Source organism: Spirochaetales bacterium, from assembly GCA_016930085.1.
Classification (GTDB): Bacteria; Spirochaetota; Spirochaetia; order SZUA-6; family JAFGRV01; genus JAFGHO01.
Genome location: JAFGHO010000065.1, coordinates 1 through 57,671 on the forward strand (window position 1 = coordinate 1; position 57,671 = coordinate 57,671).

Sequence of the window (57,671 nt, forward strand, 5' to 3'; positions counted from 1 at the left end):
GGAAAAGGGAAAAAGAAATAATCGGAAAAATATGGTTCAGGTCTTATTGTTATGTGAGGAATGCGTCTCGGATAACGATAAGGGAACCGTCATGAGGCGGCATCATATCATAAACGTTTTCTGCCTTTTATTCGTTCTCCAAGCAGCTTTACCATGTAAATTTCGATATACTGTTGAAAATGGGACTTGTTCTTGATCTTTTCAAACGAACGATTTTCTGAAAGGGTTTCAGCGAGATTACGGATACGGTCAAGATCGGGGGGCTTGACCCTGAAGGTATATTTTAGCCGGCGGATATAGTCCCGGATGATTGAATTGACGTCCTCGACAAGATTACTCTTTGCGACGGAATCATAGAGAGGGTTCCATCGATCGGCAAGTTTTTCCAGTTTCTCATCGATAGACATGTCATGCCCGACAAGATGATGTTTGAGTCTGATGATCGCTTTGTCAAATGCGGCCCGTGAATCCATGGAACGTCTGCGGATTTCGTATTTTTCCGTTTGAAGGTCCTGTCGGGGATTGGCCGGTTCATCCATCGGCATTCTTTCAGGAACGGTTACCGAATCATATGGATGCAACGGCAGTACATTGGTATCGGTCATTTCCTGGGTATTGGGATCCTTTCCGAAAAACAGACGTTTTAAAAAAGAGACGATCAAACGAAGAATGGGAATCGATTCCCAGAAAGGAAGATGGGATTTAGCTTCCTGAAGTATTTCCTTTCGGTCCAGAGAAAGTATCTCGAAATATGGACGAAGCATTGAAGTTTTTCTGTCAAAATATCGTTTGATTTCCTGTATTTCATTTTTTTTATCGTCTTCATCCTTGCTCGCCATGTAGAGGAGATTGTAATCCAGTAGCGTAAAAAGAATGGGAAAATGATTTTTAAGCTGTAATTCGATATTCTTTAAAAATGCTCCATCATCAAACATTATCTTTAATTTTTTGTGTTTCTTGAGTAAGATGATCCAGTTATTGAGATATGCCTTCCTCAATTCATGTGATGCCGTCAATCCCCGTTTGATGCAAAGGGGGACGATTTTCGATTTGTGAATGAAGTATTCCTTGCCGTCGACTGTCTTGAATTTAAGCAGTTCGGGTAGCGTAGTATCCTTTTTTATGGTAAGCTTATCCTGTAAATAATCGTTAATGGTCGATTTGGATATTTTTCTTATAATAGGATATCCATTGGAATCTTTTATATGGTAAATATCGGTCAGGGTGAAGATAAAAGGCGGCTTGCAGAGTTTTTTGTCGAGGATATCAAGGGCGCGTTTTTTCTCCTTTTCCTTTTGCATCACCCCTTTGTAATAGATATTATAAAAAGACAAAATATAAGCAGCCTGGCAATAATCGTGTTCTTTTGGCAGTTTATTATCCTTTGTAATGAACTCCTGGATCATGAGATTACAGAAATGTGCCCAAAATCGAAACGTAAAATCCGACATTTCATGTATGGTTTTGATGATAAAACTCGGTTTTAATACAACACTGGTCATCATTTCTCTAAGCCCCAGGTCTTTGTTTTGAAAAATTGCGGTTAATTTATTTTCTATATATCCCGAGTTTCTGGGATTATCCATATATAATTTTATTTTGTTTGCTGCAAACTCGAGCATTTTACCGCTTAAAAGGTCCTGGGTGAGAATAATCGGCTTTATTCCTTCTGGAAGAATAAGCCTGATTATTTTGCCCTCTTCGATTCTGGATGATGTCATCATCATAAGGAGGTCGGTCTTTATATTGATAACGGAAACAAGCTGCTGTGGTATGATAATGCCGAGGCTTTCCTCTGAAGGAAAGGGGATCTGGGGATCGTTCTCGATTTCCTTGTATCGTTTACGGATAATATCGAGAAAGTATTGATTGAAGAATATAATCGAAATGGCATCGTTACCGTATTCAAGAGTGCATTTTTTATTTTCACAAATTTTTTCAAGCTGACAGGTGAGGGATGAATCGGTCTGTTCGGAAAGGGTTTTAAGCACCTGGCTGGTAGCGTCATAAAGCTCGAGGTACCGTTCGACAAACGCCAAAAATTTTGAATACTCCACTCGCGGTGTTTTATATTTGAGTGCGAAACACCTCAGGAGGTACAATACCGCATCTGTGAGTGAGTCGAAACGCTGTTCGTTTTGCTTTCCGTTTTTCGACGGAGTCATGTCGTCGGACATATTTCAGGTACCTGCTAAAAATAAATGACAGTATGATAGCATACGTCTCTTATTCATATTATCGATAGAATATCGTTTTTTCTCCATAATTTTAGCTATAAAAAATCAACGTCACCCGGTAAGGTTTTATCTTATCACGTGTCCGTGGAATTTGATCGCAAAAATTGATTCACTATCGTTTCATACTCCGGTCGCATCTGTGCATAAAAGAGAATGGCCTGCAAATAACCGCGCGGTTCACCGATATCAAGCCGATTGGCATCAATTCTTTTAAAGGCAAGTCTGCCTTCTTCTGCGAGTGCTTTGAGTCCGACAGTATGATAAAATTCTCCGTTTTTATGCAGCGCCAATCCGTCTTCGAGTTTTTTGAAAATTTCAGGTGTAAAGAGAAATCGGCCGATTGATGCCTCCTTTGATGCTTCGGTTCCCGGTGGCGGTTTTTCGACAATATCTGCGACATGAACGGCATCAGACGCCATGGTGATGATTCCGTAACGGTTGAGATCCGGAGGATTATAGGCAGTCGCGAGGACGGAACAGCCCGTTTTTTCGTACTGATCGAAAAGCTGAAGCGGGACCGGGCGCGTACTGAAGAAAATATCGTCGGGATAGGCGACGATAAAAATATCGTCGCCGACAAACGCTTTCGAAAGAAGGATCGCCTGTCCTGTTCCCATCATCTTTTGCTGTCTGACAAAATAAAAATTGGCGTCGGGTGGCGTGATTATTCTGATTTTATCGAATTTTTCTTCTTTTGAAAGTACGCTTTCGAGTTCTATTTCACGATCGAGGTAATCCTCGAGGCTTTTCTTTCTTCTCGATGTTATGAGAAGTATTTCTTTTATGCCCGCAGCGATAAACTCATCGATAACGAAATCGATCGCCGGTTTATCGATAACCGGAAACATTTCCTTGGGTATCGTTTTCGTTGCCGGAAAAAATCTCGTTCCGTATCCCGCGGCGACAATGACACCTTTCACATCATTTCTCCTTTTTTATATATATATGACTCACATTTCACGGGTACACGGGTGATTCCATGAATGCAGCCAGCATGGAACGAAGTTTCGTTTCCTCGATCGCGGTTGTCGTCTTCCCGCCTTTAAATAACTTGACTTTTCCTATGGCGGCGAGCATGACAAACGACGGCTTGCCAGAACGGGCCTTTTTGTCGATATACATGGTTTCGATAATATCGTCAATACCGATATTATCCGGTATACTGAACGGAAGGCCGATATCCCTGATAAGGGAGATCTGTTCCGTATATGCCGGGGCAGAAAGATACCCGCATTTCAATGAAAGATAGGCTTCGGCCGCTATACCGGTCGCGACCGCTTCACCGTGCAACAGTGAGTAACCGGAGAGATGTTCAATCGCATGACCGATCGTATGGCCGTAGTTGAGAATTTTTCTCAAGTTATTCTCTTTCGCATCCTTTGCAACGACATCGTTTTTTATACGGCAATTGAGAGTCATTAATGACGTTATAACGGATGGATAGTCGGGACCGCCTCTCGATAATATGATATCGAGATGCTTTCTGATAAAAGAGATGAGTCCCGCGTCGCGAATAAGACCGTGTTTGATGATTTCGATGAGACCGCTTCTGTAGTTGCGTTCGTCGAGCGTCGAGAGGGTTTTAGTATCGATGAACACGCCGACCGGATGATGAAAGGCCCCGATAAGATTTTTTCCCTGAGGACAATCAACGGCGGTTTTACCGCCTATACTGCTGTCCGCCTGTGCCATAACGGTTGTGGGGATCTGATAAAATGGAATCCCGCGCATATAGGTCGCGGCGACAAAACCGGCCACATCGCCGACAACACCCCCGCCAAGGGCGATAATGATACTGTCACGCTGGAAACGGACGTCGAGGAGACGGTTATCGAGGTATCGCTTTGTCTCCATCGTTTTATGAAGCTCTCCCGCGGGAAAATCAATAAGAAATGCGTTGACACCTGCATTTTGAAGGTATTCGAGGACGAGTCCGCCATATAATTCTTTCACCGTCGAATCGGTGATAATAGCGTATTTCCTTGCGGGATAACGGTCGACGATAGTTTTCACGGCGCTTTTCAGGATATCGTAGCCGATCGAAAGCGTATATTTTTGGGGTTGAACCCTGACCCTGACGTTGATCTGTTTCATCGGTATCTCTCTTTGTTTTGTATCATTACCTGTTTTGTGCATGTGTGTCAAGAGACGGAAGAATACGTTATACGGCGCCGTTATAATAATGACGCAATGAACCTGTGGAGCGGTACATGCCGCTTTTAAGGTCACCGCCTTTGTTGTGTTCGAATGCAAATAGTACAGGATGCCATGATGGGGTAATCCTTACTTACCTCTATTGCAAAACATTTATCGGCTACCTATTGCAAAGATGATCAAAATGAATTATGCTAAAACGTGACACGGAAATAGGCATCGACTATCGTATGGCGTGACGATACGTTCGCGTCAAGGCGGTCGTCGAAATATCAGGCGGCGTCAATGGTCTGCGTGGAGTGCCTGTTTTTGGGATAGTGAAGTGATAGTGAATAAGATATTGAAAAAAATAAAAAAAACAAAGAATGAAAATAATATTAACGAAAACGAGATGCTGTCGCGTATGAAAAGTGGTTATGTTTCGTCGCGATACCGGGAATATTTCCGGTATCGGAGATACATTATAATTTTAATATAAGGAGAATGACAGACGCATGGAACCAATGAAAATTACCGTTAAAAAACTGGAGTTGGTAATGAGTGAACTCATGAATGGCTCCGAAGAGGCAAGAGGGACTTTTTTATATAAAGGTTTCCGGCTTCAAATAAGTAAATATAAGGCGTCCGGTGCGGAACGTACATCGCGGCTTTACCATAAACGACGCAAACTCGGGCTTTGTATACGATGCGGTGCAAAGGTGACGGATAAAAATCCGAGATCGGGTAAATTATACAGGCTTTGCGAATACCACAGGGATATCATCGACAGGAAAGAAAGCGGTTCGGAAAAAACATTAACAATTGCGAGAAAAACCGGGACAACAAAGTCGACGTCGGCAAAAACAAGAAAAACGGCTAAAACATCCGGAACGACAAAAAAAGCAAAAAAAACCGGATCGGCAAAACCGAAAAAAACGGCTGGAAAAAGCAGTTTGGCAAAAAAGTCGAAATCCGTAAGAACAGTGAAAAAGGGTAAAAAATAAACAGCCGTCGATTTTGCCTTTATCGAAAGGAGCGATATTAACCCGGAAGAAAAGAATCGGGGATGACGATGGTAACGAGAATAGGACGATGGGCGAATAAAAAGCTGAAGCTTTTCTTTTATGCAATGGGATTTTTTTTCCATGTGTTGAAAGAAGCCGTCTTTTTTTTCCGTCGAAAACAGGTGGCTTTTAAAGTCCTTGTAATGCAGATTTATTTTACCGGGGTAAAAGCCCTGAGTATTATTTCATTTATCGCATTAGCGATGGGTGTCATCATTATCGTACAGGGGATTACACTTCTTCCGCAATTCGGACAGGGAAAACTGATCTATGTTATTCTGACGACAATTATTACCAGGGAACTCGGTCCGATTCTGACCGCCTTTATCGTCATTGCAAGATCGGGTACGGCAATAGCGACCGAAATCGGTCATATGGTGGTCACTCATCAGATCGAAGCGTATGTCGCGGTCGGTATAAACCCGATATCCTATCTCGTCGTTCCCAGATTCCTTGGTGTCATTATATCGCTTCTTGTGCTTACTCTTTATTTCAATATAATCGGACTCTTTGCTTCATTTATGATAACGCAAGTCATCAGACCTATGCAATTTCTCGAATATTTTCAGAATCTTCTGGCGGCACTAAAGCTTTCCGATGTCATTACCTCTCTGGTAAAAAGTATCGTATTCGGTGTTATTATTTCAACGGTCGCAACCTATAACGCTTTCAAGGTAAAGGTCGCATCGACTGAAGTGCCGCAAGTTGTCATAAAAGCGGTGGGGCAGGGATTCATCCTCTGTATTCTGGCAAATGTGTTTATCACACTCATATATTATATATCGGCCAAATAACGTGAAAACGACGGCGGCTAATTATGATTACATAACGGGGGTACCGGTTACGATATGGAAAATCTGGTGACCATCGAAGGAATAAGTTTTTTATCGGAAGATTACAGTATTTTAAAGGATATTTCTCTTTCAGTGCCAAAGGGACAGTGTACGATCATTATGGGCAGTTCGGGCTGCGGAAAAAGCACGCTGCTTAAGATCATCGCAGGTATTTATCCTCCCGATTCCGGGAGAGTGATGATAGAGAACAAGGATATGCTTTTACTTTCCGACAAAGAACTCAAGGAATTCAGAAAGAAAAGCGGCTTCATGTTCCAGGATTCCGCTTTATGGGAAAATACGAATATCAGTGAAAATATATCGCTTCCCGTAAAGTTTCATTTTTCAGAACTCACGGGTGAGGAAATCAATAATCGTATAAAGACAATGGTCACGAAAATCGGATTCCTTGATTCAATACAATTGCGGCCCGCCATGCTTTCATCCGGTGAGAAAAAGGTAATATCTTTTATCCGCGCGATTATCAATGATCCCGATATTCTTTTTCTCGACGATCCCACGGAAGGTATGGATAATATGTATTCGAGAAAACTTATACAGATACTCAAGGAAAAAAAGGAAAAACAATCGACAATTGTCGCTGTTTCACACAATACGAATCTTGTTTCCCTTCTTGCGGATTATCTGATCATCCTTAAAAAGGGGACCGTTATCGAGTACGGAGAGTTCAATACCATCAAACAAAGCAACAATACATACGTAAAGGAAATTCTTTCAAAAGTATTGGGAGAAGCGGCAAGTTATGATACGGAACTGCTTGATCTTCTCAATGAATAAAAAACAAAGGCCGATCGGGTGGAAATCTCCGGTGGAACAGCCGGGGAGGTCCTCTATTGACATAATTTATGTATATGACTAGACTTACAGATGAATGTTGTATGGCCGGTGAATCGTATACGTGGATGAACGGTGAATACGCGTGTACGGCACTCGGGACGGCGAAAGAAAGACGGCACGATGAAATTACGTATTAAATATATCGACAAGGTTGTCGGGCTTTTTATTCTCATATCTGTCCTCACACTTGCGGCGCTTTTGGTCTTTATCGGGATCAGTCAGCGGTGGTTGAAAAAAAACTATTATTTTAAATCGAAATTTGAATCGGGAAGCAATCTCGAGGTCGGTATGCCGATCAAGCTCAAGGGAATAGAGATCGGGAAATTAAGCCGCATAGAGCTTGATCCCCTCGAAAGAATCGTCAATGTCGATTTTTATATCTACGAGGAATATTACAAGCATACGGTCTATGAAAATTCGGTATTACAGGTTTCGGTGAGTCCGATAGGATTCGGAACGAGTCTGGTATTCCATCCGGGTAAATTCGAAGGCCCGCCCCGCCCCGAATTACAGGAAGGCGCGTATATTCCTTCAAATCAGACAAAAGAAGGACAGGAAATACTCATGAGGGATGTCGGTGCCGCCGGGACAGGGGAAAGTGTCGGCGACCTGATCGCTTCTGTCGCCCCGCTTTTAAAACAACTCGAACCCACGATGCTCAATATCAACCAGACGCTTGTTTCGATCAATGACGCGATCATGGGAACAAAAAAAAGCAAGCTGGGAAAACTTCTGTTTGACGTGGATGATCTTGTCAGCAATGTCGACAGCATCATTACGGGAAAGGACAAAGGTCCCGTCGGTAATATAATCACGAATGTGAGTTCGATTTCGGATACCCTGGACGGTCAGGTGGATCAGGAAATGAAAAGAATCGATGGAATCCTCAAGAATGTGGAAGCGATATCATTACAGGTTTCGACCATGACAGCCGATCCGAAAGGGCTTATCGTCGATCTTGTCGATCCGAAGGGTTCACTGAAAACGCTTTTGGATGATAATAATGTCCTCTTCAACGACATCGAGGAAATGTTGGAAAGCGTGAAGGAGATTATCCGGGAAATGGAAAAAGTGGCTAAATTTATAACCGGTGTGACGCCGCAGATTTCTGGTATACTGGAAGAGGGAAAGAAAACACTCGATCAGGGACAAGATGTGCTTGAGGCGTTAAAAAACAATCCCCTTCTGTCAGGAGGAATAACGGCTGAGAGAAAGCAGCCGACGACATATCAAAGTCACCGTGATGATGAATTTGAGTAACTAACATATATGTGTTTATATGAAACGATGTGAAAACGGGAAGGAAGATGAAATTCAATAACAATGACACGACAAATAAGCCGGCGGTAACGACTGCATGCTTTGAAATAAAAATAAAATCCTTCATGAAGAAATGCCTCAATATAATCGTTTTCGTGATCGTCTGCACGGTGATGATGCATGGGTGTTCAAGCGCACCGGAAAAAAAAGAAGGGGAGGTTGAAAAAAAGAACAGGGCCGCCGAATATGCCCGGTATGGTAACGATTATTATAACCAGGGAATCTATGATCGGTCGCTTGATTTTTTTAACCTTTCGCTTGCCTATAATGGAGCGGTTTTTAATGAGAAAGGGATGATAAGCTCGTATAACTCGATAGGAAAGGTGTACAGCGCGATTGGCGATATGGAAAGTGCGGAAGAAAATTTCAGCAATGCACTCGAAATAGCCAGGAGACTCGGGACGGCCGATCTGATAGCACAGACACTGAATAACCTCGGAGAACTTTATTTCAGAACCAGGCAATTTAACGAGTCACTCGCGCATTTCGAAGAGGCACTTACCTATAAAAATAAAATACCTCGATCGGAAATCGCAGTCATTTACCATAATATGGGAACAGTCTATAAACGCCTTGACGATTTCGATACGGCTTTTTCCTATTTTAAAAAAGCACTTACAATAAACACGGAAAAGAAACTGTACGAGGAAGCGGCATCGAACCAATACATGATCGCATCACTGCATCTGGAAAAGGGCGATATTAAAAAAGCTTTGGATTCGGCTGAAAAGGCTTTATCGCTTGATAAAAAAGTGGAAAATTCCCTTGGTATCGCAAAGGATTATTATGCGTTGGGAATTATCAACCTGAGGGCTGAAAATGAAGAAGAAGCGTACCGCTTTTTCAAGCAAAGTCTTTTTATTTATCAATCACTCAAAGTAATTTATCCCAACTTTACAATCGAGCGGGAATTACAGACACTCCTCGAATATCTCATTCCACTTTCGGAGAAAATAGACGGTTCCGAAAAAGCGGATGAATACAGAGAATTACAGAAAGAGTCTGTATTACAGAAAGAGTCTGCACAATGAATACGTCAAGACAAAAAATACTCACGACTATAAACCGTATTGGATACGGGTATGCTCATGTTTTTAAAAATCTGTTTTTTTCATTATTGCTCGTTTTAATATTATTGGTAACAAGTATTATCATCGTTGTCCCTTTCTGGTTTTTTTCAACCTCCTTTACGATGAGTTATACGATATTTGTCATTGTATTGTTCTTGGTAATCGCGCTTTTCCTTTTGATATGGAAGATATCGAAAGGAAAGCATTGGAAGAAAATAGGGATGTTTTTCGCCCTTCTTGTCGAATTTGTTATGATACTTGCCCTCTATATGAATGAAGCGGTGGAAATCAATATTATCGCCGTACTATTATCGTTTGAGTTTCTTTTTTTTCTGACATTAATTAAGAAAAAAACCGAACTGATATTTCCCGGAATGGCAAAAATTATTATATTTATTGCTTTTTGCGGTCTTGTCTATGCAGTCTCTGTTTGTATAAGCAGAAATCTGTTATGGCTGGGAATACCCGTAGGGATCGTTTATTTTCTCATCTTTGGCAATCTTGTTTATGAAAAACAGAAGAATTTTAAGAAATATTTTCTCGAAAAGACCCGTGAAAAGGAAGCATAGACTCATAATATATTTCCTCTTGAACCTGTTCTTTATACGGGATATGTATGCCGATTATCCCGAACTTACATCGTTATCCAATTCGGACATACTTTACAAACAGCTTCAGGATGATATAAGCGCATATTACCGGAGTCTCTACTCCGGAAAAGAGAAAGGAAGGCCGCCACTCACTTTTTTTACGTATTCAATTGAAACGAAGGATGACCTGTTTTCGGTGTCCGCTAAGGTTAATATTCCATACGAAACACTTGCGACATTGAACAGAATCGGAAATACATCTTTTTTTCGAGATGTCGGGATGATCATCATTCCGAATACCCCCGGAATATTTGTTCCCGATGATCCCGAATCCGACCTTGAACAGATAATGCACAGCTTCAGACTTCAGGGCGGCGCCGGATCGGGTAATGGCGTCATTGTAATGGCAAAAATCAGAGAGAAAATGCAGAAATTTTATTTTTTTCCAGGAAGCAGATTCCATCCGGTCGAGCGTGCATATTTTCTCCAGATTCTTTTCCGCTTCCCCGTCAGGACGGGAAAAGTCACCTCTGCTTTCGGAAACAGAAAAAATCCTTTTTCCGGTCATCCGGAAGTCCATAATGGCATCGATATAGGGGCAAAGGCAGGTTCGGATGTCTATGCGGCACGTGATGGAAAAATAATAGAAACGGGATATAGTGAGATATATGGCAACTATATTCTGATTTCACATCCGGGAGGGTATCAATCTTTTTATGGACATTTAAAGGAAATTTGTGTAACATTATTGCAGGAGGTGTATTCGGGAATGATTATCGGAAAAGTCGGTACAACGGGACGTTCGACCGGACCTCATCTTCATTTTGAAATAAGAAGGAACGGGAAAGCGCAAGATCCCGCTACTTTTTTTGATTAACCGGGTTTATGACAATGAGATATTTTTATAATACTGTACTCACAATCATATGGGTGGCCTTGTTTACCGTAACCGCTTTTTCGGAGACTATCAGGGGTCCGATTATCGATCATATCGTTATCGAAGGGGAGGCCGGTTACAGAAAACAGGCGGAAGTCAAAGCGGGAGGTCTCATTTTTGTCTCTCTTGGTGAAAATAAAAGGTTTCTTAAGGGACTTCAGCTTCAAATCAACATGAGTGATCTGCTTAAACGGTATTCGGACTGTTTCGCCCTGGAATTATATCATTCGATTTCTCCCGATCCGGATACGGGCATTGTCGAGTTCAGCGGGAAACGGGTGTTTTTTAATGTCCTTCCCGTACTCAATAAACTCTATGTGATAATACCGGTGGGCGAAAATGGAGGTAATTCCGGATATCGACAACCCGATAAATTCGTCCTTTCGGTCCCGATACCGTTCGACCGCTTTCCGATTCTCATCTCGATTCAACCTGTCGCCAAGGGTGTTCCGGATTCTGTCCTTGAAAAGGATTTTTATTTTAATATCGAACCGGAACTCGATAAAAAGGGTATTTTGGAGCTTTCAATCAAAAAACCTGCCGGTTTGGAATCACGATTATATGATATCTATATCGATGATGTTCTCCTTGACGGAACACAAAACTCTTACATTTTTCCTGAAGGTCTCCATTCTCTTAAGGTGAGATCCGAAACGTTTACGGAAGAAAATACCAGTTTTTCGATAGAAGCGGGAAAAACAACACGGATAGAAATCATACTAAAGCGTAGTAAACCTATTCTTATTGTCGATGCGATCGAAGGAGCATCGCTTTTCCTGGATGGAGAAAAACTAAATATCACCTCAGGTGAGGAAATGGCGATTGAAGAAGGCCCTCATACGATTCTAATAAAAATAGGTAGTCAGACAATAACAAAAAAGATTGATGTAATAAGCGGAAAAAGGTATATTATATCGCTGATTTTTGATATAATAATAAAGGAAAACTAATTTTTTATACGGTCGAAGTCGATAATATCAATGTCGGTGACCTATATAGTTCCCCTCCCAGTTACTATATTACACCGGCATTTTGAGGAATAGGTCGGCTCTTTCAAGAGTCGGCCTGTTTTTTTTATGTAAAGATCTCTATCGACGATAAAGCAATCAAAATGTCGAAAATAATTAAAAAATACACGAATTTTAAAAAACAATAGGATTTCTCGGAAAAAGACGCCTGTACGGGATTTTTACCCCAAGGAGGAAGCAACGGTACGGATCGTCACGAGAATTGCGGTAAATAGTATTGACAATTTTTATATCCCGTTTTAATGTTATACATGTCATTTCCACGTCGAAAAAAACTTGTTGTCGATATACTGTTGGGAATTATTTTTGTTTTAGCCGTTGTCTTTGGGGTGCTGTTGGGACTTTCTCTTGCCGTCATGCACAGCGTCAATCTTGAAGAACTTGATCCGACAAAATCGGCCTTACCCACGCAGATTTTTGATATTAATGGAGAGCTTATATCGGAATTTTATACCGATGAACGACGGGAGATCGTCTCCCTTGACGTCATACCCGATCATCTCGTACATGCCATTCTCACAAGAGAAGATCAGGATTTTTATAGTCATCCCGGTTTCAACATAAAAAGAATCATAAGTGCCGCTTTTCATTTGATGATAGGTCAGTATGCCGGAGGAGGAAGCACGATTACACAGCAGGTCGCAAAAAACCGGTACTGTGACCGAACCGAGTTCACCCTGAGTAGAAAACTGGTCGAGTTATGGTACGCTTTCCAGCTCGAACGCCAATATACAAAAAATGAAATACTCGAGTTTTATATCAATGAAGTCCCTTTCGGAGGTGGTACGAATGGTGTTGAAGCCGCTTCCCTGTATTATTTCGGCCATTCCGCTCGTGAGATAACCCTCGCAGAATCCGTTATTCTGGCAAATCTTATCGCGGCACCCACAAAATATTCTCCCTTTCAGAATCCGGATACCGCCAGAAAAAGGCAGCAGGAAATTCTCGAACAGATGGTGGCACTCGGATATACAACGGAAGAAGAAGCGGACAAATCCTACAGGGAATATTGGGCGAGTTATGATTACACACGCGCCGGCGGCGGAATGTATGAGTTCCGGACGGATAACGCTCCATGGTTCAGCTGGTATATATTTTCACAACTCGAAGAACTCGGATTCAATGCCGATGCCATTTATAAAGGGGGGCTCAAGGTCTATACGACCCTTAATCTCGAATATCAGGAACTGGCACGCGAAATCATGGTCAGATCAATTGAAAATGTCAATAAAAAGTACGAGAATGTAAAAAATACACGGCTGCAATATGGTGATAAAGTATTTCTACCGATTATCGACCTGCTTTCGCTTACATTTAATATAAGGGATATTCGCACGGCAGGACAAAAGGAACGGCAGCGGGCAATCCAATATTACCGGGAACATCTTAACCCTCTGGTCGATTTAATGTCGACAATGTTCGGGGACGATGATTTAAAAATGTGTGCCGATTCTATCCATGAAAAAGAAAAGAAAATTGTGAAAAAGACAGAGGTTGAAGGTGCGCTTGTCTGTATCGATTCACGAACGGGACATATTTTAGCAATGGTCGGCGGAAGCAGCCTCTCAAGCAGGACGAACTGGTTCAACAGGGCCGTCGATGCAAAAGTTCAGCCCGGTTCAGCATTCAAGCCGCTTTATTATTCGGCCGCGATAGAGGACGGGGTATTAACGCCGGCATCAATGATCGTCGACGCGCCGGTGATATTCTGGAATGACGATGGGACGCCGTATACGCCGCTCAATTATAAAGGCCGGTGGTACGGAAGGGTATTGGCAAGATATGCCCTGGCCAAGTCACTCAATGTTCCTTCTCTCAAGGTCTTGAGCCGTGTCGGATTCGACAGGGCGATAGCAAACGCGAGCAAGATGCTGGGAATAAAGGATAAAAGGGAAATAGAGAGTAATTTCCCGAGAAAATATCCGCTCGGGCTTGGAATTGCCGAAGTGTCTCCCCTGCAGATGGCACGGGCATATGCGACGTTTCCGAATGAAGGGATGGCGGTCGAACCGATCGGTATCCGGTTTATCGAAGACCGTCACGGCAAGAAAATCAGGGAGCCGGAGAAGGAATTACGTGCACGGCAAAAACAGGGCGGAAACGCGTTGAGGATCATGAGTCAGCAGACAGCCTATATTATGACAGATATGATGAAGAGTGTCGTCAGTTACGGAACCCTTGCGGGACAGGCAAGGAAATTCAAGGACAGGCCGATTGCAGGAAAGACGGGGACGACACAGAACTGGTCGGATGCCTGGGCAGTAGGGTTTACACCACAGATTACGACGTCCGTATGGTTCGGATTCGATACGCCGGGCAATTCGCTGGGTGTCGATCTGAACGGGGCCGCGATTGCCGGGCCTGTATGGGGAGAGTTCATGTATCGGCTTCACAACAACCTCCCTGTGGAAGAATTTAAAAAACCTGAAACGGGATTAATCGAGGTTGAAATATGCGCGAAATCGGGATTGTTACCGGACCTCGAAGGATATTGTAAAAATGAGACGAGACTCGAGTTGTTTAAAAAAGGAACCGAGCCAAAGACGTACTGCGATCTCCATCGGACTGAAAGCGAACGGCGGGCTAAAATAAAATCGAAATTACATGACGCACTTTATTATGATGATCCACAGGAAATAAGTATGTCTGAATTCGAAAAAAGTCTTGCAGAGGATACGGAAGGAGAAACGGTATCAGGGGTTACACCGGAACCGGAGGATGCTGAAAGCGGGAATTACATCGATTATGATGAGGAAGATGAAGTTGATATTTTTCAGAATAACCCTCTGCTTGATGAGTAGAAACCGGCGTCAGGCAATTATCCTGCGATGAAAGGATTGTATCGGTATGCAACTTCCTGTTGATGCAATAAAAATTAAAAAACGAATACGAAAAGATCTGGGTGACCTCTCTCCGCTTGTAGCAAGTATTAAAAAATACGGACAATTGAGTCCGATCATCGTCGATCCGGACTATATATTGATTGCAGGGCACAGAAGGCTCGAGGCGGTAAAACGACTGGGTTTACGGACAATAGAAGTCATTGTCACCGACAGTGAGAATGAGATCGATAAGATCGAGATCGAACTCGAAGAGAATATACAACGGAGAAATCTTTCGACAGATGAAATTTCAGACGGCATTAACACCCTGCACAGGCTGAGGAATCCGAATATAATTCAGCGGATTATCAATTTTTTCAAACGGCTTTTTCGATGGCTGATTAAAAACCTGAGAAATGGCAAAACACGCTCCTAGCGCCAGTTTCCAATCATGATGAACGGGGCCCAATAGAATGGGTGTGAGTAGCGTTTGTCGCGTAGCAGCATAAGCTGAGCCGTCCGTAACGCGTCGAGTTTATCGTTATCAACGTCATTGAGTTCCCTATAAAATGATATGACAAATTCACTTGTCGATACATCATCGACTTCCCAGAGTGTGGCGATAAGTGTCGGCGGACCGGCCATGGCGAAAGCTTCCGCCAAGGATAACAGCTCGGACCCGTTTCCCCCCGATGTATCCATCGCGGTCTGACAGGCGGAAAGAAATACAAGACCGGTTTTTTCTCGAAGTGCCGTGTATCCGGCAACTTCGAGCAATGTCAGTCTTTTTTCTTCATTTGTTTTCCCGGCAAAAAGAAGATACGATTCGAGGGGATTATTGAGAATAACCCCATGAGTGGCGAGATGAATGATGTCGTAATTTTTGGCGTACATGAAAAATTTTTCTTTTGTCGCTTCCGATTTCGTCAAAATAACCGCGTTTGTCGTAAATACTTCTTTTTTAAGCATTTCTATTTCTTTCGATGCAGCAGGGAGACTGCCGTCGGGATTACCGAGCGCGAGAATATTCTTTAATTTCCTTTTGTCTGCTTTAAGCATATCGGTGAACGTCGCGGAAGTCGTGTATGAAACTCTTTTCGTTTCGACGAGATAATGGGGATCTGTACATTCATCGGTGATGAGGGCATGAAAGGGGAGGTAATAGAGAATACCGAAGGGAACGATCACTATGTTTTCGAACATTTCCATTTCTTTCTCGACGGGTTTGATCAGGACGGTGTATAATTTTTTCCCTTCTTTGACAAGATCGTTCATCCGGGGAGAGTGAGGTTTCTGACATAATCGCAAGTAATCCAGTACGGAGCGTTCCAGTACGGCAGTTTCGATCTCGACGGATTTTGCAAAAAAGTAATCCTTTCCGATGCAAAAAATATAAAGACCATTATCCGAAATAAAATATTCAAGAATCAGGCTGCCTGCGGGTATATCCTTCTGAATATCGGCTAGTGTTGTCGGAGTGATTGTAAGGGCATCATACATTTTTCTGTTTTGAACCTTTAATTTTAGCATCCATTGATTGAACTCCCCTTCTGTTGTGGCAAGTGTGTTGCTTAGTATCCGTATTTTTACCTTGTCCTGTTCTTCGACCGGTTTTCCCTTTTCCTCCTGAAGCTTTTTTTCGATAGCATCTTTCTTTTTCTCGTATTTGTCGACATTGACCAGCGTCTCCTTGAGAGTCGCGTCGAAAGCTTTCGGCTTTACTTCACCGAACGCATCCTTGATGATCTTGGATTTACTTTCTTCGATATACTTGAACGCTTCCTCCTGCCTGTCCCCCTTGATAAGGGCTTCGATAAGCCGTTTATAGACATTAATCTGACGTTCCTGTTCGGAAAAACCCTTTTTTTGAGTATCACTCGTTATCCTGTTTTTTATGGCGGAAAGAGTGTCGACGGCGGCAAGGTAATATTCAATCGCTTTCCCGCTGTTCTTTTTCGATTCATAATCGATACCGGCATTCAGCTGATATTTCCATTTCTCGGAATTATTTCCAAGGGAGGTGGCTATTTCTATCGCTGAAAGATGACAGGCAAGCGCATCGTCGTATCGTTTCATTTTCTGTAATGTTTCACCCTTCTCATTAAGCCCTTGCATTTCCGTATATTTATTGTTCAAAGAGCGAACAATAGCGAGCCCTTCGTCGTGAAAGGCCAACGCACGTTTGTAATCATGTTGCCGTGAGTAAGTGACACCGATATTGGAGGTCGCCACGCCGTCAAGGAGCGTATAGCCGATAAGTCTCGCAATGGTAAGTGATTCGGTAAAACATTCGAGTGCCTTGTTGTAGTCTTTGGTAAACTCGAGGTGTACCCTGCCGATATCATTCAATGCAACCGAACGTTCGGATTTGTTTCCGAGGGCCGTCGCTGTATCCAGAAAGTGTCTGAAAGCCTTGAGTGCGTTGTCACCATCGCCGAGATCAAAATAAATATCACCTATCCCACGGTACGACCAGAGTTCATTCACGTGATCGTCATCTGCTCTTGCTTTCGTGAGCGCTTTCAGCTTGAAATCGAGGCCTTTCGAGTAATCGCCGCTGTCGACATAGGCACTCCCTATTTCGCTCAGTGTCGTTGCTTCGCCGCTTGAGTTCATTATTTTCTGATGGATCGAAAGCGCCCGCTCGTAATACTCGAACATGAGTTCGGTTTCCCCGAGAAGGCCAAAAGTACTGCCGAGTGGGACAAGGGTCATGGCCGCTTCATTTGAAAGATCATTATTCGAATGATAAATCTCTTGAGCCCGTTGTTTGTAATCCATCGTATTATCGAAATCACCGATACTTTTATAATAATCACCTAACGATGATAGATAATGTGCTACAAGCGTCTCGTTGCCCGCCTCATCGGCCAGGATGCCCGCCTGCTTGTAGCAGGAGAGTGCGTCGGTATGGTTGAACATATTCGCATGGCACCATCCCATACGAAGGAGACACCATATTTCTCCTTCTTTCGCGCCAACTTCCCTGTAGGCAGAACGGGCCAGTTGTGCGTATTCAAGTGAATGTTCGTATTCGGCGCGGTTGTAGAAATCGCCTGAAATAGAGTAAAGGTGTTTCGCTTCTTTCCCCTTGCGGGCCGTTTCCATGAGTTTGAAAACCGAATCAGGATCGGCTCCCTTTTGAACCGCCCTTTCAAAGTCGGTAAGCGCGTCATCGAAATACTCCCAGTAAAGATCGTTTTCACCGAGTTTACGATATACCGCAGGATCATCCGGATTCTTTTCAAGCAGTATTTGTGCGTCGATGTAGGCAATCCATGCGTTCAGGTTGTAGTTTTTTCTGATCCCGAAAGCCTTTTCGATATACGTTTTTGCCTGTTCGTATTTGCCAAGGCGACAGTACGAATATCCAAGATAGGCGAGGGCGACGGGATCGTTTCGTTTCAACTTGATGACCCTGTTCAGTTCAATAATCGACTGCCCGTAATCTTCGAGCCCATAAAGCGCTCGTCCGAGTCGAAGCCGCGCCCCGACATTATTGCTGTTCATATCCAGAAGCTGTTTTGTTTCAAGCAGACATTCAATATCGATAAGGTCGTTACGTGCTTCCCAGTAATCCTTGTCGATCTCGAGACTCTGGCGGAGATACTTCCGGGACTCACTGTAATCGCCTTTGATGGCATACGCGGTACCAAGATTTCGAAGGGGATATTTATAGTCGGGGTCGCAGTCGACCGCTTTCAAAAAGCTTTCGATCGCTTTATCGATCAAAGAGCGTTTCAGATATATATACCCCCGTATATTGTAACCCCACCCGTCTTCCGGATTTATCGTAATGCCTTTTTCGACCCAATCGAGCGCCTTTGTATAATCTTTTTTTTCTTTGTAACAATTGCTCAGGCTGATATAGCTGTCATAATGACCTGAATCGATATCGAGAATTTGAGTGTAGATATCGATCGCGCTGTCATAGAAATTCCAATCGAACATTTTATCCGCCATTTCATCCAGAATATCGATCCTGCCGGCATTATCATGTATTTCAGTGCACAAAGAAACGGCATTACGCCACCAGGTTTTTGCCTGTTCGAAATCTCCGCTTTCCCAATAGTCAAGCGCCCATTTCTGGTACTGATATGCTTTACGTCGCTTTGTCGTTGCGATGATGAGTTTCCATACTTTTTCGTTGTCCGGTTCCAGTTCGAGGGCCTTTTTATATTCTGAAATAGCCTCATCGTAGTCTTCCCATTCGTACCACAGATTACCGGTTGTTATATAGGCTTCGCCCCGGGGCGTTCCTTTCTGTTCCTCGCGTGCCTTCGTATAGGTAAGCCACATTGTAATATTTTTATTATCGGGATCCCGCACGAGAAGATCTTCAAAAACCTTCCGTGCTTCGCCGTATCGTCCCATTGCCGTATATGTATAACCGATATATTTATTGAGGTCGAATGTATCGTATCCGAGTTCACGCGCCCCGGTGTATTCGGTCAATGCTTCTTTATACAGGTCGATCTCGTAGTACTCATTACCGAGTTCGAATTTTGCGATAACATCCCGCGGGTCTTCCTGAAGCATTTTTTTGTGCTTCAGCATACTGTTGATACGATCGACACCTTTTACCGCTCGGGTAAAATCAGGCAATATATCAAGGGCTTTTTTGTAGGCCTCGACCGCTTTTTGATATTCGCCTTTTTTGACAAGACGATCGCCGCGATCGGCATAGGGGGAGGCCAGGATTCGTTTTTTTTCAGGTTCCCCGGAACGGGTCTGGTTGATCACCCATGTCGAGTAGGTTTCGATAAATGTCCAGTCGTAATTGATATAATCGCCCGGATAATAACTGACATACTCGATATAGTTTTTGATTTCATCAATGGTTGTTTTTGTAAAGGCCTCTCCCCAGGAAAGACCGTCAAAAATACCGCCTTTTACAATTTTACCGTCAGACCATACATCGACATCATCGGAGAAACGGTGAACCTCATCGAGCAAAAGGCGGTAGATGTGGTCGAAATTGGTTTTTGACGGATCATCGATAAGATCTTTCAGGAGAAAAAAGGGTTCACCGTTATAGTAGTCCAGGAAGGAAATATCGAATAACGCGATTCTACCAAGGTCTTCGCTGACGAGCGATGAGGGGATATCGGCCTGTACTTCGCAATAATCACCGACAAGAACCGTATCGATCATCATGGTTACCGCTACAGACGATGTGTCGGGGAACGTTTTTTTTATTGTCCCGCGGGCAATGTCAATATCCCATTCGATCTGCGCATACCCGTCTCCCCTGTTGTACCGTATGACACATTCGAGCCCTTCTTCTATATTATCAGCAGATCCCCTGTTGATCGTCAACTCTTTGTCATCGGCTGAAATCCCGATGACCCTCGCGGAAACTGCCTCACGGGAAGTTTTTCCGCCGGAAGCGCCGGAGAAAAGAATGACGGATGCAAGGATGAGGGCGGCGGTAGAATAAAAGGTTATTTTTCTCATATATTTAAATGTAGGTCTTTTTGGATCGGCTTTCAAGTGGAAGCGGCTGGATGTTACCGGTATCATGCACCTCACTCGTCTCACCGCTGGGACGGTGTGATGTTGAAATGATAGTCCATCATCGTTTTACTAATACACCGGGGGATATCATGCGGCATTCAAAGAGGCACGCACGAAGGGGATTTCACGTACGGGCGTGCACATTAATCGAATTTATCCACGGGGCTGTCTATATATACAACCAGATGTATATAAAAACCTCAAGAAAACTAAAAAAGCTCTCAGCGTATCCGCACCTCGTTCGTCCAGACGCAGCGGTACGGCAGCTGAACGGTGCCGTACCGCTGCGTCTGGTCGGAGGCATCCGTGCTCCACTGGTCGGCATAGGACGACGTTTCAGGATCATACGTTCCCGTCCATCCGACGACTTCCTGCTGGTCATAGCGAGCCCTGTCCGAAGTCCAGATGAAATTGCCAGATCCGTTCGGCAGACCGTCCCTGATCGTGGAAGTGAAAACGGACTCGGGGGGAATGAATGCGTGGTAGAAGGCCGCTTCACGGACCGCCGAATTGTAGGTCACCTCCGGCCTGTCGAAGGTATCCATGGCAAAGCGGTTCCCGTTCATGGCGACCCGGAATCCGTCCTCACCAGGGGGTCCGTACACATAGCTTTTCCTGAAGGTGTCGTATTCCTTGTCCGGCCAGACGCAGCGGAAATAGCACGAACTCGTCTTTGTATAGTTGGTGCCATTCCCGTCACTCAGCCTCACCGCGACCATATTGTCCGGACTGAAACCGATCATTGTCCATAAATAATAACTTTCATCCGGCGAGCTGATCGATCCGCCGAATCCGTTCGGGTTATTGTGGCAGTTTCTGTAGAGTTCGGTTATCGTCGGCAGCCTGCCGCCTTTGCTTTTACAGATCGCGTCCGCGTTTTCCCAGGTGGTCTGAGCCCTGACCGTCGCGTCCCATGAGTATCCCCACGGATCGATGCGGAATCCGGAGCCGGGACCGGCTGCGAAATCCCTATCGGAGATATTCTGTTTCACATCGATATAAAAGGTACCGGGGGTAAAATCGAATCCGGTTCGGCGCAATTGATACAGAGAAAGGTGCACAATATACCCGCGATAACGATCATGCGATTTTTTTTCATACTGTCTCTCCTTTGGTTATATAGATGATAATAAATGAATGATATGAGTTTACTAACAAAAGAAAAAACTTTTTAGCACTTCATTACGTTAGAACAGATTAGCTTGGAAAAGCCGGTTTGTAAAGAATAAAATCATGGCGCCTTAACCGCGATACCGCTGATTGGGTTTTTTTGTTTGTAAATCACGGTATCGGACTTGACATTCGGTTTGGAATATATTAAATATTATAAAGACGATTGAAATAGTAGTGATTAACATTATGATACAATAATGAAAGGCGGTTTTCAATGAGACTTTCCAAACGGACACGATACGGGCTGCGATTCATGTTCGAACTTGCCCTCAATGAAGAGGGAAGACCAGTGCAGCTTAGTGACATCGCCAGGAAAGAAGAGATTTCAAGGAAATTCCTGAGTCAAATAGCAATTCCCTTAAAGGGTGCCGGTATAATACAGTCGAGCAGGGGAGTAAACGGAGGCTATTCACTTTCCAGATCCCCGAAAGAAATTACCGTTGAGGAGATAGTAAGGGTTCTTGAAGGCGATACATCACTCGTCGAATGCGTTGAGGATCCCCCGATCTGTCACCGGATCGGATATTGTGTCACACGGGATGTATGGGGTATGCTATCCGCTGAAATTTCGGGACTGCTTCGCTCGATCAGCCTGGCCGATCTTGTGGACAAGGCACAAAAGCAGAAGGAAGATGCCGCGATCGACTTTCAGATATAGTCCGGAAAGCGGAAGAACATTATCGTTTGATATTGCGGAAGGAAAAGGAGGAAAGGCATGAAGATAGCTGAAAATATGACGAAACTCACGGGACATACCCCGCTGGTAAAGCTTTCTGCAATCGGCAGGGAATCCGGCGCCGTCATTGTCTGTAAATGTGAGTTTTTCAATCCCTGTTCGAGTATAAAGGACAGAATCGGTGTGGCAATGATCGAGGATGCCGAAGCCGCAGGGCTCATCGACAAAGAGACGGTAATTATCGAACCCACAAGCGGAAATACCGGTATCGGCCTTGCATTTACCTGCGCGCAGCGCGGCTACAGGCTGATTCTTACTATGCCGGAGAGCATGTCTCTTGAACGAAGAAAGATACTCACCCATCTCGGGGCGGAACTGTCACTTACCCCGGCGGAAGAAGGGATGGGGGGGGCGATCCGGAAGGCGGAAGAAATTTTAACGTTATACGCGAAATCATTTATGCCGCAGCAGTTCAAAAACAGCTCGAATCCTGAAATTCACCGAAAGACAACGGCGATCGAGATCTGGGACGACACGGACGGTACGGTCGATATATTTGTCGCCGGGGTCGGCACCGGAGGGACGATTACCGGAGTCGGTGAAGTACTCAAGAAAAAAAAACCGGGGGTAAGAATAGTCGCGGTCGAACCCGCGGAATCGCCGGTGTTATCGGGCGGTAGTCCGGGGTCACACCGTATTCAGGGAATCGGCGCCGGATTCGTTCCCGATAATCTCAACAGGAATATAATCGATGAGGTTCTGACAGTGACCGGTGAGGAGGCAATCGCCATGTCGGGGCGTCTCGCTAAGGAAGAAGGAATCCTGTCCGGTGTTTCGGGCGGCGCTGCGGTACAAGCGGCGCTCAGTGTGGCCGAGAAAAAAGAAAATGCGGGCAAACTTATCGTCGTCATCCTGCCGGACACGGGAGAACGTTATCTTTCGGTATGGTAAGCGTTGACGGGAAAGGAAAAAGAATGAAAAACGAAAAATATCATTTTGAAACACTCGCCCTTCATGGGGGCCATGTTCCGGATCCTTCGACATTAAGCAGGGCGGTACCCGTACACAGAACGACATCGTATCTGTTCAGGGATACCAGCCATGCGGCCGACCTTTTCGCGCTCAGGGAACCGGGAAATATTTATACAAGAATCATGAATCCCACCCAGGATGTCCTCGAGAAGCGGATCGCCCTTCTCGAAGGGGGCGGCGCCGCGCTTGCCGTCGCTTCGGGCACATCCGCGATATTTTATTCCGTCATCAATATATGTGTTTCGGGCGACGAGATCGTTTCGGCGAACAATCTCTACGGCGGCACGTTTACCATGTTCAATGATATTCTCCCGAAGTTCGGTATAACCGTCAGATTTGTCGACCCGCGCGACCCGGAAAATTTCAAACAGGCGATAAACGGCAAAACACGGGCGCTTTTTTGCGAAACCATCGGGAACCCGGTGCTGGATGTGACAGATATCAGTGAAGTGTCCGGTATCGCGCACGAAGCGGGCATTCCCCTGATCGTCGATTCGACGTTCACAACGCCGTATTGCGCGCGGCCTATTTCTCATGGCGCCGATATCGTCGTTCATTCGCTGACAAAGTGGCTGGGCGGCCACGGGACGGCGATCGGAGGCATTGTCGTGGATTCGGGAAAATTCCCCTGGGCGGAAAACGGCCGTTTCCCATTGATTAACGAACCGGATGAAAGTTACCACGGAATGCGGTGGGCACATGATCTCGGCGAAAGCAATCACCTCGCCTATATCGTCAGAATGAGGGTCGTCGCGCTCCGAAATCTCGGAGCGTGTCTATCGCCGGACAACGCATGGATGTTCCTCCAGGGGATCGAGACACTCCCATTGAGAATGGCCCGTCATTGTTCGAACGCACTCGCGGTAGCGAAATATCTTTCAGGCCATCCCGGGGTCGCATGGGTGAGGTACCCGGGCCTGGAATCCGACCCCGCGTATCCGGTCGCGAAAAAATATTTCACCCGCGGATTCGGCGGAATGGTCGTATTCGGGCACAAAGGGGGACGGGAAGCCGGTGAGAGGTTTATCGACCGGCTCGAACTTATTTCGCACCTGGCAAACGTTGGTGATGCGAAAACGCTCGCGCTTCATCCGGCAAGCACCACGCATTCCCAGCTGACGGAGAAACAACAGAAGCTGGCCGGTCTCTCGCCGGGCCTGATTCGCCTTTCGATCGGGATCGAACATCCGGATGACATAATCGGTGATATCGAGCATGGTCTCAAGGGATAGCGCCGTGCGCGGGTGTGCGTGGTTGTTGCCACAGACAGGCGGGGAGTAACTGAATGGGAAAAAGCGGGATCGAAAGCAGTGATGACCTCAGGGCGGCCCGTCCGCTCGAATACGGACGCACCTTTCACCTCGGAAAACCAGTCTCACTTGAAAAAGGCGGCGTGCTTGAAAACATATCGGTCTTTTACGAAACGTACGGCGCCTTGAACAGGGAGAAAAGCAACGCCGTTTTGATATTCCATGCGTTAAGCGGTGATTCCCATGTTGCATCTCATGATGAAACGGACGATCCGGGATGGTGGGAAATCGCGGTGGGGCCGGGGAAGCCGGTGGATACTGAGAAATACTTCGTGATCTGCGCGAATGTCCTCGGCGGGTGCCGTGGAACGACGGGCCCAAACAGTATCAATCCGCTAACCGGTCAGCGTTACGGCATTGATTTTCCGGTCATTACGATTGACGATATGACCGCGGTTCAATACCGTCTCATTGAATATCTCGGGGTCGGGAAGCTTCTTGCCGTCATCGGCGGATCGATGGGGGGACACCTCGTGTTGAGTTGGGCCCGGCAATATCCCGATAGTTTCGGGGGCGCGATCGCGATAGCGACATCCCCCCGGCTGACGAGTCAGGCACTGGCGTTCGATATCGTCGGCCGCAACGCGATCATGCACGATCCGAACTTCAGGAACGGGATGTATACGGAAGCGGGGACGGCCCCCGATGTCGGTCTTGCGATCGCGAGAATGATCGGGCATATCACCTACCTTTCGAGAGAATCAATGCAGGAAAAGTTCGAAGCGGACAGAAACAGGCCGAAAGAAGTGGTTACACGATTCGAATCGCGTTTTTCCGTGGGTTCGTATCTGGGATACCAGGGAGACAAATTCGTCGAACGATTCGATGCCTTGAGTTATATATTCCTTACCCTCGCCATGGACATGTTTTCAATCGGGGTCGATATCGAAAGTATCGGATCGGCGTTCGGGAAAGCCGCAGGAAAGTGGCTCGTGATGAGTTTTTCGAGTGACTGGCTTTTTCCTGAAGACCAGTCGCGGCTCATCGTCGATTCGCTGATTTCACGGGGAAAGGAAGTAAGCTACTGTCATGTAACAAGTTCATGCGGCCATGACGCCTTTCTGCTTAAAAACAATATCGATACATACGGTGAAATGATACGCTTTTTCCTCGACAATCTCGATATCGGCGGGCAGGAAAAAGGAAAACCTTCTCGCGGGAGCGGGCAGAAAAAAGGAAATATGACTTCGGTGACCGATATCGCTTCGAACAATATTTTTACATCCGGACGTATCGATTACGAGATGATCATCGGTCTTATTCCCGAACAAAGCAGCGTGCTGGATCTCGGATGCGGAAGGGGGGAGTTGCTTTCTCTGCTCAAAGAGAGGGGGCACAAACGGCTTTCGGGCGTCGAAATAGACGAATCGGCGATCCTTTCATGCGCGGGAAAGGGACTCAATGTCATCCATGCCGATTTGAACAACCAGCTCCGGCAGTTCACGGACCGTCAGTACGATATCGTGGTTCTGTCACAGACACTACAGGTAATCGACGATATTGAAGGATTATTATGCGACATCGTCCGGGTTGGAAAAAAGGGAATCATCAGCATACCGAACTTCGCTTATTACAAACTGAGGCGTATGCTTTACCATGAGGGGAGGGCACCTGAATCCCCCGGCGTGCTCAAGTACAAGTGGTATAATACCCCGAACAGGCGTTTTATGTCGATAGACGACGTAAAGGAGTTATGCCGGCTTAACGGGATACGCGTCCGTCTTTTAAAGGCGTTCGATACGGAAGAGGGGAAAGAGGTCGGCGAACGGCCCAATTACTATGCCGATATCGCCGTCATGGTGATAAGCCGGTAAGGGAGAAAGGGAGGGAGGCGCGGCTGTCTTCATGTTTTCAATGATGCCTTTCATTACCGCAGTATATCAATAACGGTATTCCTGTTTCAGGAGTTTTGTTTTGGCCCTTTTTCTCCCGGTGATATCGAGGATTCCCGAAATAATAAGCAGACCGGCGGCAAGAAGCCAGAAGGAGAGGGGCGACGGATAAAAAAAGGCGACGAAGACGATCATGGGAAAAGGAAGGATGAGTGAGAACATGAGACGGAACAGGATACTCAGCATATTTCGGCCGCGCTGTGGAAGTCTCGTAAAGGGAAGTTCCGCGAAAAACAGCATGAATATATCGGTCTGGACAAACGCGAGTAAAAAAACGATCAGAAAGTGTTTGATTATTTCCCAGACCAGTCCGGTGAATAACATATAGGTTGTCATGAAAACGAGCAGGTAGGGAATGATAAAGTAAATCAGAACGAAATTTCTTAAGGTAACGACCAGCGAGACCCTGTCGTAGGGGGACGTGAAAAGAATCCAGCTGGCTTTCGCATGGATGCTGTAGAGAAGCGCCGTTTTTATATAAAAAGGAAAAAAACCGATCGCCACATAAAGGAGAATTGTTTCGACAAATTCGGAAATATCCCGGAGTGAAAAGGGATTGACGAGGGTGGCTGAGTTCACAAAGATAACGATGATAAAATAGAGAATGGTAACGGGAATAATGACGAGAATGCCCATGCGGAACTGGGCGTCGTATTTGAAGCTGTGTCTGATCATAAAGGTCGCGGCCGCCCCTTCGGGAGATTTTTTCCAGAACCACAGCGGGTACGCCTTTGCCGATTCTTTTTTCACAGCGGGTACATGAGACAATTCGGACAATCGTTCCGCGTAGCGGGTGGAAATGATCGTGCGGGAAAGGGTAAAAAACAGCGGTATGACGGCGATCGATAGGATAAAAGAAAAAACTGCCGCCGGGCCGGATGACAGTTTATAGAGTGCGGGACCCCACGTGTTCGGAAGCAATATGAACCACGGCAGAAGGGGGATCGAGATGAACGAGATATTCCTGATAAAAGAAGCCATCATGAAATATCCGCCGTAAATAAGGAAAAAAAGAATCATGTTGACGATTCCGGCCGCAGCCCGTATTATCGAAAGCCGGATCTTTTTTAGAACAAGTCCGTAGATGTTAACGATGATCAGGCTGATGACAATCCCGCTTTCGAAGATCGAAAGGAAAAGACCGGTTTCATCAACGCCGAACATACCGTTAACGAATAATACGGCGCCGAACGGAACGGAAAACGCGATAAAAAAGAGGATATTGAAAAGAAAGAGAAGCCCAATCTTGCTGAGAAAATACGTCGTCGAGCTTACCGGTTTCGTCGAATAAAAGATAAAATCCTGCGGTCCGGTAATAAGCGTCGGAAACTCGAGGAGAATGAAGTTCGCGATGAGGACCATAAAAAAGGTCGAGGATATAAAGGCGGCGGTATAGAGATCGGCCGTCCTCGAACAGACGGTCCCGCACATCATCCCCGAAAACCCGTACATGAGAAGCAGGGTGATGATCGAAGCATATGAGGGCGTTTTTGTAATCCGTTTTTTATGGCGGATTTCCTGAAGAAAAGTATACCGGATAATCGTCAGAACCTGCGAAACATCGATATTCACCGGTTACGCTTCCTGTATGGAGGAGACGATGATTTCAGCTTCTTTTGTCACATCGGTTTCTCCGGTCAGTTTGATAAAGGCCGATTCGAGGTTTTCACATCCCGATTCCTTTACGATCGTTTCGGATTTTCCCGTCGCGAGAATCGTACCCCCGTTCATGATCGCTATTTCGTCGCAGAGTTTTTCGACCACGTCGATCACGTGTGAAGAAAAAAGAACGGTTCTTCCCTGACGGGCGAAAGAGCGGATCACCTCCTTGAGAATCGCTGCGGATTTCGCGTCGAGTCCGGAAAGCGGTTCGTCGAGAATGAGGTTTGCGGGGTTATGCATGATGGCGGAGGCTATGACGAGTTTCTGGGTCATCCCCTTCGAGTAGGAGGCAATCTGCTCGTCGGCCCGGTCGATTAGTTCGAACCGCCGAAGGAGGGCTTCGATTTTCGCCCTGAGATTCGCCCCCGTGATGTGATACAATTGGCCGGTGAGGAAGAGGTATTCCCTCCCAGTCAGATTGGGGAAAACATCCGGGTTCTCGGGAACATATCCGATCCTGCTTTTTACTTTCTCGGGATCCTTTGTGATGTCGAGTCCGTCGACGATTATCCGGCCTTCCGTCGGTTTTATCGCCCCGGTGATTGTTTTCACGGTTGTGGATTTTCCGGCGCCGTTCGGGCCGAGCAGTCCGAAAATCATACCCGATTCTATGTTCAGTGTTATTCCCGATACCGCGCGAAAGGAGCCGAAAGATCTGCTGAAATTCCTGATTTCGATCATTTTTATTATCCCCGCCGACGAGAGTATACATGCGGCCGGTACGGTATGTCTACCCCGCAAAACAGATTGTTTAGCCGGTACGCGGCTAAACGATCCGTTTGATCCGTATCGGGTGGTGCCCCCTCATTCTGAAAAAGAGAATTCCAGATAATCGATATTCCCGATATCCTCAGCCCCTTCGAATACAAGATAAACGTCGAACATCCCTTCCACTCCTTTCCATGCCGTCTCGCCCTCAATAAATGATTGCGGCCCGCCGGAGAACTTTGTTTCGATAGCGGCCGCGTTATCCGCTTCGAGCTTATCGAGTCTTACCAGTATCTTTCCGGGTACCTCGGATACGCCTGTATACGATATCCGTAAACGGGAATATCCCGCCATGAGGAACACTTTTTCGTACAAAACCCAGTCTCCCGCCCCGCAGCCGGTAATGACGCCGTTATCGGCTTCCAGTCCTTTGGCGTCATTGAATGATTCGGCTTCGATGCGAATGCCGTCCGGGCTTCCGTATCGCATTCCTTTTGCCGGCGGCGGAATCTCGTAATCCTCCCCTTTCAGGTAGGCTGAAAGCCATTTCAGAGATTCCCTCGCACTGCCGTCGTCGCGTACCAGGTACGCGGATTTCCGCCAGACCATTTTTTCTCTGTATCCCCAGATTGTGATTCCCTTTACCGCTTCATGTTCCCAGAAAAAAGTAAAGATGTCTTTCAGGCGTTTTGCCTGAATCGAATCGTTACCGAGATCGATATCGAGTTCCGTTATATGGACCGGAAGGCCGGTTTCCGCAAGACGATTCATGTTCCTCGATATCGTGGCGACCGGAATTCTTTCGAGAAAATGCCCCTGCAGACCGATGCCGTCGATGAGATTGCGTTTTTTGAGGAGTTCGATGACATTAATATATGTCGTCGTCGCATCCTCCGAAGACGTGATACTGTAGTCGTTCAGATGAAGGGAGGCTCCCGGGAAATATTCCCTTGCCAATTCAAACGATGAGATCACCCAGTCCCAGCCGGTTTTCCCGCTTCCGCCGAGGGCGTTTCTGTAGGACGGCGGTGCGTGGAGCGGTTCGTTCACGACATCGATAAAATCGATGTCGGGGTACCGGTCCGAAAGGAGGGCCATCCATTCCTCGATTTCTTCGAGCTGTTCGGTAGGGGATAATGAAGAAATCCATTCGGGCTGCTGATTGCCCCAGACGAGGGTGTGAAGGCGAAACGGGAAATTATTGGCTTTGGCGAAATTATAGGCATTGTCGAGAAGCTGCCACCTCATCGTGTCCTGAATTACTTCGACCGAACCCCATTTCCCCGCGTTTTCCGGGGTAACCTGGTTCCATAATTGTAAAAACAGGGGATCTTCGGAGACGCTGGTGGACCATATATTACCGAGATATTTGTCGCCTTTTGGTTCGAGGGTGATATCGAGTGCCGGGGTTTCGGGAGCCTTTGTCGAAACATCGCCCGTGGTGGTTTTTTGAGGAACCGGAGTCGACGTGGGAACCGCGGTATGTGTTTCCTGTACCGGTTTCGACACGCAGCTCGAAACAACAGACGACATCACAAGACATAAGAGAAATACCGATAACCGGGTATATAAATTCATCGTATCCCACCTCCTGAATTCATAAAAGGTATGTATACAATAAATCATAAGAAATCGGGGGAAATTATGCAAGGATGTGGAGAGAATAGAAACGGAAACAAAATAAAATACACTGTTATATTCCACCGGGAAATGCAAAACACAGGAGTCGTCTGTCCGGATAAAACTTCGTGTTATGGGCCCGGTATACATGAAAACGGGGTAGAAAGAGGGGTGTACGCTGATGGAAATATGTGCGGTCCCGTCTCGGGCGTGCATATTGTTCAGCGCATTAAAACATTATAGCGACAAAAAAACCGTTTCATCAGGATGTAATAAAAAGATATATTTTTATATCCGGTGATGCAACTATGTTTTTTCTTGAATCATGATGTATACGGGTAGTATATTTATAACGGGATACGGCGTTTAGCTAAAAAGCCGCTTTATACAAGAAAAAAAACACGAAAATTGTTTCAAGAATAGGGCCATCCGAAAAGAGGACGTGATTGGTGGTGAACGTAAAAAAAATCGTATGGCTGACTCTGCTATTTACATGCGTATTTTCGTGCAATATCGCCTTCTATAATCCTTTTTTGGATGAACAGACGAAAGAAAATCCGGATAGTACCATGACTCCGGAGTCTACAGGAGAACCGACCTCCGATCCTGAAAATACTCCGGATGTTTCACCGGAACCGACACTGGAATTGACGGAAGAGCCGACAATAGAACCGACACCCGATACCGGTCACGATACATGGATGTGGGTATCCGGAAGCGATACGGGCGGGCAAATCGGTATATATGGAACAAAAGGTGTCGCCGCGGCGGCCAATATGCCCGGTGGTAGAAATTACGGTATCGGCTGGACTGATGTTTCGGGAAATTTTTGGTTGTTCGGCGGATCCGGATACGACAGTCTCGGAAATAACGGGCATCTTAATGATTTGTGGCGATTCGACGGAATAAACTGGACGTGGGTGTCAGGAAGCGATCTATGGTGCGAAAGCGGGGTGTACGGAACCAAAGGCATTGTTTCAGGTTTGAATGTTCCGGGAGCCAGATACGGGAGTATAAGCTGGATTGACACTTCCGACAACCTGTGGCTTTTCGGCGGATATGGCTATGACAGCACATCAAGCAAGAACAATCTCAATGACCTGTGGAGGTTTGACGGGACGAACTGGACGTGGATTTCCGGAAGCGACACGGGAGGTCAAAGTGGGGTATATGGCACAAAAGGCGTCGCTTCCGCGGCAAATATTCCGGGCGCCCGATATGGGAGTATTAGCTGGATCGATGTTTCGGATAATTTGTGGTTGTTCGGGGGGTATGGGTATGACAGCGCAGGCAGCAATGGGCATCTCAATGATCTGTGGAGGTTCGACGGAACGAACTGGACATGGATTTCCGGAAGCGATATATGGTGTCAAAGCGGTGTGTATGGAAGCAAAGGTGTTGCATCCGGCTCGAATATACCCGGGGCACGATACAACGCGGTAAGCTGGATTGATGCTTCGGATAATTTGTGGTTGTTCGGGGGATATGGGTATGATCGAACCACGACAAAATATAATCTCAATGACCTGTGGCGATTCGACGGATCAAATTGGACGTGGATATCAGGAAACGATACGGGCGGGCAAATCGGTATATATGGAGTAAAAGGTGCCGGATCGGCGACGAATATCCCCGGAGCCAGATATGGTTGCTCCGGTTGGATCGATGATTCAGATACGATATGGCTTTTCGGAGGATTTGGTTATGACAGTGAGGGAAACAATGGTCGACTCAACGATCTGTGGAAGTTCGACGGGATCGACTGGACGTGGATGTCCGGAAGCGATATAAGGGATCAGAATGGGGTATACGGTACAATAGGAGTGCCCTCGGGTTCCGTAATTCCCGGAACGCGGTATCATCCGATAGCTTGGTTGGGCGAAAACGGTGCTTTTTATTTGTTCGGGGGAGACGGGCAGGACAGTATCGGGAATAAAGACAGACTCAATGATCTTTTTCACTATAAACCCTGAAACCGGCTAAGGTTTCAGGGTTGGATATTGCTTTCGAAAAAAAATCACTCCCGGTTATAAAAGGAACAGGAAAATGACGGTACCGTCACGGAAACAAAAGAGGACCTCTTTTACTATACACCGTATTCCTTTGTGAACTCGATCAGTGTTTTTATATTTTCCGGTTTTGCACGGTCGAAGAACGCCCCGTTCGCCATGACGAACCCGCCGTCCTTCCCTGCTGTATCGATGAGGCGTTTGGCGTACTCTTTCACTTCATCCGGGTCTCCCAGTTCGAGCATGGCGGATGATACATTCCCGAAGAGACAGATGTTGTCGCCCACGATTTTCTTGGCTTTCGCCATGTCGGTTTGATCGAACATCCACATGGTTTTGCCTTTCGGCAGATCCTTTATGATCTCGAGCCGTGTATTATATGCACCCTCGGCGGCGGGAAACGGTACACATCCGCCGTCGATCAACCCAAGGATGACTTTTTGAAGGGTCGGCCAGTAAAACTTTCTGAACTGCTGGTCGGAGAGAAATCCGTCAGCGCCTTTATGCAGCGGAATGAATATAAGCGGGTTTCCGGTCTGTTGCGCGGAAGCGATACCCATGTTTATCATGATGGGTGTGAGCGCTTCCATGGCAGCGATGAGTTTTTCCGGTCGGCGGTACATGTCGAGCATGATGCCTTTGGTGCCCCTGAGGGTGTCACCGATCGTGTCGAAGGGCGCCTTGGTAAATCCGCCGAGGATATTCGGAATACCCTCGCTCGTCATCTCGGCATCGAATCCGCCCATCGCACCGGCCCATTTGAGGGCTTCGGCACCGGCTTCAAAGAGTTTGTTATAAGTGTTCTGGACGGGCGGCAGACCGAATGGTATGAAACTGAAAGCGAGGCCGTACATTTCGAGAATGCCGGTGAACGGCGGAAGCATTGTAAAGCCTTGCAGGGCCCCGAATACCCGCGGAAGGTAAAAATTCCTGAAGTAAAACGAGGGGTCCGTGATAAGCGCATCGTATTCGTCCTCGTTCATGTATTCGCCTTCGACACACTGATACGAGTGGGTCGGATCGACGCCGTGTCCGGGCCATTTGTACAGTTTATAGTCGAGTTTTTCGAAAAATGTTCCCGGCCCGGGTGCCGCTGCGCCCCATTGGACGTCGGGTCTGAACTCGAGAGTGTATTGTCTGAAAGCGGACACGCATTTGCCGTAATCGTACATCGCTTCCTCGACCGTCATCTTCGCGTGGTTGATCGGAAACATACTGGGGAATATCGTCACGGGAACCCGGTCGGGTTTTTTTAGCCTGATCGCATCCCATATCCGCTTGATGCTTGCCGTATAATTGTTTTTTGCTTCGGGACTTTTGAATGCGAGGTCATTGCCCTGCGGATCTTTCGGTGACAGCAATCGATTGAACATCATGTCCTGTTTTTCTTCTGAAGTCATCTGTTTTGTTTCCATCGTCTCACCCCCCTATCCAGTTTTTCGCAAGCGTTACGGCAGCCATCGCGTCTTTTCCAAAGGCATCAGCCGCGGTGTATGTCTTTACCTTTTCGTCGATCTGGCCCCCGCCGATCATGATTTTGACATTGTCCCTGAGCCCGGCGTTTTTTATTGCGGTGATCGTCTCTTTCATGGCATCGAAGGCGAGGGTAAGGAATCCGCTGAGACCGACAACGTTTGGTTTGAAATCACGGATTGCCTCGGTAAATTTTTCAAAAGGAACATCCACACCGAGATCGAGGACCTCGAAACCGTGCGCTTCGAGCATAAAGGTGACGATGTCCTTGCCGATGTTGTGGATATCTCCTTTAATCGTTCCCATGAGGATTTTCCCACGCCCCCCTTTCGGCGCGGCCGCCTCCATCTCCGGCTTGATGATTCCATTTATCTTTTTCATCATTTCTCCGGCGAGGATAAGTTCGGGGAGAAAATATATCCCCTTTTCATACCGTCGACCGACTATATCCATCGCTTCCCTCACCGCATCGAGGATCGCCATTGGCGAGGAGCCGTTTTTCACCATTTCTTCGACTATGGAAACGGCTTCTTTCTCCTTCATATCGGCGATCGCATTAATCAATTTTTTTGACATACAAACCTCCTTTTTAAATAATAAAACCTTTCGAGCTTTCTCCGCGGCTCTCCGGGTCGATTACCTTGAGGAACCGCCTCCGTTGAGGCGGCCGGCTGGACCGCTTACCCGCACATCGCGCGAGAGGCATGTCTTTTTTCGCCGTGTATAATGAACCATACGCAATATCGTTACGCTCACGGCGATATCGGGTTCCGCTATCCGTAGAAGGCTATGCCGCGTATAGACCGATATGCTATGAAAAGCAATACGCACGAAAAGGAGGCGGAGTTATCGGTCACCTGTCTGAAAAAACACCGTCCCGGTATGCCTGGGTGAAGTTCAGACAATAATCGTCACGGCCAAGAACCAGTTGCGTGGTGAGAATGGCGGCCTGCAGTTCCCTGTCGAGCGGATCCATAATCGCGGTGTCGAGGCCGGCTACCATGGCCAGTGTCAAAAAGGTTCTGTTTATATATGACCGCGCCGGCAAACCGAAAGATATATTACTCAGACCGGCTGTGAAATGTATATCTGGGTATTCCGCGCGGACCGCCTTCAAGGTTTCGATAAAAACATTGACGCTCTCGATATTGGTGCTGAGGGCCATGACAAGGGGATCGATATAGATTTGTTGGTCGGGAATACCGGAGGACCGTGTTGCCGAGACGACCTTCTGAACAATCGCAAACCGTTCACCGCATGTTTCCGGTATCTGAATATGGTCCATGGCAAGGGCGATAACGGGACAACCCGCACCGGCGGCAAGCGGAAGAATCTCCTCCAGTCTGGACGCTTCACCGCTGATTGAGTTGATCATCGGTGTCAGCTTCGCCGCCCTGATACCCGCTTCAAGTGCGGCCGGATTCGTCGAATCCAGACAAAGCGGAATATCGACCGCCTCCTGAACGGTTTCGACGAGCCAGACCATGTCTTCGGGTTCACGCTCGGGGAGTGTCCCCGCGTTGATATCGAGCCAGCTCGCGCCGGCTTCGGCCTGCTTGCGGGCAAGGTCCTGGAGGAATACCGCGTTTCTGGCGGAGATCGCGCTTTTTACACGCTGCCTTGTGCCATTAATTTTCTCTCCGATTATTTTCATGTTAATTCCCTTTTAGTGAAGCTTGTTGTTCGACCGTATGTTATCGTGCCCGCCGGCAATACGGCCGGCCGAGCATATTGACGTTAGGGTATCGTTATATCATCATGATGTCAAGTGTCGGCACGCTGCTAATAATGTGGCCCTCAGGGAATGACGAAAGAGAACCGGGACGCCCGATGGCGCAAAAAAATATACCGCATACCAGAAACATTTCGTGTTCATGAATATTCCGGGTCAGAGATTGGAGAGGTAGGTGTACAGATTGATCTCCTTGTTGACGATGTTGAGTTTTTTTCGAATTCTGTAGCGGTGTTTTTCGATCGTGAGAACGGAGAGATTGAGTACGCGGGCGATTTCCTTGTTGGTGAGACCGTTTTTTATCAGATTGCAGAGTTCGATTTCCCTCGGACTCAGCTTCATGAGGCGGCCTTTGAGATTCCGTGCAAAGGGAGAACATATCTGTCTGCAGCTTTCCTTGATGGATAAAGCGGCTTTTCTCAATTCGTCATTGTCGGATACCTTTCCGATAAACCTGTCAATTGCGGGTATGAGAAGCTGCTCCACATTCAGATTGACCTGTTCGTGTATTTCCTTTTTATCGAGTTCGATCTGTGCAAGCACTTCTTTCAGGGCGATGTTTTTTCTTTCGAGTTCCTCCCTGTTCCCGACGACTTCCGAGACGTCCCTCCGGATGATGACAATCCCGATAGGTTTGTCGTTGTTCAAATAAAGGGGGAATATGGTCCATTCGAAAATGAGATTGGTACGGATATCGAGTCCGTATTCCTTGTTGATATGCGATACGGGAACTTTCATTTCGGGAATAAAAACGGTCCTGCCATGCAAGGCCTCTTCGATATAGGCGAGGATCCCCGACGACTTCGCCACCGGTTCACTGAACAGGTTGAATTTACCGACGATATCGTCCGGGCTCGGTATATTGTAGACCTCGAGAAAGGCTTTGTTGACCATAATGATCGTTCCTGAACTGTCCATGATGTCGATCGGATACGGCATCTGATTGAATATATTCTCGAGGTATTTCTCCCGCAGTTTGAACTCGGCTTCCATGAGTTTGCGGGCCGTTATATCCTCACAGATCCCCGCTCGGCTCACCGATTTCCCCGTATCGTCTTTTATGGGGAGGCTTTTTGCGGAGATCCATCGCAGTTCGCCGTCGGGCCGGATTATTCTGTATTGTTCATCGATCATCTTATACGACCGGAAGACATTCATGTTATAGTATGATGCGATACGGGCTCTGTCTTCGGGATGCATACTCCCGAACAACACCGAGGGGTCTGAGTAGAGTGTCTCGCGCGGTATGCCCCATATTTTCTCGAACGAAGGGCTTATATAGACGAAGCGGTCGTTCGAGCGGAGGAACAGGACTTCGTTCAGGTTCTCGAAGAGCTGTCTGAACATTTTTTCACGTTTGTGCAGGAAGCTGATTTCATCTTTTTCGTCGGTTTTATTGTGTATCAGCATGAGCGCACCGGAAAATCTTTCATCGCCGTACGGTATTCCCGTTACCGTTATCATCCTGCCGTCGATGCCGGGAAACTCGGCTTTTTCAGGTTTTCCGGCTGCGATGGACGTGCGCATGGGACAACCGGTGCACGGCTTTTCTTTATGCATGAGGACCGTGTAACACAGCTTTCCTTTCGTTTCGGTAGGAGAAAGACAGAAATACTCACCTGCGCTTTCATTCATCCATCTGATGGTGAATGAATCGTCATGAAACAGAACGATATCCGAGAGATGATCGAAAAATGGTTGAAACGCCGTAAAAGATTTATCCGTAAAATCGTCCATTTACACCCTATACATCTATAGTGTAGCAGCATCTGTAAAATAGTCAATAAATACCGGAAATTTTCGCGATAATTTCACTGCCGTACTGCAGGATAATCATATGAATAAAAACGAATCCGTATTCTTGACTAAAGGTGTTATTTTGCTTTACTGTTCAATAGGATGATATAATTTTGAAAAGGGAGTGCTGTTATGGGAATTTATCTCTATGTGTCGATGTATCCGGAGGCTCTTATCGCTTCTATGCTGACTCCTGAGGAGTTCGGGAATTATCTTGCAACCGGTACGAAAAAAAGGCAAAGCTGGCAGGAAGCGATATTTTTTGAAGTCGATATGGATGTATGCGGCAAGGTGTTCGATCTCTCGGATGTGAAAAGCCGTTGTGTTTCTCATGAGGACGGAGAACCGAAACATTCCATATATTATTCAATTTACCGTGTTCTGGAAAGAACTCCTTTTGAGGCCGTCAAGGATCTTTATCTGGCGACAAAATCCGGTCGCGTCCTGAAACTCGAGAAAAACCGGGACCTGCCCTCATTCGACCGTCAATGCTATCTGTACCAGGAAATAGTCCCCGTACACCCGCGGATCGCGAGCAGCCTGGATCCTTTCAAATTCGCACGGTTCATTACCGACAGCAATAATAAAATTTATGTTCCGAAAATTTGTTTCGTGGACTTGAGACTCGGTGAACTGGCGGACGACCCGGAGAACGGGAGTATTCATGATCTTCCGTACTCGCAAATCGATCATTTGAGAGAATGCCTCATGCAGGTCAAACGGGAATCGCAAAAGCATACGAAAACGGTGAACAGAATCCAATCCCAGAGTTTTATCTATAGAACGATAAACAATGGTTTCTTTCTCGCCGACAACCGGGAAACCCTGTTCTATCCGTTCCCGTCGGAAAAGGAACTCAATACGATCCATTACCAATGGTGGAGAACCGCAACCGAATAACGTATATCGCACGCCCGCGAGACAACCGGGATAAATGAAGCGGAAAAGGCTTCTTCCGTGTGTGAGTCGGATGGAGATGCCTCATGAAAATATTGATTGTGGAAGACGATGCAATAACGATGGAGTTCGTCCGCAAAGGATTGCAGGAAAGCGGGTATAATGTGGAATGCGCAGCCGACGGCGAACAGGGGCTATCCCTTGCACGTCACGGCCGTTTCGATGCGGCAATCATCGACATCATGATCCCGAAAATCGACGGATTGACAATGATCGAGCGGCTTCGCGCGGAAGGCAGCAATACACCTTTCCTCATTCTCAGCGCGAAACGGACGGTCGACGACAGGATTTTGGGTTTCAAAAAAGGGGGAGACGATTATCTCACAAAACCGTTCTCTTTTTCGGAGCTTCTTGTCAGGCTGCAGGCGCTGCTTCGAAGGTCGTCTTACGCGGGCAATCAGAACCGGTTGAGTATCGGAGATTTGACGATCGACATATTTACACGAAAAGTGAAGCGGGCGGGAAAAGAGATCGAATTGCAGCCGCGGGAGTTTTCACTCCTCGAATATTTTATGCGAAATCCCGGCATCACCCTGTCGAAAACATTACTTCTGGAGAATATTTGGGGATACCGGTTCGACACCCATACGAATGTGGTCGATGTACTGGTCCATCGGTTGAGAAACAAGATCGACAGGGGCTTCGGCAGGGAACTCATTCGTACGGTACGGGGCATGGGATATATGATAAAAGATGACAAGGATTAAGGCCTCCAAATTCACCATTCGATTGACCCTCTATTATTCGGTGATTTTTATCGTCTCGTCGATTGTGATGGTGACGATCGTTTATTTTTTTCTCAGGCATGAATTGAACGGTCATCATTCGCAGGAGATCCGCCATCGTCTCCTCGAATACTGGGCGCAGTACGAAGCGGGGGGAATCGGACTCGTCGAAAGGGAGTTCGGATTCGAGAAAAAGTATCAGAAAACATATCAGATGCTGCTGCGAATTGCAGACAAAGGGAACAGAACGCTTTTTTTGGGAGCCTCCGACCAGATTGTCGCGTTCGATATAACGCCGCTTCTGACCGTGCCGTCTCCCGATACCGGCATCCCTATCCTGCTTTCCTCATCACGGTATCCGTATGATATCGATGTCCGGACGATTGAAATGGAACCGGGAATCTTCCTTCAGGTCGGACTGAGTACCGAATTCGTCATGAAAATCGTTTCCGTTATCAGGCAGGGCTTTTTCTTTTTACTCATACCATTCATCTGTTTCGGGATAGCCGGGGGATATTTCATCGCTTCACGCCTGCTTTCTCCGATAAAAAAACTCATCCGTACCGTATCGTCGATCAAAAGGACAGCCGATATTTCAAAACGGATAAGGGAAACGGGAAGCGGCGACGAACTCGATACGTTGATAAAGCTTTTTAACGGCATGCTCGACCGGATTGGTTCGCTTATCAACGCGATGCACGTCACCCTCGATAATGTCGCGCACGATCTGAAAACACCCCTCACGCGAATACGGGGAATCGCGGAGCGGGCGGCCGGCGATTCCGGGGACGCCGGGAAAAAAGATGAAGCTCTTTTAATGTGCATCGAGCAATCCGATATCGTCCTCAAGATGCTCAATACGATCATGGATATTTCCGAATCGGAAGCCGGTGTTATGGCGCTGAAAAAAAGCGATGTCGCCGTCCGCTATATGATCGATCAGCTGCTTGAGCTATACGGCTATGTCGCGGAAGAAAAAGGGATAGATATCAGTACCGATGTGGAACAACACCTGACGATTTCCGCGGATCCCGACCGTCTGCGCCAGGCGGTCGGGAACCTCATCGACAACGCGGTCAAATATACCGGTCCCGGAGGGCATGTCGCCGTATACGCATTCGAGGAGAACGGGTCCGTCGTGATCCGGATAACGGATACCGGGGCCGGTATTCCTCAGGATGAACTCGAGCATATCTGGAAACGGCTTTACCGGATCGACAGAAGCGGGACGGATACCGGACTCGGGCTGGGGCTGAGTATCGTAAAAGCCGTAGTCACCGCCCACGGCGGCACGGTCGATGTGGCGAGTACCCCCGGCAGGGGATCGGTATTCACCATCGTTCTGCCCATTTCCGCCTGATACCAAACATTACAATTTTGTAATCCTCGTGTAAGGCTTATGTAATGTTCGTGTAGTACATTCGAATTGTCAACAAAATTTGACAGGAGGTGTACCATGAACAGTAAAGGTATTTTTATCGCACGGGAAAGGATACCGGCGGTATCCTTTCTGAAAACGGTGATGGCGGCGGCCGTCATGTTTCTTCTGTTTTCGGCTTTCACATGCAACAGCGAGACATCGAAGGTGCTGTCGGATATGAACACGGCGCAATCGCAAGACTCATCAGGTGTATCGGTCGTGTCGCCTGCAATCCTGCAAAGTTCCTACAGAAACACGGTAAAAAAGGTATTGCCCGTTGTCGTCGAGGTGAATGTCGTCGATATCGTCCATGTGACGATTCCGGATTTTTCCCCGTTCTCGTTTTTCTTCGACCAGTTGCCGAACGGCGGAGGTTCGGGCGGGAGTTCCGGTGGTGAAAGGGAATACAAGCAGTACGGCCTCGGTTCGGGGGTTATCGTACGCCAGACAAAGGACACCGCATATGTGCTCACCAACAACCATGTGGTCGGTGAAGCTGAAGAAATCAGCATTAAACTCCCCGACGGACGCGAGTTCAAGGGGAGTCTCGTCGGGAACGACGAACATAAAGACCTGGCCCTTGTCGCGTTTAAAACGGACAAACCGGTTCCCGTCGCCGAACTCGGTGATTCATCGATTTTGGAGCCGGGGGATGTGGTTCTCGCAATCGGAAACCCGCTCGGGTTTGAATCGACAGTGACGGCGGGTATTGTCAGCGCGATCGGAAGAAAATCCGACGGCGGTACCGATATATCGACGTTCACCGATTACATACAGACGGATGCTTCGATCAACCAGGGCAACTCGGGGGGCGCGCTCGTCAACCTCGAAGGACAGGTGATCGGAATCAATACCTGGATCGCCTCGCCGTCCGGCGGGAATGTGGGAATCGGTTTCGCGATTCCGATCAACAACGCGAAAACCGCTATCAACGATTTTATCACAAAGGGAAGGATCGAATACGGGTGGCTGGGAATCAATATCGGTGAACCCGTTGACGGGGTCGCCGACGACATGCACCTTGCGGGAATCAAGGGCGCGATGGTCTTCGATGTCTTTACCGGTTCACCGGCGGACAAGGCTGACATATTCCCCGGTGACTTTATTACGGTAATAGACGGGAAGCAGGTGTCGGATTCTCAGGAATTGATATTCACCGTATCGAAACTCACACCAGGACAGACGGTAGCGCTGAAACTCATAAGGCAGGGTAAGGAAAAACTGGTCGAGGTCGAGATCGCAAGCCGCGGGGACGAAAAATCGATCAAGGATAAAGCGGCAAATCTCTGGCCGGGGATGACCGTTGTCGGCCTTACCGACGATATCAGAAAACAGCTGAACCTGAAGGGTAATATCGGAAACGTCGTTGTCGGTTCGGTCGTTATGGGAAGTCCTGCGGATATCGCCGGTTTCAAGGGCGGGGATATTATCCGCACGATCAACAAGAAACCGGTCGCTTCGACGGCGGATTTTTACAGATTGTTTGCCGACAGGGAGAGAGAAAAGGTGTTCACGATATACAGGGAAGGCCGGGAGCTCATTTTAGGACTTGTAAGGCAGTCATGAGGATTATAAGGAGTTTTTTATGAAAACCTTGAAAAAGAAACTGCGAAAAAGCATCGTGACGGACCGGATATCGGCACAGATGAAATTATACAGAAGTCTCTCCGTCGGCGAGACGATGCGAAAGCTTCAAACGACTCCGGAAGGTCTTGACGATAGGGAAGCGGAAAGAAGGGGGGCCGAATACGGATACAACAGGATCGAAGAAAAAACCACACATCCCCTTCTGAAGCTTCTCTCGTACTTCTGGGGCCCAATACCGTGGATGATTGAAATTGCCGGCGTGCTTTCCGGTATTCTGGGCAGGTGGGAAGATACGGCCGTTATCGCCGTGTTACTCCTGGTCAATGTCGCGACCGCGTTCTGGGAAGAATATAAAGCGAGTTCGACTATTGCGGCGTTGAAAAAAAGGATGGCTGTCAGTTCGCGTGTCAAAAGGAACGGAAACTGGATCATGAAAGGGGCGGAGGAGATCGTTCCCGGCGATATACTCCGCCTCAGGATCGGGGATATCGTCCCCGCCGATGTCAAACTTCTTGCGGGAGAATCGATACAGGTGGACCAGTCGGCCCTGACCGGTGAAGCCTTTCCGGTCGTTCTTTCCCCATCGTCGATCGCTTTTTCCGGATCGATCGTGAAACAGGGAGAGATCGATGCGGTAGTTTACGCAACGGGAATGAATACGTACTTCGGACAGACGACACACCTCGTCAAGGATACGAAGGAAAGCAGTCATTTTCAAAAGGCGATACTCAGAATCGGTAATTTTCTTATTGTCAGTGCATTTTTGCTTATCATCGTCATACTCACCGTATCGATGTTCCGGGGTATCGATATTCTCACCAATCTTCAGTTCTCCCTCATCCTCCTGGTCGCAGCGATTCCCGTGGCGATGCCGACGGTACTCTCGATAACAATGGCGATCGGCGCCAGGGCATTGGCGAAAAAAAAGGTGATTGTCAGCCATCTCTCCTCGATTGAAGAACTCGCGGGCATCGATATACTTTGCTCGGACAAGACGGGGACCCTGACCCGAAACAAACTCACCGTCGGCAAACCGTTTGTCGTGAACGGGTACGGCGAAGACAAACTTTTTCTTTTCGGCTCACTCGCGTCGAGAAAAGAGGACGGCGACGCCATCGACACCGCCGTCATCGAAAGCAGCGCGGCTTCACTGCGGAATTATACGATACGGCATTTTTCACCCTTCGATCCGGTGCATAAACGTACGGAAGCGCATGTTGAAACGCCGGAAGGAAAGGATTTTTATGTGACAAAAGGGGCCCCGCAGGTGATTCTGGATATGTCGTCAAACAGGGAAGAGGTGAAGGATGCCGTCGGCAGAGAAATACGGGGATTTGCCGCAAAGGGGTACCGTTCGCTGGGAGTCGCGTACGCCGAAAAACCGGAAGACTGGCAATTTGCGGGTATTATTCCGCTTTACGATCCGCTCAGGCGCGATTCAAGGGCGATGGTCGACAAGACGCGAAAAATGGGCATCGAGGTCAAGATGATTACGGGCGATCATGATATAATCGCCGGACAGGTCGCGGGTGAACTTGGTCTCGGCGGGAAGATCATGAAAGCGGACGGGCTTTTGAAGGATGACGAGGAGGCGAACGTGAGAAACATCGAGGAGGCTTCGGGCGTCGCGCAGGTGTATCCGGAGCATAAATACACGATTGTCGATCTTCTCAAACAACACGATCACATTGTGGGCATGACCGGAGACGGGGTGAATGACGCCCCCGCGCTCAAGAAGGCGGATGTCGGTATCGCCGTTTCAGGTTCCACGGATGCCGCCCGTTCCGCAGCGGATATCATTTTACTAAGGCCGGGGTTGTCCGTCATCATTGATGCGATCAGGGAAAGCAGGAAAATCTTCAGCCGTATGACGAGTTACGCAACATACCGCATTGCCGAATCGATCAGGATTCTTCTCTTTATGACGATGTCGATTCTGGCGTTCAATTTTTATCCCGTCACGGCGATCATGATCGTACTTATTGCGTTACTGAACGACGGTGCGATCGTATCCATCGCATATGACAGGGCGACGGCCTCAAGGAAGCCGGAACACTGGCACATTCCCGAGCTAATCACCGTTTCGTCGATACTCGGGGTTATGGGCGTGGCCGCATCGTTTTTGCTGTTTTACATCGGGGAGAATATATTCCATCTCGACAGGGATATCATACGGACACTCATCTATCTGAAATTATCCGTTGCGGGTCATCTTACGATTTTCATAACGAGAACAAAGGGTCATTTTTGGACCCAGCGTCCCTCGGCAGTCCTTTTTTGGGCCGTCGTCATAACGCAGCTGGTAGCGACGCTTATCGCGGTCTACGGCGTATTCATGATGCCCCTTGGCTGGGGATGGGCCCTTATTGTCTGGGGGTATGCGATCGTCTGGTTCATTATAAACGATATCGTAAAAGCGGCGGCGGTAAGGGTGTTCCGTCTATATCGAACATAATATTCCTTCACGCCGCAATGGTAACATTCCCGGTGTTCCCGCTCCAGGCGCCGGAACACCGGGAATCCGGTGTCGGACCGCTTAATGAGCAAGGAGGATGTTAGCTATCCGGCTATATTATGCGGTATGATTTCTTCCTCAACGAGCGGCTTCCACTTTATTTTTTCTTCTGCATAACCTAGTTTTACGGCCAGGCTTACCGATAATTTTTGCACGAGGGCTTCAACGGAGGATTTCTGCGTATCTTTCAGTATGATAAATCCGCCCGCCGTCATGTCATGACCGCCGACGTTGTTGACGTCCCCGACGATTTTCTTGATTATTTTCCCGGCCTGGGCGTTATGCCGGGTCGTACGAAGGGAGAGATAAAGGAGGTTTTTATGATATCCGGTGCATAAACACCAGCTGATATTCCTGTGGCGGATGATGAAATCCGCTATCTCGGCGACAAACTCGGCGGAGGGAATTTCACCCAGGTTGGAGAACGCGAGGTTTCGGTATACGCATGTGTTTTTGAGCGACCTGGCGAAAATATTGAAATAATAATTCGGAAGGGACGGGGTGGTAATCACCGACAATTTTTTGAGGCTGGATTTGGGGTACACATAAAGATAGGCATTGAGATCCGCCGGATTTACCTCCCGGCTAAGATTTTGCGTCTCCGAACTAAGGGCATAGGTGATCGCGGTGGCGATATCGGCGGGCATGGGCTGGTTGAGGAGTCTGAACCAGGAAACGAGTATCGTTGCCGTGGCGCCCAAAGCCGGGATGATGATGATAAGGTCCGCTTTTGTATCCTTTCGTCTGGGATGATGGTCTAAAACGATATGGCATTTTTTTGTCAATGGGAAATCATTGTTTCCAGCGCCCGGCTGGGTATCGATAAGGGCAATGAGATCGTATTTATCGTATTTTATTCTTTTGATTTGTTTCAGTTGTATATGAAGCCGGGAAACCATCACCTTGTTTTCGATCCTGCCGATTGTGCCGCCGTAAGCGATACTTGGCTTGACGGCGCTTATTTTTTGCGTCAGGTAGCTTAACGCAAAGGCAGATGCGATCGCGTCGGGATCGGGATTGTTATGAATAACAATCAGGAGTTCCTTTTTATCCGTCAGTAGCCGGTTAAAACGTTCGAATTCCTTGGCATAGAGCTCGGTTGTCTCACCCATGGTAATTCAGCTTACCCGTAACGGCAGGAAATATCAACCACCGTATTCCGCAAAAAACCGTCATTGAAGGATACGGCGGATCACACGCAATGTCCATTCTCTTGTTTTATTAAGCAGTTCCGTGTTATCGCTTTCTTTAAGATCGGCATATTCCCGAAGATAGGTGGCGGCCGGCAACTGTGTAATCCAGATTTGACGTTCGCTTCGTGAGAGGTGATAGAGGTATTTGCTTATTGGATGAAAGGGCGGCGGAAGGTTTTTCAATTTTTCGCTATAGTCGCGGAGAAACGACCGCCAGTCCGTACTGACGGGACCCTGGGCAAGCAGTGTTTTCATTAAAAACGGCTTTTCCGGCTTCGCTTTATCATGGTCGATCGAAAGGGAAAGTCCCTTGCCGTCGAGCTGGACCACCTGCGGGGACGCATCATTGATGGCGGATTCCATTTTCTCCTTGTAATTGAGCAGTTGATGTGTCGTGTACCTGAATGTCCTGCCGGTTTTTTCCTTTGAGAGTGTTTTGTCGCCCGCGATAAATGAAAAAAAAAGGCTTTCACAGGGGAAGAATCTGTTTTCGAAGCTGTGAAAATACGGGTAGAGGTAGGTGTCGCGCGAATATGATTTTCCGTCCGGATAGGAGAAATCGATACCGGCAAGATACACCTGGCGTGCACCGAGTTCGCATGCGAGTGAGAATGCCGCGTGGGAAACATTCCCGCCGGAAGTATCGATTCTCGGAAAACTTCTCCATGTCTGTGAAAGATATTGTGAAAAGGGATGGCCGCTTGAAAAAAAGAAAAGGTTTTTCCCGAGACGGGTGAGAATCGGGGGGGATGCCAGATCGAGGACAAGCGGAATATCGGGCGGTAGTCCGGCAAAAAAATGAAGGTAACTTATCTGCTGACAGTCTATCGAAATTACGCAATCAGGTGAAATGCCGGAGGAAAGGAGTGTCGGGAGTGATGTGTCGGTCGCGAGGAGAAACATTTCCCTGCGCATCCTTTTGATGCGTGTAACCTGGGTTTCAAGCGACGGACCCGCGCCGGTGATGATAATTTTTTCCGCCGGTTTGAGCGATATGGTCGATTTTTCCGCGACCGCCAGATTGAAAAGGGTGTTGATGAACCATTTTCTGCCGAAACGGGCCTGTACCGTATAGTCGTCCGCGATCGGATTGATGATATTCTTGATACCGGTCACGATCTCCTGAAAATATGTTTTTTCCGTATTGAGTCTCGAACCGAGTGAAATCGTCTTGAGGTTTCCGGCGAACACGGGGAAATAGTGCTTCAGGATGAAATCGGTGATTTGTCCGGCGTCCATGTCAATGAGAAAAGTCACTCTCGGATCGATGATAATCGACCGTATATCGATATGTTCGATGATGGAACGGAAAACGCGGATGTCCCTGTCGATGATGAGAATATTCGAGACCTCCGACCTCGAAAGAAACGGGGTTATATGGTAGCCGCCGCCGAATCCGAGAAACACGAGATATCCCGCTTCCCGGTACACCGAAAGGTACTTTTCTCCCTCCCGAACCGGATCGAATTTCGAATGAAGGGGAATGGGTATCCCGTTGATCAGTTGGGCCGGAACGGGAAGGTTCGTCTTTGACTGCAGAAAAGTGATCTCCGGAGATGGTTCCGCGGCGCCGACAAGGGCCGAGAGAGCGGGATCGTATGAGGAGAGGGCGAGAAGGTTTCGTTCGAGAACGGGATTATCGGGCATCTTAATCGGTTCTCCCCGCTTCGAGCAATTTACGGTGCAGGGCTTCGAGAAACTCGTCCGTATCGCGGCACATTGAAAGCGCCGTCTCCAACGCCTCATGTTCATTGTTTACGGAGAAGGCCCGCTTTATCGATGAAAGATGGCGGAGATCGAGAAAATAAAAGAGATGAAACATCTCCGTATCGGTAAAAAGTGCGGACAGCGACCGTGTTTTTTTAATGCGGGATTCGGCGAGACGGCACATAGCCCGCCAAGCTGCGAGGAGATCGCAGATGCGTTTTTTCCTTTTTGAAAAAGACGGATAGTCACGGGCAGCGCGTCCGTGATCGGCCCTCTTCCGTTTTTTTCCTGCAACAAGCGACCCGACCGAACGACGATCGATGACGGAGATTCCCGGAAGCGGTACGGCAGACGGTTCGAGCCGATATATCCCCCTGGAAAATTCGTTGCCCGCCGAAGAAAACCATCCGCAATAGGTCGAAAGGGCCCGTGACGTACGTGTCCCGTTGTCTTTATCGACAAGCGGTGCGAACCTGAAAGCGCGATCGAATTTTTCGCTGTGAAAGGGTCGAAATCTGTCGGCAGTATCTTCAAGAAGGGCGTCAAAGGCGTCGGGTCTCGCGTGGGAGCGTATATCCTCATAACAGAAGTCGAGTCCGCAGAGAATGAGCGGGGCTTTGGAAGCCGCGCGGGCATGTTGTATGGCGGTTGCCGCGACCGTTCCCTGCGGGGGAATCTTCGGGAAGACCGGATGAACTCCGGCAAGAAGCGCCTCTTCGAAAAAGGCCGGCTGGGCAAAAAAAGAAAATCTGAAGGGCATTCGTCTGAGGCCGGATGCGGCTGAAAGGGGCATAACGAGCCGGACGGCCTCTTTTTTTACCCAGTGGAGATGATAGGCGGAATAATAGCCCGGATCGGTCATGATGATCATATCAGGTGATATCCGGTGCGCATCGAGACATGGAACGGAGGAGGGAAGGGCGAGGATAAAGAGGTTGTCCCGAAAGCGCTTCAATGTAAAGATACTTTTTTCAAGGGTGGGCCCGGAAGCGGTTATCGCGATAGGCAGGTTTTCCGGATAGGGATTGTCCGTGTAAACCGGCTCGATATGAAGAAAGTTGAGAAGGCTGTTTCGCATCCACAACCTCCCCATTCCGATTGTCGTCAGAAGGCTTCCTTTCAATTCCCTGATTACCTGGCCGAGGCTGTCTTTCACTTTCCTGGACATATCGGGAAAGCATAACGCGGCCGCGGGCCATTCGACGACGAGGAGTCCCCCGAGATCGAGTTCACCGAGCTGGTTTCTAAAAAAGACCTCGGGATTTGTTCCGTCTGCCGGATTCCAGGAAACATGGCCCCGCTCGCCGCACAAAGAAAAGAGTTCATCGGAATAAAAAAGCGTAATACAGCGTGCGGCCGGAAATATTTTTTTTACCGCTCCCGCCAGATATCCGCCGCCTTCACCGAGTACAATGACTGTCTGCGGGGAAGGCCCGGCTTTGATCCTGACTCCGGCTGAGGCCCCCCCCGAACACGAATCGTTGACACCGCGCGCTTCGGCTTTGACATTTAGAATGCCCTCATCGTCCGAATCGAATTCGTTGTATGTGCGCTCGATGAAACGTATGGCTTCTTTTTCCGGATCGTAAGCCGAATGATAATGCCTGCCATTGACAGTCAGCCCGGGCATTCCGGATTTTGTGGTGACTTGTTCGATCATAGAATACTTCTCAAAAGCTGATCGGCATTCTCTCCATGTTCGGGGAAATAACGGATTTTACGATTGAACGTAATGGACGCAGTTTCTTTGAGATCACGGGAATAGTGACAGAGAGATCGGGACATCTGGTGACACACAAGCTGAGGATAGACGGTATCCGGGTTGAAAATGCTAAAAATGTAAAAGTCGTTGCCGTAAGGTGTGAGTTTGGATTCATCCGAAAGGAGTTTTTCAAGAAACGGGACAAGGGTTCTCACGATATTTTCCCTTTCCAGCTTGTTGTTTATCGTAAGCATGGCATCGACCACCGGTTTCAAGGAAATACCGATCACGGCCAGGGGAAGATTGTTCGCTTTGCATATATTGATTTGCTGATTTATTTCGTCATATAAACCGGATATATCATCGATATCCGTACCGGTTTTTCTTTGATGATTGATGAGGTCCTGTCGCTGGTATTCGAGTGCCCTTTGAAATAGCCCCTTTTTTTTATCGTGTTGTCGATGTAATATTATCGCCTTTGCGTAAAGACCCATTCGTGGTGTTAATCCTCATTCCTTACATAACGCTATAACATCATTGATCCCGTACTCATTGCAGTGCGAAGCATTGTCACGGCGCCGTATGCTCCAATACGCCTGCCTTCCCCGTTTACTTATGCTTTCTCGGAATAAACATCACTTTCTTTTGGCGCTATCCCCAATTCTTCAAACAGCTTTTTATATGTAATCCAGTAATCGGAACGGGAAAATTCCTTGATTTTTTCTTCCGGAAGATTTACAAGCAGTTCATCCATATACGAGAGAACGCTTTTAAGATCCTTTTTAAGCTTTTCGGGAAGGATACCGACATCACCCGATGTATCCCCGGGTATTTCAATCGAAGGCATCATATCCGGTTCCTCGGCGTCGATCGATATTTCTTCCGGTGTTTCATCGGTGAGTTCAGGTTCTTCAGCTTCGGATATGAACTCCTCATCCGGCTGGCCGATTTCATCTGTTTCGGGAATAATCTCTTCTTCCGGAAAACCGCTTTCATCTTCCTCTATTTCCGGGATGAGATCCTCTTCGGGCAGGCCTATTTCTTCCGTATCGTCAATTGCCTCCACTTCCGGCAGTCCTGTTTCTTCCTCTTGTGCTGAAATATCCTCGATCCCCTCTTCGATTCCGAATTCAGAGATATCGATTTCCTCTATACTTTCCGCATCGCGCCCGGCCCCGCTTTCCTTTTCATTTTCGATTTCGAATCCTTCGTCTGTTTCACCGGGCTCGAAATCCGTGTCGACCTCCGACTCTTCTTCAGGGAGTTCGAGTTCGAGATCGTCGTCTTTGACGGAGACCTCGACGATATCCTCTTCTTCGCCGGATATGGAGTCGGACATCGTTTCAGAAATCGCTTCATTTTTTTCAGATATGACGGGAGGTCCGTTCTCGACGATGAGATCATCGATATCCGGCTTTTCGTCCTTGCCGGTTGTCTTGACATCGATTCGGCCGGATTTCTCATCCGATGCGAGGACCTCATCAATCTCGGCTTCGAGCGAACTCGTTTCCGCTTCGTCGGCATCGAAGAAAGCGTCGTCAACGTCGCTGATATCCTGTGATACATCTTCTTCTTCGAAAACATCTTCTTCCGGAATTTCGAGTTCGATTTCTTCATCAAGCGCGAGGAACTCGTCTCCCGGAGCCGCCTCCCTCTCGCCTCCGGTTTCGGATGACTTCTCCTGCGGCACATCGGCGCCCGCCTCCTGAAACCCGCTTACATCCGTGAACCCTTCTTCGAACTCGATTTCATCTTCTCCCGTGAGTTTTTCTTCCATATCGGTTTCTTCAAAACCTTCTCCGTAAAGACCGCTTTCTTCCTCCGATACGTTATCCTCGATACCGATATCGGCGGCTTCGTCGAGATTTCGAGCGATGGTGCCTCCTTCGCCCCCTTCATCGTCGAAACCGGTATCCATAAATTCATCCGTTTCCGACGTTTCCCCCTGTGATTCTTCATGAAAATCATCGATAATTTCCTCACCTTCGAATGTCGAGTCGATTTCAGTTTGCGGTGTTTCGTCCCATGTTTCGGACATCGGTGTTTCTTCGAGTTCGATTCCCCCGATGTCTGCTTCATCACCGCCGGACACCTCGTCAATGGCGATACCCTCTCCTCCGGCAACCTCTTCGGGGCTTACTTCTTCGCCGGCAACCGCCGTTTCATCCACTTCCTCTTCCGTAATTTCCGCGGTATTGAGTATGTTATTGAGTTCATCGCCGGTTAATGCGATAGTCTCGTCTTCTTCCTGGTCAAAAAAGCCGGTTGCATCGGAGGGCGGTACCTTTACATCGCCCACGGCCACTCCGGCAGGTTGAGGTTTGCGCAATGACTGAAGCTCGTTCTTGAGATGGGACAGATCTTCTTTGATTGAAAAAAGCTCATTTTCGATTTTGTTCAGAATCGATGTGGTATCGTCCGGCGTAAAGGCTTTAACGGCTTCGTTTTTCGGCATGGATGTTTCGAGACTGGATTCAAGTGTTTCGAGATCATCAAAACGCTCATCCGTTATTTTTTCTGAAAGAGGAACTTCAATCTCTTCACTCTCACCGGATTGATCGGCCTCGATACCGGTTTCTTCCGGAGACGTTTCGAACGAGGTATCCTCGGGCTCGATATGGTCGATACTTTCTTCGAGTTCGAGATCCGGGATATCATCGATGTCAAAATCGGTCATATCATCTTCATTCAAGTCCTCGAAATCTTCCTCGTGACCGGCCCCGATATCCGGAAGTTCGGTTTCTTCACCGATGTCGGCTTCTGTCGAAAACGATGCATCCGTATCTCCAGCGATTTCACTCTCTCCTTCATCGAAGGCAATTTCATCTTCCGAGATGTCTATTTCGTCTTCGATACCCGGAATGAGATCACCTTCGAGGATTTCTTCTTCAGGTTCTTCCTCGAGGTCTTCGAGACTGATATCGATATCGACATCGTCGGTTTCAAGATCTTCCTCGTCGAAAAATGCTTCCTCAGCCCCTTCTTCCGGGCCTGTATCTCCGGATATTTCCATATCTCCCGCTTCAAGGGCGTCCTCTGTCCCGGCGGCATCCCCCGTGTCAACGGCATCCCCCGTGTCTTCGGAGTCCATAAAATCATCGATCGAAAACTCTTCGATGTCTTCACCGCCGGAAAACCCTTCGATGCCGCCGCCGGCTTCTTCATCGACCGGTGTTATCGGGCTGTCGAACTCGGAGGTGTCGATGTCCTCTTCACTAGGGATGTCCAGATCATCGAATGAAATGTTTTCGAAATCGGTTTCGCTTTCCGAAGGCGTGATCTGTTCCGATTCATCTTCTTTTGATTCGTCGTCGAGGGCGGATATATAATCGTGTTTTTCGTCTTTTATTTCTTCAATGACCTCGGGTTCAACTTTTACCCACACGCCATACTCCTCGAGCATATCCTGTGTCATATTATCGTCCGTCGTCATATCTGTATCCTCCATGGCAATATCACTATTGCCGAGGTCATCGAAGCCGTTATTGTCATAACCCGCCATTTTACTCTCCTTACATACGAATACAAAACTCTCTATTATCTATTAATATCGGAAGGCTTTTTTCCTTACTTATGTACCTTTTTTCTTTTTTACGTTTTTTTTTAAAAGAATTATTGTATCGTCTTTCCCTCCCGTTTCTCATTAATCTTCATTTCACGTGATATATGTTCATAAAGACTCATTTCATATTGTCTGTTCGTCTTTATCCCCGGTTTTGTGTGCCGTAATGGAAGATCCCCCGTCTGTCAGGACCCGGCAGGAATAACGAATATCGTCTTTCCTCGAGCGGGTATCGCCTTTGCCGCAAAAAAGAGACCGTTTCAGGCGGGCTTCATCAAGCCTTATTACAAGACTATGACAGACATTCTGTCGAAAAATATACCCCACATGTCAAAAAGCCGTCCCGATACATCACATTTTTCTCTATTATATATATTACTTTATAACAGGTAGCCTGTCAAGAAATGAAAAAGAACAGCCTGACCTTTTACCCGTGATATACCGGAAGGCTTTACCCGCATCCCAGACATATTCGTGGTGTGCCCGGGAAAGCGGGACTCAATCGGCCTAAAGAAAAAAAACAAATACGCCGTCATTTATAATGAATGAAACTTTCTCACATCGTTCTTATCATCTATCTTGGTCTCATTATCGGTTCGCTCCTTATTTTTTTTCTGGGCGATGAAGGATGGTATCAATATAAGGTACTCCTTAACCATGAGGAGAAACTGAAAAAAAACCTGGAACATCTCAAACAGACCCATAGCGATCTTTCCCGGCAACTCGAGGCACTCAGAACCAGCCCCGAAGTCATACGCCTTCTGGCAAGGGAACTGGGGTATTACCGGCCTGATGAGACCGTCATTAATATCAACGGAAGCAGACCCACACATAATTTTTATGAAGTGGGGAAACTGCTCAAACGCATTCCGTCTTCAAAAAACCGCAATCTGATCCTGCGGATTATCGGGATTGCACTGAGTACCTTATGTGTGTTACTCTTTGTGCTTCTGAAAAAGAGGAAGCGTCATGATTATAAAAGAGGGTGATCCGCAATGTTTTTCCGTTATCGTTCGTACTTTACGGAAAGGGAACCCGATCATTCTTCTCTGCGACACGATGTATGGACTCGTCGGAACGGCCCCGGATACGGAGGAAAAGCTATGTGCGATCAAAGGCAGGGCAAAGGGTAAACCCTTTCTTGAACTCATCCCCGACATCCGGTGGACTAAAATATATTCCGACATTATCATCCCCCCCTCGCTCGCCCGCTTGTGGCCGGGACCCCTGACCATTATCCTTCCGAGAAGGGATTCGGGAACCGTCGGTCTCAGGGTTCCCGGCGGTATTTTTCTAAGACGGATTATCGAAGGCTGCGGCAAACCGCTTTTTTCAACAAGTGTCAACAGGGAGGGGGAAGCCCCGCTTACGGATATCGACCGTATTATCGACGTGTTTCATGATGATGTCGAGCTTATCGTGGATTCGGGAAATGCCGAAAAGAATATCCCTTCGACCATACTGGATATTTCGAGAAAACCCTTCAGGATTGTGAGACAGGGCGTCATGACAATCGCCCCTGATGTGCTTCGCGATGAGTGAACGCATTAAAATTTGTTTCGAAATTTACAGAAAACGCGCCCTCTTCATCCAATGTGTGCGGGAGTATTTCCTCGCGAACGGTTATCTGGAAGTGGAAACACCGGTTATATCGCCGTTTCTGCTGCCCGAGCCCTCGATCGAGGTGTTCCGGACGGATTATATCGATCCGGATGAAAGACGCTTTCCATGTTATCTCATTCCGTCGCCCGAACTCTGGATGAAACGTCTCGTTGCAGCCGGAAGCGGGAATATTTTTCAGATAACAAAATGTTTCCGTAATATCGAGTCCGTGGGGATTCAGCATAATCCGGAGTTCAGCATGTGCGAGTGGTATACGGTAAACGCCGACTATCTGGATTCCATGGTCTGCATCGAAGCATTGCTGGCGTACATCAATAAAAGACTTCCAGAAATACCGTCCGGGATACTCGATGTCCCTCCGCGCCGCATGTCGGTGAAAGAGGCGTTCGAACGCTTCTGTAATATGGATCTCGACTCATTTATCGGGACGGATATTGAAGGCAAGCGGGAAGCGGCCGGCCGGACCGGTATCATCCTTTCTGAAGACGATACTGAAGAACAGCTCTTCAACAAACTATTTCTCACGTTTGTGGAACCGAACCTCCCGGCGGCTTCACCGCTTATTCTCTACGATTACCCTCACTGCGTTCCCGTGTTTGCCAAAAAAAAGGCCGGGACCCGATATTATGAACGGTGGGAACTTTATATGGGGGGAATGGAGATTGCGAATTGTTTTTCAGAAGAAACCGATATGAAGCGTATACGATCGTTTATCCGGAGTGAAACGGAAAGGAAAAAAAAGTGCCGTATTCTTCATGCCGTTGACGTCGATCTGCCCGCACATTTCAGAAAGGATGTTCCCCCTTTTTCGGGTGTCGCATTAGGACTTGACAGACTTTTCATGGTATTATTTAATAGGAACTCTATCGGGGATGTAATGTTTTTCCCTTTCTCTCAATTTAATGAAATAAATCGAATGGAAGAAGAAGAGGAGTGATATGATCAAAGCGGGCAATCTGTCAAAGGGGATGTTTATCCTTGCCAAGGACGAGCCACATTATGTTGCGGAACGGGAGTTCGTCAACCCGGGAAAGGGGTCGGCGTTTGTTCGTCTCAAGCTGAAAAATTTAAAAACCGGTGCCGTGATAAAACAGACCATTAAATCACAGGAAATGGTCGAAGATGTCGAGGTGTCGATGCGTGATGCGCAATACCTGTACTCGGACAGTGACAACTACCATTTTATGGATACGGAGACCTATGAACAAAACACCATACCGGTGCCGAATATCGAGGAAAAAAAATATTTTCTCAAGGAGGGCGATTCATACCAGCTGGTATTGTGGGAAAATAATCCAATCGATGTCGTTATCCCTTATAAAATGGAGTTTGCCGTCATCGAGGCGCATGAAGGTCTCAGAGGAGATACCGTTTCCGGCGCCACAAAGGTGGTGACCCTGGAAACGGGGCTGAAAGTAAAAGTACCACTTTTTATCAAGCAGGATGATAAAATCATCATCAACACGGAAACGCAGGAGTATGTGGAGCGCGCGAAATAAATGCCGGACGTAAGCCGTCCGCGCCTCCGGAATCCGGGACGGAAGCGATTTCCTGTTTTTTCAGCCGTCCACTTGACAATTTTTTTCCCGATATAGTAATATGATCGGGAATGAGGGCGATTAGCTCAGCTGGGAGAGCGTCTGGTTTACACCCAGAAGGTCGTAGGTTCAAGCCCTGCATCGCCCATTATAACCTGTTATAAAACAGGTACTTGGAAGCCGGCTATTGACAGCCGGCTTTTTTTATGCCATAATAGTGGTCTTGGTATTCAATTTGTCATCAAAATGTCATCAAAATAGCGGGAAATCATGGCCGGAATCAAAAAAGAACCAAAACTTATAAAAAGAACCAATCGTGAAGGCTGGCATTTCTATTATTATGATAAAGCCGGTGTAAGGAAACTTGTTTCTACAGGTGAAACTGTCCGCCATAAAGCCGAGGCAATGAAAAGAGAATTCCTTGCCAGCCTGGAAAAAGAAAAAATATCGATTCGACTCCGGGATTATGCCGCCCATTTCTTCACTGCCGAATGCCCGCACCGGCGCCGGCTCCGCGATGAAGGAAAAAGCGTAACAGCCCGACATAACAAGAACCAACGGATATGGCTTGAGAACTATATCAAAAAAGATCCGATTTCGAATATCTTCCTGAATGATCTCACCAGGGCGGACGTCATTGATTTCCGGTCCAGGTTAAAGAACAAACTCGGGGAAAAGATGAATACCCTCAACAAAGTCATGGAGACATTGAAGGTCATTACGAACGAAGCCCTCATCAGAGAAGATATGGATCGGGACCCGTTCAAAGGGATAGGCCCGACAAAGTACGAGAAGATACAGGCCGGTATATTCACGATGGAAGAGTTGAACACTCTTTTCGTCAAGAATCCTCCCTGGCAGGATATTTTCGATTACACGGCTTTCCTGATCGCAGCCACCCTCGGCCGGAGAAGGGGAGAGATACTTGCCTTGAGGTGGCAACACGTGGACCTCGATGAAGATAAAAAAGGATGGATGGGGGTGATACATATTCATGAAGCATGGAAGGGTGGGGAAGAATACGGTGGAACGAAAACGGGGGTGAAACTCGACATTCCTCTTCCCCGGATCACGGCCGCGGCGATAGCAAAATTGAAAGAGGAAGCATTGAATAAGAACCCGGATATGTTTTTATTTGGATATCCCGAAGGCAAAGCCTTTGGTGAAACATGGTGGCGGAAGCGATTTCTAAAGGCCATGGATAAAGCCGAGATCGATGTTGAATCGCGGCATCTGAAACCGCATTCATTCAGGCATACTCTCAACACGATACTCCGGGAGAGAATCAAAGACCCGGCGCTTGTCCGGGCGTATTTGGGCTGGACGAATGAACGGACGCAGGACGGGTATACGCACTTTCAAATAGAGCACCTGCAGAAAGAAGCGGAGGCTGTGGACGGGTTGTTTGGGTGATTAGCGTTATTCTGGTAAAGATATTGAATTTACTTCTTGGGGTATAATTGATGTAATACAAGGACTTGTGAAATATGCAAAATCATATAATTAGTGTGAAGATTGAACTCCTGATTATAGGCTTAATAATACAGTTTTTTTATTCGATAAATTTAATAAATATGAACTATTTAGATTTAGATCAACTAAATGAAGGATTGCCTACTCTTACATCAAATTGGGGCAGGTTCCTATCT

The 57,671-nt window shown here is 47.3% G+C and carries 44 protein-coding genes and 1 tRNA gene (1 of these 45 running past the window's edge); 27 read left to right on the forward strand and 18 right to left on the reverse strand.

The features are described from left to right. Positions 1–107: 107 nt before the first annotated feature. The 3 genes from JW881_11485 to aroB form a co-directional block, all read right to left on the reverse strand. Positions 108–2,177, reverse strand: coding sequence for a hypothetical protein (locus JW881_11485; GenBank protein MBN1698127.1), 2,070 nt, complete (start codon positions 2,175–2,177; stop codon positions 108–110). Positions 2,178–2,311: 134 nt separating this feature from the next. Further along, positions 2,312–3,157, reverse strand: coding sequence for a UTP--glucose-1-phosphate uridylyltransferase (locus tag JW881_11490; protein MBN1698128.1), 846 nt, complete (start codon positions 3,155–3,157; stop codon positions 2,312–2,314). A 37-nt stretch (positions 3,158–3,194) separates the two neighbouring features. Further along, positions 3,195–4,331, reverse strand: coding sequence for a 3-dehydroquinate synthase (gene aroB, locus JW881_11495; GenBank protein ID MBN1698129.1), 1,137 nt, complete (start codon positions 4,329–4,331; stop codon positions 3,195–3,197). A 554-nt stretch (positions 4,332–4,885) separates the two neighbouring features. Between aroB and JW881_11500 the strand changes: the two genes are divergently transcribed. From JW881_11500 to JW881_11545, 10 genes are all read left to right on the forward strand, one after another. Beyond that, positions 4,886–5,374, forward strand: a complete 489-nt coding sequence (locus JW881_11500) for a hypothetical protein (GenBank protein ID MBN1698130.1) — start codon at positions 4,886–4,888, stop codon at positions 5,372–5,374. A gap of 62 nt (positions 5,375–5,436) precedes the next feature. Next, positions 5,437–6,228, forward strand: coding sequence for an ABC transporter permease (locus tag JW881_11505; GenBank protein ID MBN1698131.1), 792 nt, complete (start codon positions 5,437–5,439; stop codon positions 6,226–6,228). A gap of 54 nt (positions 6,229–6,282) precedes the next feature. Next, entirely contained in the window at positions 6,283–7,065 is a 783-nt protein-coding gene (locus JW881_11510; protein ID MBN1698132.1) for an ATP-binding cassette domain-containing protein, read from the forward strand. A gap of 180 nt (positions 7,066–7,245) precedes the next feature. Continuing rightward, the gene (locus tag JW881_11515; protein MBN1698133.1) at positions 7,246–8,385 is read left to right on the forward strand and encodes an MCE family protein; all 1,140 of its coding nucleotides are present in this window, start codon (positions 7,246–7,248) and stop codon (positions 8,383–8,385) included. Between the two features lie 47 nt (positions 8,386–8,432). Then, a complete protein-coding gene (locus JW881_11520; GenBank protein ID MBN1698134.1) occupies positions 8,433–9,476 on the forward strand; it encodes a tetratricopeptide repeat protein in 1,044 nt (347 codons plus the stop codon). After that, the gene (locus JW881_11525; GenBank protein MBN1698135.1) at positions 9,473–10,084 is read left to right on the forward strand and encodes a hypothetical protein; all 612 of its coding nucleotides are present in this window, start codon (positions 9,473–9,475) and stop codon (positions 10,082–10,084) included. Before JW881_11520 ends, JW881_11525 begins: the two co-directional genes overlap by 4 nt. Beyond that, positions 10,068–10,982, forward strand: coding sequence for a M23 family metallopeptidase (locus tag JW881_11530; GenBank protein ID MBN1698136.1), 915 nt, complete (start codon positions 10,068–10,070; stop codon positions 10,980–10,982). The genes JW881_11525 and JW881_11530 overlap by 17 nt, the downstream gene beginning before the upstream one ends. A gap of 14 nt (positions 10,983–10,996) precedes the next feature. Then, positions 10,997–11,992 (forward strand): hypothetical protein, encoded by a 996-nt coding sequence (locus tag JW881_11535; GenBank protein MBN1698137.1) that lies wholly within the window; start codon positions 10,997–10,999, stop codon positions 11,990–11,992. A gap of 329 nt (positions 11,993–12,321) precedes the next feature. Next, positions 12,322–14,871 (forward strand): PBP1A family penicillin-binding protein, encoded by a 2,550-nt coding sequence (locus tag JW881_11540; GenBank protein ID MBN1698138.1) that lies wholly within the window; start codon positions 12,322–12,324, stop codon positions 14,869–14,871. A 46-nt stretch (positions 14,872–14,917) separates the two neighbouring features. Next, entirely contained in the window at positions 14,918–15,328 is a 411-nt protein-coding gene (locus tag JW881_11545) for a ParB N-terminal domain-containing protein (protein MBN1698139.1), read from the forward strand. Here the strand turns inward: JW881_11545 and JW881_11550 are convergent. Both JW881_11550 and JW881_11555 read right to left on the reverse strand, forming a co-directional pair. Further along, the gene (locus JW881_11550; protein MBN1698140.1) at positions 15,325–20,349 is read right to left on the reverse strand and encodes a tetratricopeptide repeat protein; all 5,025 of its coding nucleotides are present in this window, start codon (positions 20,347–20,349) and stop codon (positions 15,325–15,327) included. The two genes, JW881_11545 and JW881_11550, sit on opposite strands and share 4 nt — an antisense overlap. Before the next feature lie 281 nt (positions 20,350–20,630). Then, entirely contained in the window at positions 20,631–21,401 is a 771-nt protein-coding gene (locus tag JW881_11555; protein ID MBN1698141.1) for a hypothetical protein, read from the reverse strand. Between the two features lie 395 nt (positions 21,402–21,796). On the opposite strand from JW881_11555, the gene JW881_11560 reads away from it, so the two are divergent. The 4 genes from JW881_11560 to JW881_11575 are packed head-to-tail and all read left to right on the forward strand — an operon-like array spanning position 21,797 to position 26,414. Beyond that, complete coding sequence (locus JW881_11560) at positions 21,797–22,240, forward strand: Rrf2 family transcriptional regulator (protein MBN1698142.1); 444 nt, start codon at positions 21,797–21,799, stop codon at positions 22,238–22,240. A gap of 57 nt (positions 22,241–22,297) precedes the next feature. Then, positions 22,298–23,209 (forward strand): cysteine synthase A, encoded by a 912-nt coding sequence (cysK, locus tag JW881_11565; protein ID MBN1698143.1) that lies wholly within the window; start codon positions 22,298–22,300, stop codon positions 23,207–23,209. A 23-nt stretch (positions 23,210–23,232) separates the two neighbouring features. Continuing rightward, entirely contained in the window at positions 23,233–24,522 is a 1,290-nt protein-coding gene (locus JW881_11570) for an O-acetylhomoserine aminocarboxypropyltransferase/cysteine synthase (protein MBN1698144.1), read from the forward strand. Between the two features lie 53 nt (positions 24,523–24,575). Next, positions 24,576–26,414: a homoserine O-acetyltransferase gene (locus JW881_11575; protein MBN1698145.1), complete on the forward strand. Its 1,839-nt coding sequence runs from the start codon at positions 24,576–24,578 to the stop codon at positions 26,412–26,414. Positions 26,415–26,480: 66 nt separating this feature from the next. Here JW881_11575 and JW881_11580 read toward each other — a convergent pair whose 3' ends face one another. The 3 genes from JW881_11580 to JW881_11590 form a co-directional block, all read right to left on the reverse strand. Further along, positions 26,481–28,064, reverse strand: a complete 1,584-nt coding sequence (locus JW881_11580; protein MBN1698146.1) for a hypothetical protein — start codon at positions 28,062–28,064, stop codon at positions 26,481–26,483. Positions 28,065–28,067: 3 nt separating this feature from the next. Continuing rightward, entirely contained in the window at positions 28,068–28,835 is a 768-nt protein-coding gene (locus JW881_11585; GenBank protein MBN1698147.1) for an ABC transporter ATP-binding protein, read from the reverse strand. Positions 28,836–28,958: 123 nt separating this feature from the next. Next, a complete protein-coding gene (locus tag JW881_11590) occupies positions 28,959–30,440 on the reverse strand; it encodes an endo-1,4-beta-xylanase (GenBank protein MBN1698148.1) in 1,482 nt (493 codons plus the stop codon). A gap of 494 nt (positions 30,441–30,934) precedes the next feature. On the opposite strand from JW881_11590, the gene JW881_11595 reads away from it, so the two are divergent. After that, complete coding sequence (locus tag JW881_11595; protein ID MBN1698149.1) at positions 30,935–32,455, forward strand: hypothetical protein; 1,521 nt, start codon at positions 30,935–30,937, stop codon at positions 32,453–32,455. Between the two features lie 113 nt (positions 32,456–32,568). Here JW881_11595 and JW881_11600 read toward each other — a convergent pair whose 3' ends face one another. From JW881_11600 to JW881_11615, 4 genes are all read right to left on the reverse strand, one after another. Continuing rightward, the gene (locus tag JW881_11600) at positions 32,569–33,906 is read right to left on the reverse strand and encodes a hypothetical protein (protein MBN1698150.1); all 1,338 of its coding nucleotides are present in this window, start codon (positions 33,904–33,906) and stop codon (positions 32,569–32,571) included. Positions 33,907–33,910: 4 nt separating this feature from the next. Then, positions 33,911–34,540 carry a cobalamin-dependent protein gene (locus JW881_11605; GenBank protein MBN1698151.1) on the reverse strand — a complete coding sequence of 210 codons (630 nt, stop codon included), beginning with the start codon at positions 34,538–34,540 and terminating at the stop codon, positions 33,911–33,913. Between the two features lie 277 nt (positions 34,541–34,817). Next, positions 34,818–35,618: a methyltetrahydrofolate cobalamin methyltransferase gene (locus JW881_11610; GenBank protein MBN1698152.1), complete on the reverse strand. Its 801-nt coding sequence runs from the start codon at positions 35,616–35,618 to the stop codon at positions 34,818–34,820. A gap of 234 nt (positions 35,619–35,852) precedes the next feature. Next, entirely contained in the window at positions 35,853–37,433 is a 1,581-nt protein-coding gene (locus JW881_11615; protein MBN1698153.1) for a PAS domain S-box protein, read from the reverse strand. A gap of 192 nt (positions 37,434–37,625) precedes the next feature. Here JW881_11615 and JW881_11620 point away from each other — a divergent pair, with 192 nt between their 5' ends. From JW881_11620 to JW881_11640, 5 genes are all read left to right on the forward strand, one after another. Continuing rightward, a complete protein-coding gene (locus JW881_11620; protein ID MBN1698154.1) occupies positions 37,626–38,393 on the forward strand; it encodes a hypothetical protein in 768 nt (255 codons plus the stop codon). Between the two features lie 83 nt (positions 38,394–38,476). Then, a complete protein-coding gene (locus JW881_11625; protein ID MBN1698155.1) occupies positions 38,477–39,157 on the forward strand; it encodes a response regulator transcription factor in 681 nt (226 codons plus the stop codon). Beyond that, positions 39,144–40,535, forward strand: a complete 1,392-nt coding sequence (locus JW881_11630; GenBank protein MBN1698156.1) for a HAMP domain-containing histidine kinase — start codon at positions 39,144–39,146, stop codon at positions 40,533–40,535. The genes JW881_11625 and JW881_11630 overlap by 14 nt, the downstream gene beginning before the upstream one ends. Before the next feature lie 96 nt (positions 40,536–40,631). Beyond that, positions 40,632–42,161 (forward strand): Do family serine endopeptidase, encoded by a 1,530-nt coding sequence (locus JW881_11635; protein ID MBN1698157.1) that lies wholly within the window; start codon positions 40,632–40,634, stop codon positions 42,159–42,161. Between the two features lie 19 nt (positions 42,162–42,180). Then, positions 42,181–44,637, forward strand: a complete 2,457-nt coding sequence (locus JW881_11640; protein ID MBN1698158.1) for a plasma-membrane proton-efflux P-type ATPase — start codon at positions 42,181–42,183, stop codon at positions 44,635–44,637. Between the two features lie 104 nt (positions 44,638–44,741). On the opposite strand, the gene JW881_11645 is transcribed toward JW881_11640, so the two are convergent. The 6 genes from JW881_11645 to JW881_11670 all read right to left on the reverse strand — a co-directional run bounded on the left by JW881_11645 (position 44,742) and on the right by JW881_11670 (position 53,188). Next, positions 44,742–45,809 carry a DHH family phosphoesterase gene (locus JW881_11645; GenBank protein ID MBN1698159.1) on the reverse strand — a complete coding sequence of 356 codons (1,068 nt, stop codon included), beginning with the start codon at positions 45,807–45,809 and terminating at the stop codon, positions 44,742–44,744. 60 nt (positions 45,810–45,869) lie between these two features. Continuing rightward, positions 45,870–47,537: a motility associated factor glycosyltransferase family protein gene (locus JW881_11650; GenBank protein MBN1698160.1), complete on the reverse strand. Its 1,668-nt coding sequence runs from the start codon at positions 47,535–47,537 to the stop codon at positions 45,870–45,872. Position 47,538: 1 nt separating this feature from the next. Beyond that, entirely contained in the window at positions 47,539–49,257 is a 1,719-nt protein-coding gene (locus JW881_11655; protein MBN1698161.1) for a DUF115 domain-containing protein, read from the reverse strand. Beyond that, positions 49,254–49,793 (reverse strand): hypothetical protein, encoded by a 540-nt coding sequence (locus JW881_11660; protein MBN1698162.1) that lies wholly within the window; start codon positions 49,791–49,793, stop codon positions 49,254–49,256. The genes JW881_11655 and JW881_11660 overlap by 4 nt, the downstream gene beginning before the upstream one ends. 119 nt (positions 49,794–49,912) lie before the next feature. Beyond that, entirely contained in the window at positions 49,913–52,801 is a 2,889-nt protein-coding gene (locus tag JW881_11665) for a hypothetical protein (GenBank protein MBN1698163.1), read from the reverse strand. 183 nt (positions 52,802–52,984) lie between these two features. Beyond that, positions 52,985–53,188, reverse strand: coding sequence for a hypothetical protein (locus JW881_11670; GenBank protein ID MBN1698164.1), 204 nt, complete (start codon positions 53,186–53,188; stop codon positions 52,985–52,987). Between the two features lie 218 nt (positions 53,189–53,406). Between JW881_11670 and JW881_11675 the strand changes: the two genes are divergently transcribed. The 7 genes from JW881_11675 to JW881_11705 all read left to right on the forward strand — a co-directional run. Continuing rightward, positions 53,407–53,850: a septum formation initiator family protein gene (locus JW881_11675; protein ID MBN1698165.1), complete on the forward strand. Its 444-nt coding sequence runs from the start codon at positions 53,407–53,409 to the stop codon at positions 53,848–53,850. Further along, positions 53,831–54,403: an L-threonylcarbamoyladenylate synthase gene (locus JW881_11680; protein MBN1698166.1), complete on the forward strand. Its 573-nt coding sequence runs from the start codon at positions 53,831–53,833 to the stop codon at positions 54,401–54,403. Before JW881_11675 ends, JW881_11680 begins: the two co-directional genes overlap by 20 nt. Continuing rightward, positions 54,396–55,421: an elongation factor P--(R)-beta-lysine ligase gene (locus JW881_11685; GenBank protein MBN1698167.1), complete on the forward strand. Its 1,026-nt coding sequence runs from the start codon at positions 54,396–54,398 to the stop codon at positions 55,419–55,421. The genes JW881_11680 and JW881_11685 overlap by 8 nt, the downstream gene beginning before the upstream one ends. 1 nt (position 55,422) lies before the next feature. Further along, complete coding sequence (gene efp, locus JW881_11690) at positions 55,423–55,983, forward strand: elongation factor P (protein ID MBN1698168.1); 561 nt, start codon at positions 55,423–55,425, stop codon at positions 55,981–55,983. A gap of 114 nt (positions 55,984–56,097) precedes the next feature. Next, a tRNA-Val gene (locus tag JW881_11695) sits at positions 56,098–56,170 on the forward strand. A gap of 122 nt (positions 56,171–56,292) precedes the next feature. Next, a complete protein-coding gene (locus JW881_11700) occupies positions 56,293–57,435 on the forward strand; it encodes a site-specific integrase (GenBank protein MBN1698169.1) in 1,143 nt (380 codons plus the stop codon). Between the two features lie 74 nt (positions 57,436–57,509). Next, positions 57,510–57,671 carry the 5' portion of a hypothetical protein gene (locus JW881_11705; protein ID MBN1698170.1) on the forward strand. 462 nt of this gene lie beyond the right edge of the window, so the window shows 162 of its 624 coding nt (coding positions 1–162); its start codon is at positions 57,510–57,512; its stop codon lies beyond the right edge, outside the window.

Coding starts and splice junctions, on each gene's coding strand:
- JW881_11650 (MBN1698160.1), bottom strand. CDS start 47,537: ATGCCCGATAATCCCGTTCTCGAACGAAACCTTCTCGCCCTCTCCTCA.
- efp (MBN1698168.1), top strand. CDS start 55,423: ATGATCAAAGCGGGCAATCTGTCAAAGGGGATGTTTATCCTTGCCAAG.
- JW881_11605 (MBN1698151.1), bottom strand. CDS start 34,540: ATGTCAAAAAAATTGATTAATGCGATCGCCGATATGAAGGAGAAAGAA.
- JW881_11610 (MBN1698152.1), bottom strand. CDS start 35,618: ATGAAAATAATCGGAGAGAAAATTAATGGCACAAGGCAGCGTGTAAAA.
- JW881_11675 (MBN1698165.1), top strand. CDS start 53,407: ATGAAACTTTCTCACATCGTTCTTATCATCTATCTTGGTCTCATTATC.
- cysK (MBN1698143.1), top strand. CDS start 22,298: ATGAAGATAGCTGAAAATATGACGAAACTCACGGGACATACCCCGCTG.
- JW881_11615 (MBN1698153.1), bottom strand. CDS start 37,433: ATGGACGATTTTACGGATAAATCTTTTACGGCGTTTCAACCATTTTTC.
- JW881_11590 (MBN1698148.1), bottom strand. CDS start 30,440: ATGAATTTATATACCCGGTTATCGGTATTTCTCTTATGTCTTGTGATG.
- JW881_11700 (MBN1698169.1), top strand. CDS start 56,293: ATGGCCGGAATCAAAAAAGAACCAAAACTTATAAAAAGAACCAATCGT.
- JW881_11540 (MBN1698138.1), top strand. CDS start 12,322: ATGTCATTTCCACGTCGAAAAAAACTTGTTGTCGATATACTGTTGGGA.
- JW881_11515 (MBN1698133.1), top strand. CDS start 7,246: ATGAAATTACGTATTAAATATATCGACAAGGTTGTCGGGCTTTTTATT.
- JW881_11665 (MBN1698163.1), bottom strand. CDS start 52,801: ATGGCGGGTTATGACAATAACGGCTTCGATGACCTCGGCAATAGTGAT.
- JW881_11635 (MBN1698157.1), top strand. CDS start 40,632: ATGAACAGTAAAGGTATTTTTATCGCACGGGAAAGGATACCGGCGGTA.
- aroB (MBN1698129.1), bottom strand. CDS start 4,331: ATGAAACAGATCAACGTCAGGGTCAGGGTTCAACCCCAAAAATATACG.
- JW881_11585 (MBN1698147.1), bottom strand. CDS start 28,835: ATGATCGAAATCAGGAATTTCAGCAGATCTTTCGGCTCCTTTCGCGCG.
- JW881_11510 (MBN1698132.1), top strand. CDS start 6,283: ATGGAAAATCTGGTGACCATCGAAGGAATAAGTTTTTTATCGGAAGAT.
- JW881_11525 (MBN1698135.1), top strand. CDS start 9,473: ATGAATACGTCAAGACAAAAAATACTCACGACTATAAACCGTATTGGA.
- JW881_11575 (MBN1698145.1), top strand. CDS start 24,576: ATGGGAAAAAGCGGGATCGAAAGCAGTGATGACCTCAGGGCGGCCCGT.
- JW881_11685 (MBN1698167.1), top strand. CDS start 54,396: ATGAGTGAACGCATTAAAATTTGTTTCGAAATTTACAGAAAACGCGCC.
- JW881_11655 (MBN1698161.1), bottom strand. CDS start 49,257: ATGATCGAACAAGTCACCACAAAATCCGGAATGCCCGGGCTGACTGTC.
- JW881_11560 (MBN1698142.1), top strand. CDS start 21,797: ATGAGACTTTCCAAACGGACACGATACGGGCTGCGATTCATGTTCGAA.
- JW881_11505 (MBN1698131.1), top strand. CDS start 5,437: ATGACGATGGTAACGAGAATAGGACGATGGGCGAATAAAAAGCTGAAG.
- JW881_11545 (MBN1698139.1), top strand. CDS start 14,918: ATGCAACTTCCTGTTGATGCAATAAAAATTAAAAAACGAATACGAAAA.
- JW881_11550 (MBN1698140.1), bottom strand. CDS start 20,349: ATGAGAAAAATAACCTTTTATTCTACCGCCGCCCTCATCCTTGCATCC.
- JW881_11645 (MBN1698159.1), bottom strand. CDS start 45,809: ATGGGTGAGACAACCGAGCTCTATGCCAAGGAATTCGAACGTTTTAAC.
- JW881_11630 (MBN1698156.1), top strand. CDS start 39,144: ATGACAAGGATTAAGGCCTCCAAATTCACCATTCGATTGACCCTCTAT.
- JW881_11620 (MBN1698154.1), top strand. CDS start 37,626: ATGGGAATTTATCTCTATGTGTCGATGTATCCGGAGGCTCTTATCGCT.
- JW881_11680 (MBN1698166.1), top strand. CDS start 53,831: ATGATTATAAAAGAGGGTGATCCGCAATGTTTTTCCGTTATCGTTCGT.
- JW881_11625 (MBN1698155.1), top strand. CDS start 38,477: ATGAAAATATTGATTGTGGAAGACGATGCAATAACGATGGAGTTCGTC.
- JW881_11640 (MBN1698158.1), top strand. CDS start 42,181: ATGAAAACCTTGAAAAAGAAACTGCGAAAAAGCATCGTGACGGACCGG.
- JW881_11660 (MBN1698162.1), bottom strand. CDS start 49,793: ATGGGTCTTTACGCAAAGGCGATAATATTACATCGACAACACGATAAA.
- JW881_11535 (MBN1698137.1), top strand. CDS start 10,997: ATGAGATATTTTTATAATACTGTACTCACAATCATATGGGTGGCCTTG.
- JW881_11570 (MBN1698144.1), top strand. CDS start 23,233: ATGAAAAACGAAAAATATCATTTTGAAACACTCGCCCTTCATGGGGGC.
- JW881_11600 (MBN1698150.1), bottom strand. CDS start 33,906: ATGGAAACAAAACAGATGACTTCAGAAGAAAAACAGGACATGATGTTC.
- JW881_11485 (MBN1698127.1), bottom strand. CDS start 2,177: ATGTCCGACGACATGACTCCGTCGAAAAACGGAAAGCAAAACGAACAG.
- JW881_11500 (MBN1698130.1), top strand. CDS start 4,886: ATGGAACCAATGAAAATTACCGTTAAAAAACTGGAGTTGGTAATGAGT.
- JW881_11520 (MBN1698134.1), top strand. CDS start 8,433: ATGAAATTCAATAACAATGACACGACAAATAAGCCGGCGGTAACGACT.